Origin of the sequence: Amycolatopsis sp. NPDC006131 (genome assembly GCF_040614175.1) — a bacterium.
Classification (GTDB): domain Bacteria; phylum Actinomycetota; class Actinomycetes; order Mycobacteriales; family Pseudonocardiaceae; genus Amycolatopsis_E; species Amycolatopsis_E tucumanensis.
Map to the genome: position 1 here is coordinate 1 of NZ_JBEXTX010000021.1, position 52831 is coordinate 52831.

A 52831-nucleotide genomic window follows, 5' to 3' on the forward strand; every position below is an offset into this window, starting at 1 on the left:
CATCCAGCCGTGCAGGTCGTGCGGCACGTGTTCGAGGAACAGCACCAGGTCGGCCGGCGGCGCGGCGCCCGCATCGACGCCGTCGCCGGCGTGGACCTGCAGGTGCGGCGCAACGAGATCGTCGCGCTCGTCGGCCAGTCCGGCTCCGGCAAGACCACCCTCGCCCGCACACTGCTCGGCCTGCAGAAACCGACCTCCGGCGTGGTCCGCTACGACGGGCAGCCGGTGCCCTCGTCGGGCGCGGCGCTCAAGGCCTACCGGCGGCACGTCCAGCTCGTGCTGCAGGACCCGGCCAGCGCGCTCAACCCGCGGCACACCGTCTACGAGGCCGTCGCCGAGGGGCCCCGCATCCACCGGATGCCCGGCGACGAGCGGCAGATCGTCACCGAGGCGCTGGAGGCCGCGGAACTGCGCCCGGCCGAGCACTTCCTGCACCGGCTGCCGCACGAGCTCTCCGGCGGGCAACGGCAGCGCGTGGTCATCGCCGGCGCGCTCGCCCTGCAGCCTGGGGTGCTCGTCGCCGACGAGCCCGTCGCGTCGCTGGACGCCTCGGTGCGCGGCGAGATCCTCGGGCTGCTGCTGCGGCTGCGCCGCGAACTCGGGCTGGCCGGCCTGGTCATCACCCACGACCTCGGCTTGGCGTGGAACATCGCCGACCGGGTGGCCGTGATGTACCGCGGCGAACTCGTCGAGGTCGGCACCGTCGAGGAAGTCCTGCTCGACCCGGAGCACGAGTACACGCGCTCCCTGCTCGCGGCGCTTCCGGGAGGAACGACGCGAGCTTCACTACCGTCCTGAATGCCCGCAAGTCAAGGAAATGACGTTCCCGGCGCGAACCGGCACGGGAACGGTGTGTAATCTCCGTGGACGAAATGGCGACCACCACTGACCCCGCTCCCGGGGCGCCCGCGCAGGCGCACCCGGCCGCGCGCGTGCGCGTGCCCTCGCGGTTCCCGTACCGCACGATCGCGATGGGCACCCTCGGCAGTCTCCTGCTCCTCATCGGCGCGCTCGGGGCCGGTGGCATCCTGATCCGCGACCCGGTCCTCGGGCACGGCCCGCTGTCCTGGGTCCGCTACGGGCACGGGCAGATGCTCGCCAACGCGGTGCTCTACGGCGGGTTCGCGCTCGTGGTGTGGGCGTGGGTCCGGCTGGGCCGCTACATGCTCGCCGGGCGCATCGGCAGCAGGCCGATCCTCGTCGCCGCGGCGTGCTGGATGGCGCCGCTGCTGGTCTCGCCACCGCTGTTCACCCGCGACGTGTTCTCCTACCTCGGCCAGGGCGCCCAGCTGCTGCACGGGCTCGACCCGTACGCGCACGGCCCGGCCGAGCTCGAGGTGCTGCGCGACGTGGTGCAGAACGTGCACCCGGTCTGGCAGACCACCCCGGCGCCCTACGGCCCGCTGTTCCTGCTGATCGCCAAGGGTGTCGTCGCCCTGACCGGCGACAACGTGATCGCCGGCGTCATCGTGACGCGCCTGGTGCTGCTGATCGGCCTGGCGATGATGCTGTGGGCGCTGCCGCGGCTGGTGCGCCACCTCGGCGGCAAGCTCCCGATCACCGTGTGGCTCGCGGTCGCCAGCCCGATGACCGTCATCCACCTCGTCGGCGGTCCGCACAACGACCTGCTGATGCTGGGCTTCCTGACCATCGGCGTGCTCGCCGCGCTGGAACGCAAGCACGCGGTCGCGATCGTGCTGGTCACGATCGGCATGCTGATCAAGCCGACCGCGGCGGTCGCGCTGCCGTTCCTGGTGTGGGTGTGGGCCAACCACCTGCCCCACCCGAGCCGGGTCCGCAACTTCTTCCAGGCAGGCGCGATCTCGGTCGGCCTGTTCGGGGTCGTGTTCGTGGTCGGCACCTGGGTGTCGCTCGGCTCGTTCAACCTGGGCTGGGTGACCGGCCTGCAGGCGCCGACGCTGGTGACGAACTGGCTGAACTTCCCGACCGGGCTCGGGCAGCTGGCGCACACGCTGGTGAACCTGGTGATCACCGTGCCGGAGTCGCCGTTCGTGACGGTGGCCCGCGCACTGGCGATGCTGACGCTGGCCGCGTTCGGCGTGCGGCAGTGGTGGAAGGCGCGCAACGGCGGCAACGAGGCGATCTTCCGGATGGCCATGACGCTGCTGGCCACCGCGATCCTCGCCCCGCCGACCCTGCCGTGGTACCTGACCTGGGGCTTCGTGATCGCGTCGGCGTTCCCGTGGCGGCGCAGGCACCTGGCCATCGTGGTCGCCGTGGCGTCGTTCCTGGTGCTCGCCTACTACCCGACGGGCGAGCAGGCCCTCTACGACTGGTGGTTCGTCGTGGTGGTCCTGGCGCTGTCGGTCTACGCGGCGGCTTCGCTGCTGCGCCCGGACCCCCTCGGCCTGGTCGGCGCGTGGCGGCGCCAGCCTGAGGTGCCGGACTTCGTCGCGAAGGACTAGCTGTTGGGGTCATGGACGTTGTTGACGGTGTGGTCGACGCGTCGGGTTGATCAAGGCGAAGACCTCCGTGTGGCGTGAAGGTGCTTGACGCCTTCCCGCACAAACGGGCACAAGTGGATGCGCCGGTTCCGGGAGGAAGGCCAGGCCGGGCTGGCCGACCGGCCAAGGTCGCCCGCACACCTCACCGACCTGAACGTCTGCGGAGGTGGAGCGCGAGGTCCTGCAGGTGCGGCAGGACCGCCGGCTCGGCCCCGCCAGGATCGCCGGCGTCCTGGACGTGCCGGCCTCGACCGTGCACCGCATCCTGGCCCGTTATCGAATGCCGAAGTTGGCCCGGCTGGACCGTCCCACCGGCGAGCCGATTCGCCATTACGAGCAGGACCGGCCGGGCGAGCTGGTCCATGTCGATGTGAAGAAACTCGGACGGCTGCGCGAGGGCGGCGGCTGGTGGGCGCACGGTCGCGGCAGTGATCAGCACAAGGCCGCCCGTCGCGCGCCCCGAGTGGGGTTTGAGTTCGTGCACCGCGCCATCGACGATCACTCCCGGCTGGCCTACCTCGAGATCCACCCCGACGAAACCGCCGCCACCTGCGCCGACTTCCTCCGTCGCGCCGCCGCCGTGTTCGCCGCCCACGGCATCCCCGCCGTCGAACCAATCATGACCGACAACGCCCTGGCCTACCGCCGCTCGCACGCCTTCCGCACCGCGGTCACCGACATCCGCGCCCACCAGCGCTTCACCCGCGCCTACCGCCCCCAAACCAACGGCAAAGCCGAACGCTTCAAACCGCACCCTCGCCGAAGAATGGGCCTACGCCCAACCTTCACCAACTCACACGAGCGCACCGCCGCCCTACCCGACTTCCTCCACCACTACAACCACCACCGAGCCCACACCGCCCTCAACGGCCAACCACCCATCACCCGCGTCAACAACCTCACTGGGCACTACAACTAGCCGCCCAGTTCGCCGGTCAGCGACATCGTTCCGCCGCCGTCGGAGCCGGCGCTGGCGCTGCTCGTCAGTGGCTGCCCGTCGACCTCGATCGAGGCGGACAGTTCGTGCTCGCCCGCAGGCTGGATCAGCAGCTGGAGCTGCTGCGTCCCCTCGGCGGGCAGCGTGAACGACTTCGTCCACGGCGGGGTGATGCTCTCGTCCCGCACCGAGTTCCGGCCGTCGGTCTTGTACTCGATCCACGCGATCTGCCCGGTGCCGGTGACCTCGTAGACGATGGTGTGCGGCTCCTCAGGCTCGCCGGAGCAGGCCGCCGCCAGCACGAACACCGGGACCATCGCCGCCGCGCGCAGGGTTCTCATGCGCCGATCGTAGAGATCACGCCACCGCTCAGCGGCCGGTTTGGCCGGTTCCTGCCCAACCGCTCCAGCGGATCACGCGGGTGCGCACCACCGGGCCCTCCGGCGGCCGCTCCGCGTACTGCGGGTACTTCGCCACCAGCAGCGGCACCGGCCCGGGCTCCTCGACCGTCGCCGTGCCGTCCGCCCGCGCCCACCACAACCGGGTCCAGTCCTCGTCGTAGGCGTCGGCCAGGAAGGCCACCGCCGGGTTTGCCGCGATGTTCGCCAGCCGCCGCAGCGCGTGCGTCGACTTCGGCTTGTGGTCGACCGCGAACACGATCTCGTCCCCGGACACCGCGAACGTCACCGGCACCAGGTGCGGCTGTCCCTCCGCCGACACGGTCGCCAGCCGCGCCACCCTGGCCGCCACGAACCGCGCCCGCGCCTCCGCCGGATCAAGCCGCACCCGTCACCACCCGCAGCGCATCCGTCTCCAGCACCGCCTCGACCCCGAGCGGCACCGTCAGCGACCCCTCGACGTGCCCGAACGGCACCCCGGCGAGCACCGGCACCCCCAGCGGCGCCAGCCGGTCCAGCATCAGCGCGCGCACCTGCCCGGGGTCGCCGCACTGGGTCCACGTGCCCAGCACGATCCCGGCCACGCCGTCGAACCAGCCGGAGCGCAGCAGCTGCGTGAGCATCCGGTCCAGCCGGTAGACCGGCTCTGTCACGTCCTCCAGCACCACGAGCGCGTCCCGCGCGCCGCCCTGCTCGGGCGTGCCGACGCTGGAGGCGAGCAGGCTCAGGTTCCCGCCGGTTAACCGGCCCCGGGCGGCGCCCGGGACCAGCGCCTCGGTGCCGGGCAGCGTCACCGGTCCCGGCTCGAACAACGCGCGGCGCAACCCCGCACCGCCGGCGTCGTCCCAGTAGTCACCGGCCGGCATCGGTGAGAACAGCGTGGGCAGGCCCAGGTGCTGGTGGATCGCCGCGTGCAGCGCCGTCACATCGCTCGAACCCGCGAACACCTTCGCCCCAGCACCGCGCAGCACAGGCCAATCGAGCAGGTCCAGCATCCGCTGCGTGCCGTAACCGCCGCGCGCAGCGAGCACCGCATCCACCTCCGGGTCCAGCCACGCCTCGGTGAACAGCTCCGCCCGAGCCGCGTCGGTGTCGGCCAGGTAGGAGGCGTGGCGCGAACCCGGCTTGACGAGATTGCGCACGCGCAGCCCCCACGAGCCGAGCACGGTCAGCGCCCGCTCCAGCCGTTCGGGGGCGACCGGCCCGGCGGTCGCGACGAGGGCGACGGTCTTCACGAGCGCAGCTCCAGCTTCGGCACCCCGGGCGTGGCGAAGCCGAACACCTGCCCGTAGAACGACAGCTCGGCCTCCAGCGCGGCGATCATGGTCTCGGCGCGCCGGAACCCGTGCTGCTCGCCCTCGAAGGTCAGGTAGGCGTGCGGGATGCCGCTGCCGGACAACGCGGCGACGAACCGGTCGGCCTGCTCGGGCGGGCAGATCTGGTCGTCGAGCCCCTGCAGGAGCAGCACCGGCCCGGCCAGCCGTCCGGCGTGCCGCAACGGCGACCGCTCCACGTAGCGCTCGCGCGTCTCCGGCAGCGGCCCGACGAGCCCGACCACGTACTGGGACTCGAAGTCGTGGGTCTCGCCGCCGTCGCCGGTCCACTCGGCCAGGTCCAGGATCGGGTACTTGATCGTCGCCGCGCGGTAGGTGGTCACGCTCGTCATGGACGCCGCCGAGGTGTAGCCGCCCGCGCTGCCGCCGCGGATCGCCAGCCGCGCCGGGTCGGCGGTGCCCTCGGCCGCGAGCGCTTCGGCGACGGCGGCGCAGTCCCGCACGTCGACCACGCCCCACTGTTCCCGCAGCCGTTCCCGGTAGGCGCGCCCGTAGCCGACCGAGCCGCCGTAGTTGACCGCGACGATCCCGATGCCGCGGCTGGTGAAGTAGGCGAAGTCCAGGTCGAGGTCGCCGGACACGCGCCCGGTGGGGCCGCCGTGGACGTGCACCAGGTAGGGCGGGCGCTCGCCCTCGGGTCCGGTGAAGCCGGGATTGGTCGGCGGGTAGACGTAGGCCGGGATCGGCACGCCGTCCGGACCGGGGAACACCCGCTCCCGCGGCACCGGCAGGTACTCGGGCGGCGGCAGCGGGTGCGCGGGCGGGGTCAGCTCGGTCACCGCGCCGCTGCCGAGGTCGACGTGCACGACGGCGCTCTCGTGGCGAGGTCCGGCGGCGATGCCCGCGACCCCGGTGCCGTGCCGCGCCAGGGTCGCCGCCCAGCTCGTCAGGTGCTCCGCGACCGGCGTGACCGTTCCGCTGTGCTCGTCGAGCACGGCCAGGCGGCCGGAGTCGAGCACGGCGTGCCTGCCGCCGCCCAGCGGCACGAACCAGTTCGACCCGATCTTCCACAGCGGCCCGCCCAGCTCCCGCTCTCCCGGTACGAGCGCCGTGGCCGTCCCGTCGAGCCCGATCCGGTGCAGGTTCCACCAGCCGTCCGGGTCCATCAGCGCCAGCAGCGTGCCGTCCCCGGCCCACTCCACCTGGCAGACCGACACCCCGGGCCCGCCGGCGAGCACCCGGTGCGGGCCGAACCCGCCGAGCCGCACCTCGGCCACGCACAGCTCGGTGGAGTCCCACGGCATGTCCGGGTGCTCCCAGCCCAGCCACACCGCGTGGCGGCCGTCGGGCGACAGTTGCGGCGCGGTCAGGAAGTGGTGGGTCGCCGCCAGCGGCACCACTTCACCGCCGGTGATCGACACCAGGTCGCGCCGGATGTCGGTGCGGCGCGGCCCGGTGCTCGTCTCGCGCACCGCCCACACCGCGCCGTCCGGACCGGGCCGGAGGTCGCCGTACCGGACGCCCTGCGGCACGTGCGGCTCCGGTGTGACCGGAACCACCTCGCCGCTGTCCAGGTCGCGCGCGTACACCCGCTGGTCGTCCCAGTGGGTGAAGAACAGGGTCCGGCCGATCACCAGCCACGGCCGTCCGCCGTACTCGTGCACCCGGTTCCGGGCGTTCCACGGCGGCGGCAGCATCTCCTCCGCACCGTCCTGACCAGCGCGGACGAGCGTCAGCCTGCCGCCTTCGGCCGGCCGGGACTCGGCCCACCAGACGGCGTCGCCGACGACGTCGAGCCACTGCGCGCCACCGCCCGCGGCGGCGACGTCGGCGGCGGAGATGGGGGAGGTCCAGGTGCCGTACGGCGCGGTTTCAGCCACCGCCGCACTCTAACTAAGATGCAAGCGGGGGCGGCGGATGCCGATCATGAAACGGTGGCATAGGGTCGGGGGTGCCATGGCTCGTGTAATCCACGTCTTCCGCCAGCCCGACCGGTTCGTCGCAGGGACCGTCGGGGAACCGGGCGACCGCACTTTCTACCTGCAGGCCACCGAGGACGTCCGCACGGTGAGCGTGACGATCGAGAAGCAGCAGGTGCAGGTGCTCGCCGAGCGCCTGTCGTCGCTGCTGGAGGAGATCGTCGCGCGGTTCGGCGCCGAGGTGCCCGAGACCGTGCCCGACGACCTCGTCGACGTGGACCCGCTCGAGGTCCCGGTCGAGGAGGAGTTCCGGGTCGGCACGATGGGCCTGGGCTGGGACGCGGAGACCAGCGCGGTCGTGATCGAGCTGCTCGCGATGACCGAGGGCGAGGTCGACGAGACCGTCGTGCTCGACGACACCGAGGAGGGCCCGGACGCGGTGCGCGTGTTCCTCAGCCCCGCCGCGGCGCGGGCGTTCGCCGAGCGCGCCGACCGGGTCGTGCGCGCCGGGCGGAAGCCGTGCCCGCTGTGCGGCGAGCCGCTGGACCCGGAGGGCCACATCTGCCCGCGGCAGAACGGCTACCGGCGCAACACCGACCTGGCCGACGAGAGCTAGACGTGGCCCCACCGGTCGGTCCAGCCGATCCGCACGCCAGGGAGTTGCTCACGCGCGGCCGCCTGACCGTGGAAGGCCGCCTGGTCGACGCCTCCAACGTCACGCTGTTCTGCTCGGTCGAGCTGGACGGGCTCGCCGCGCAGGCGGTGTACAAGCCGGTGTCCGGCGAGCGGCCGCTGTGGGACTTCCCGGACGGCACGCTCGCCGGCCGCGAGGTCGCCACCGCCCTGCTGTCCGAGGCCGCCGGCCTGGGCCGGGTGCCGCCGACAGTGCTGCGGGACGGCCCGTTCGGCGAGGGCATGGTGCAGCTGTGGGTGGAGACCGGCGACGAGGAGCTGATCGACGTCCGGTCCCCGAAGGACGTGCCGGACGACTGGCGCATCGTGCTGCACGCCCACGACCGGGCCGGTGAGCCCGCGGTGCTCGCGCACGCCGACCACCCCGGGATGCGGGACCTGGCGGTGCTGGACATCATCGCCAACAACACCGACCGCAAGGGCGGGCACGTGCTGGTCGGCACGGACGGCACGGTGTACGGCGTCGACCACGGCATCTGCCTGCACGCCGAGCCGAAGCTGCGCACGGTGCTGTGGGGCTGGGTGGGTGACCCGCTGCCCGCCGAGACGCTGGAGAAGCTGCGCGCGCTGCCGGAGAAGATCCGCGGCGACCTGGGTGAGCAGCTCGCGCCGCACCTGACGAAGCTGGAGATCAGCGCCATCGCCGAACGCGCGGAGATGCTCGTGGCGACGGGCGTGTTCCCCGAACCCGGCGACGACTGGCGCGCCATCCCCTGGCCGCTGTTCTGATCCCTGAGGTGGGCGCCGACGTGCGCCCGCCGCGCGATGAGGAACATCCCCTCAAGCGCTGATCCACCAATCCGGTGGCCCCGCTCACCCGAACTCGTGACGGAACGGGGCGTGAGCTTTCGCCGTGCCCCGTGTCTGGCCTAGTGAATCGGGTGCGAACACGGGGAGGCTGCGCATGGGCGGGATGCCGTGACGGCCGGGACCGGCCTCGGCGAGGTCCTGGACGACGCGACGCTGGTCGCGCGGGCGCGGGACGGGGACGTGCGCGCCTACGAACAGCTGGTGCGCCGCTACCAGGGCCCGATGTACCGGCTCGCGCTGCGCATGCTCGCCGCCGCCGGCGACGCCGAGGACGTGGTGCAGGAGGTGTTCCTGACCGTGTGGCGCCGCCTGGAGCAGCTCCAGGACGACGGCGCCTTCGTCGGCTGGCTGTACCGGTCGACCACGAACCGCTGCCTCAACGTGATCCGCGCCCGCCGCCCGGTCACCGACGTCGACCCGGACGACACCGAAACCCCGCGCGGCGACGCCCGGCCCGAGCGCGCCGCGGAGGTGAGCGCTCAGATGGCCGCCCTGACCACGGCGCTGGCCGGGCTGACCCCGGAGCAGCGGGCCTGCTGGCTGCTGCGCGAGGTGCACGGCCGGTCCTACGAGGAGATCGCGGAGGCCGTGTCGGCCTCGCCCACCGCGGTCCGCGGGCGCATCGCGCGGGCCCGCGCGCAACTGGCGGAGGTGATGCGGCCATGGCGCTAGACCAGACCACCCACGACCTGCCGTGCGGCCGGGCGCTGGAGGACGTGTGGGACCGCCTCGACGCGGTCACCGAGCACGACCTGACCTGCCCGCACTGCGCGACCGCCCGCGGCAGCCTCCTCGCGCTGCGTGACGCGACCCGCGAGCTGGCGGCCGACGAGACCCAGCCCTCGCTGGACCTGACCGGCAGGATCATGGCCGCGGTGCGCGCCGACGTGCGCCGCCACCGGGGCATGGTGCCGCTGTCCGCGCCGGAGCCCGGCACGCTCGAGGTGAGCGAGCAGGCGGTCGCGGCCGTGCTGCGGTTCACCGCCGACGAGACGGACGGCATCCGCGCCCGCCGCTGCCGGGTGATCGCCGGCGGGATCGAGGACGGGCAGACCCTGATCGAGGCCGAACTGTCGGTGGCCGCCGCCTACCGCGACGACCTCGCCGAGGTGCTGGCGCGCCTGCGGGACCGCCTCACCGCCGCATGCTCGTCCGCGATCGGGGTCCGGTTGGTGCGGCTGGACCTGACGGTCGACGACCTCTACGACCGCTGAGGGGGGAACCGGTGCACGTGGAGTGGCACGTCGAGGACGCCGTGGTGGCGTCGGTGGCCGCGCACGCCGCCAGGGCGGTGCCGGGTGTGGCCCGGCTCGAACCGGGGGTGGCCGGGCTGGTGCGCGGCTGGGGCCGGTCCCGGTGGCAGCAGGTCAAGGGGCTCACGCCGGCGCCCGCGGACGGTGTCGGCGTGCGGCGCGCGGGGGACGACGTGGAGGTGTGGGTGGGCATCGCCACCCGCGCCGGCGCGCAGGCCGCCGCCGTCGCCAGGGCGGTGCAGCGCGAGGTGCGCGCCCGGCTGGTCCGGGACACCGGCGTCGAACCCGGCCGGGTGTCGGTGACCGTGCTGGACGTCGTCCGATGACCGCCCGCGCCGAGCACGTCGAGGCGATCCTGACCGCTTTGTCCGAAGTGGACGGGCTGCGCCCGGCCGCGCCCGCGGTGCGGCCGGTGGCGTCGTGGAACCCGGCCGCGCTGGCGGTCGACCTGACACCCGAGGTCGTGCGCGTGCGCCTGGTCGCCACGGCGCTGCCGCTGCCGCCACGGCTGCGGCTGGCGGGGGACGCGGTCGCGAAGGCGCTGGTGGGAAGCGCTTACACGGAGGCGGTCATCCGGCTCGTGGTGACCGATGTGGACGGATCCGCGTTCGGCGCGTGAGGTTCGCGCGCCTGCGGTGTCGAAGAAGTGGGAACACCAACCGGAAAGGGGAGAGAAGATGAGCACCGGAACCGAGGAGAAGGCCGCCGCGGTGAGCAAGCCGGCGACGAGCTCGCTGGTGACCAGCCAGGGCACCACCACGATCGCGAGCACGGTGGTGCAGAAGATCGCCGGGCTGGCGGCGCGGGAGATCCCGGGCGTGTACGACCTGGGCGGCGGCGCGGCGCGGGCGTTCAACGCGCTGCGCGAGCGGATCCCGGGCGCCAGCGGCAGCGTCGGCCAGGGCGTGTCGGTGGAGGTCGGGGAGAAGCAGGCCGCGGTGGACCTGCAGATCGTGGTCGAGTACGGGGTGTCCATCGCCGACCTGGCGCAGGCGGTGCGGGCCAACGCGATCGGCGCGATCGAGCAGATGACCGGGCTGGAGGTCGTCGAGGTCAACATCACCGTCAACGACGTGCACCTGCCCGGCGACGACGAGCCGCAGGGCGGCGCGCCGGCGCGGGTGCAGTGACGTGAGCGCCACGATCGCCGGTCTGGTGACCGGGCTCGTCCTCGGCCTGGCCGCCGCGTTCGGCGGGTTCGGCGCGTTCCTGGTCGTCGCCGTGCTGGGCGCGCTGGGCCTGCTGGTCGGCCGGGTGCTCGACGGCAAGCTCGACCTGTCCCAGTTCACCGACCGCGAGCGGAGGTGAGCCGGTGACCGTCGAAGCGCCGGAGCGGCGCGGCGCCACGGTCGTGGCCGACCGGGCGGTGCAGCGCATCGCGGAACAGGTGATCACCGGGCTGGACGGGGTCGGCGGCGCGGCCCGCCGGGTGCTCGGCGTCGCCGTGGGCAGCGGTGATCCGGAGCAGCCAGCCAACGTCACCGCCCGCGTGCGGGACGGCCGGGTCACCCTCGCCGTGGAGCTGTCGGTCGGGTACCCGGCGCCGGTCGCCCGCACCACGCGGGCGACGCGGGAACGGCTGGTCCGGGAGGTGGGCGAGCTGACCGGGCTGGTCGTGGAGCGGGTGGACATCACGGTGACCGCGCTGCACAGCGACCGGTCGCGGGAGAGGAGCCTGTCATGATCCGCCGGTCCCGGCGCAGCCTGCTGGCCTCGGTGGTGGCGCTGGCCGGGGTGATCGCGTGCGCGCTGGTGGCGACCAGCGCGGTGCAGCTCCTGCTGGGCGAGCGGCCGGTGCTGGACTACGACGCCGTCGCGGCCCGGCTGCACGCCACGCGCTGGGAAGCGCTTCCCGTGGCGATCGGCGGCGGGGTGCTCGCCGCGCTGGGCCTGGTGGTGCTGCTGGCGGCGGTGCTGCCCGGCCGCGCGCTCGTACTGCCCCTGTCGGGGGGAAGCAGTGCGCCGGTCAAGGCCGGGGCGAGCCGTCGCAGCATCACCGGCAGCCTGCGGTCGGCGGCCGAGTCCGCCGACGGGGTGGAGTCGGCGAAGGTGCGGCTGCGGCGGCGCAGTGTGACCGCGAGGGTGCGCGGCAGCCGGCTGGCCGACGACGACGTGGCGAGCCAGGTGCGGCGAGCGGTCGAAGACCAGCTGGACCGCATCGGCCCCGCGCGGCGGCCGCGGGTGAAGGTGCACGTGAGGAGCACGCCATGACCAGCCTGAACCGTCCCGCCCGGCTCAACCGGACGCTGCTCGCGGTGATCGGGCTCGCCCTGCTCGGCGCGGGCGGGTTCGCGCTGGCCACCTCACTCGGCTGGCTGCGCCTGCTCGACCGCTCCCAGCCCCTGGTGCCCGGCGACGACCGGCCGCCGACCTGGGTGCTGTACGTGACCGTGGTGGCGGCCGTCGCGCTGGGCCTGCTGTTCCTGCGGTGGCTGGCCGCGCAGGCGATGCGACGGCCGAAGACGCGAACCTGGCGGCTGGAAGACGATCCCGCGCACGGGGTGACGAAACTGTCCGCGGACGCGGCCGTCGCGCCGTTCGAGTCGGAGATCGCAGCCTACCCGCAGGTGCGCTCGGCGGACGCGACGCTGTCCGGCCCGCAGGACCGGCCGACGCTGCTGGTGACGGTGACCGCCGAACCCGGCACGGACCTGAGCGCGCTGCGGGAGCACATCGCCGCCGACGGCGTGGCCCGGCTGAAGCAGGCGCTCGACCTGGCGGAACTGCCGGCGGTGATCGAGTTCCGCATCGCCGCGGAAGCCGCCGTCCGGGTGATCTAGACGGCGCGTGACGGAACCGCCTATGCGCTCGCCGTCAGCAGACCGGCGTCGATGACCTCGGCGATGAGGGCGGCGCCGCGGCTGTTCTGGTGGATGTGGTCGGTCGTGAGCACGAGACCTCGCCGCCGCGAGATCGCGTCGAGGCTGCGGCGCAGCACCGCGCGCTGGACGAGGACGCCGACAGCCGCCGCGGGCGTCACCTCCCGGTACGGAATCGGCGGCGGGTCCGCTTGGCTCAGTTCCTCGACCTGGCGTTCGTGGAGCGGAAGGTAGGCCACCTCGTTGGTGGCGGCGACCTCGGCGATCATCCGGGTGTACGCCAGGGACGCCTGTGCCGCTGCTCCGTCGAGTTGCTGGCCGAGTACCGGTATCGACAGCAGACCGATCGTCGCGTCGGTCTCCGCCCGCAGCCGTGCGACGACGGCTCCCAGGCACTGTCGGAACCAGCCCGCCGACGGGCGATCGGGGAGCCGTTTGCGCTTCATGGCCTGCTCGACGGGGTAGCCGGGAAGGCTCGCGCGGGCGTCGTTGGTCCCGATCAGCACGGTGATCACATCGGGTGGGTTCCTGACGACGGCATCGAGGCGCTGCAGGAGGTTGTGGGCGAAGTCGCCGTTGACGCCGAAACGGGCGAGCTGCACGTCACCGGGAGCGTGACGTCGTCCGAGAAGATCCAGGTAGTCGACGCTGAACTGCGCGCGGGTGAGGCTGTCGCCGAGGCAGGCGATGCGGGTCGTCACGGCGCTTCCTCCGGGCTGGGCGTGCCGACGCCTCCGTGGACCTGGTCCACGGCCTTGCGTTCGTGGTTGACGGGTCTCATGCCGACGATCGTCCACGACAGCTTTCGGGCAGTCTTGAAGAAAAGAGAACAGAAGCCGGTGGGCTGGGGCTACCCGGCTCCGAGGAGGACTTCGCTGCGGCGCCAGGCCGTCGGCGATCGGCCCGTGAACTCGCGCCAGTCACGAACGAGGTGGGCCTGGTCGGCGAAGCCCGAGACGGTTGTCACCTCGGCCCAGGAGAGCGGGTTCTGCTCCGCCGCCAGTTCGTGCGCGTGCTCGAAGCGCAGGACCCGGGCGAAGGTCTTCGGCGACAGGCCCACCTCTCCGCGAAACCGCTCGCTGAGGTACCGGCGGCTCCAGCCGAGTTCCGCCGCGACCGCCCCGACCTGGACGCAACCCCGCGCGGCGACGAGGCGGCGCCACGCCTCGGCCACCTCGGGGCGCGCCCAGCGCACCTGGTCGGCGCAGGCGCCACGGCCGACGGCCCGGAGGAGCAAATCGTCCAGCGCGGTGAACCGCGCCGCCCATGTGGTCGCCGACCGGAGCCGGTCGACCAGCTCGACCCCAAGCGCTCCGAGAAGCTCGTCAAGGGGGACCAGCCGGTGGGCGAGCTCGGCGGCGGGCATGCCGTAGATGGCCCTGGCCCCGAGCGGGGTCAGCGACACCTGAACGCCTTGCTGACGTCCGTCGTGGTGAATCGCGACGGAGCGGCACATCAGACCACTGGCCACGCTGTCGAATCGGGTGACCGGCGACCCGTCGTCAACGCCCGCCGCCACCTCCAAGGGATCTGACAGGCTGATCACCGCAGTGAGCGCGCGACCGGGCGGGCCGCAGTGCACGCCCGTCGGGAGCCCGCGGAGGTCGAAGCCGACATAAGAGTCGACGTACTCGCGCAGGGCGGGCGCCGGACGTGCGCGGATCCCGGTGGCCGCGCGGTCCTCCATTTCGGCAGTGTACGAGCCCCCAGCCTTGGAAGATCACCATCCCCGGCTGCCGTGGCTCACGCGAGGAGGCTCGCGGTCCCTAGACGGGCGCCGGGGTCTGCTGCTCGTCGTAGGCGCGGCGGGCCGCGGCGATCTCGCCCCGGTACTTCTCCGCCCACGAGGTCAGCCCGACCAGCGTCTGGTGCAGCTCGCGCGCCATGTCGGTGAGCGTGTACTCCACCCGCGGCGGCACTGTCGGGTACACGGTCCGCACCAGCAGGCCGTCGCGCTCCAGTTTGCGCAGCGTCAGCGTCAGCATGCGCCGGCTGATGCCCTCCACCTCGCGCTCCAGCTCGGTGAAGCGGACCGGGCCGTGCGCGGCGGTGACCAGGATGCCGATCGCCCACTTGCCGGCGACGTGATCGAGCACCTCGACGATGGGGCAAGCCTCGGTGACCGGGGAAGCGGTGTCAGCAGCCATACCTGGATGGTTCCACGTCCGCCCCTCAGTTACCACCCGTTCCCCAAGCGGATCGTGACCTGCCTCACAGGGCCGCCGGCGGGACCAGGAGTGGTACATCGATGTGCCTCTGGCACAGGGAACTGCCTTCTTCCCGGCACGGTTACGGGCTCACATCATTGCCCCAGTTACAAATCGTGCCCCTTTGGAGGTCAAGGCCATGTCCCTCGATCAGCCGGCAGCCCGCTCGCGGTGGCTCGCGCTCGCCGTGCTGTCCGCGCAGACGCTCATGATCGTGCTCGACCAGACGATCGTGAACGTCGCCCTGCCCGCGATCCGCGACGACCTCGGCTTCACGCCGTCGAACCTGTCCTGGGTCGTCAACGCCTACCTGATCCCCTTCGGCGGGCTGCTGCTGCTCGCCGGGCGCCTCGGTGACCTGGCCGGCCGCCGCCGCGTCTTCCTCGCCGGGATGGCCGTGTTCACGCTGGCGTCGCTGCTCGCCGGGTTCGCCTGGAACCCGGAAACCCTGATGGCCGCGCGGTTCCTGCAGGGCGCCGGTGGCGCCGCGTCGACCGCGGTCGCGCTCGGCATGGTCGTCCGGCTGTTCCCGGAGCCGGCCGAACGCGCGAAGGCGCTGGGCACGTTCAGCTTCGTGCAGGCCGCGGGCGGTTCGATCGGCAGCATCGCCGGTGGTGTGCTGACCCAGGCGCTGAGCTGGCACTGGATCTTCCTGATCAACCTGCCGATCGGCCTGGTCGCCGGCGCGGTCGCGCTGCGGGTGCTGGAGAACGACCGCGGCCTCGGGCTGCGTGCCGGGGCCGACTGGCTGGGCGCGGTGCTGGTGACCGCCGCGCTGATGCTCGGCGTCTACACCATCGTCGAGGTCGAGTCCCACGGCTGGGCGTCGGCCCACACGATCGGCTTCGGCGCCGTGTCGCTGGTGCTGCTGGCCGCGTTCGGCGTGCGCCAGGCCCGGACCCGCGACCCGCTGCTGCCGCTGCGCATCTTCGCCTCGCGGGGCCTGACCGGGGCGAACCTGACGATGGCGCTGCTGGTGTCGGCGATGTTCGGGTTCCAGTTCCTCGTCGTGCTCTACCTGCGGCAGGTGCTGGGGCTGAGCGCCCAGGCGACCGGGCTGGCGATGGTGCCGATCGCCGCGACGATCGCGGTCGTGTCGCTGGTCTTCTCGCCGCGGCTGTCCACCCGCTTCGGCGACTACAAGGTGCTGCTGGCCGGGCTGCTGGTGATCGGCGGCGGGCTGGCCTGGCTGGCCCGGGTGCCCGCCGACGGCGGCTACGCGACCGACGTGCTCGGGCCGACGGTCGCGATGGGCATCGGGTTCGGCCTGGCCATGCCCGCGCTGATGGGACTGGGCATGCGGGACGCCGCCGCCGAGGACACCGGTCTGGCCTCCGGGCTGTTCAACACCACGCAGCAGGTGGCGGGCGCGCTGGGGCTGTCGGTGCTGGCGGTGCTCGCCGCGACCCGCACCGAGTCGCTGACCGGGGTGCGGACCGAGGAGGCGCTCACCTCCGGCTACCACCTCGCCTTCTGGGTGGGCACCGGTCTCGTGGCCGCCGCGCTGGCCGTGGCCGCGGTGATGCTGCGCCCCGGCGTGGCGGCGCGACGAACGGGTGAACCCGGCGCTACCGTCCCGGATCGTGCGCTCCCACAGCTATGACGACATCCTCGCCGGCCCGCGCAGACGCAAGATCCCCGAGGTCGTGGCGGAGCGCGGGCTGGTGGTCGAGGAACCGGGAAGCGGTTTCTGCGGCGCGGTGGTCCGGTTCGAGCACGGCAACGTCGTGCTGGAGGACCGCCACGGCCGCCACCGCGTCTTCCCGCTGGAGCCCGCCGGGTTCCTGCTCGAAGGCAAGCCGGTGACGCTGGTGCGGCCGAAGGCCGCCCCGCCGTCACCGGCTTCGGCGCGTTCGGCGTCCGGGTCGGTGGAGGTGCAGGGGCTGCGGGCCCGCACCGCGCGCGACTCGCGCATCTGGGTCGAGGGCAAGCACGACGCCGAACTGGTGGAACGCGTGTGGGGGCACGACCTGCGCGTCGAGGGCGTCGTCGTGGAGCCGCTGGAGGGTGTGGACGTGCTGGCCGAGGCGATCGAGGAGTTCGGCACCGGCCCCGGCAGGCGGCTGGGCGTCCTGGTCGACCACCTGGTGCCGGGCAGCAAGGAATCCCGCCTGGTGGACGCGATCCGCGACGAGCACGTGCTGGTCACCGGCCACCCCTACGTCGACGTGTGGCAGGCGGTGAAACCGTCCGCGGTCGGCATCCGGGAATGGCCGGTGGTGCCGCGCGGCACGCCGTGGAAGGAGGGCGTGTGCGGGGCGCTGGGCTGGGGCGAGACCTACGAGGGCTGGCAGCGGGTGCTGGCCGCGGTGAGCAGCTTCCGCGACCTGGAGACGCCCCTGATCGGCGCCGTCGAGCGGCTGATCGACTTCGTGACCGACCCGGAAGGCTGAATCCGGCAGGTCACGCGGAGATCACTTCGGGTTGTCCGCTGGTCGCGAGCGGTCACCTTCTGCCACGATGGGCGCATGACACCGGCGCTCGTCTGGCTGATCGTCGCCATCGTCCTGATGGCCGCCGAAGTGCTGTCCGGCGACTTCTTCCTGCTGATGCTCGGCCTCGGCGCGTTGTTCGGGGCCGGCGCGGCGCTGATCACCGGCAACATCGTCGTCGACGCGGTCGTGTTCGCGATCGCGTCCGGCGCGCTGATCTTCCTGGCCCGGCCCGCGCTCAAGCGCCGGTTCCTCACCGGGACGGGTCACCGCACCAACACCGAGGCCCTGATCGGCGCCAGGGCCGTGGTCGTGTCCGTTGTGGACGGCCACTCCGGGCGTGTCAAGCTGGCCGGCGACGTGTGGTCCGCACGGTCCATCGCCGACGGTCAGCGAATCGAACCCGGCACGACCGTGACCGTGGTAGAGATAGCGGGCGCCACGGCCGTGGTGGCGCCCGAGCCGTAACCACAACCTGCATATCGGGAGAGCGATCTTGGGAACCGCAGCGATCATTGTTGTCGCGGTCATCGCCCTGTTCGTGATCGTGACGATCGCGAAGGCGATCATGGTGGTCCCGCAGGCCCAGGCCGCGGTGATCGAGCGGCTGGGCAGATTCAAGTCGGTCGCCTCGCCCGGCCTGAACTTCCTGGTGCCGTTCCTGGACAAGGTGCGGGCCCGCATCGACCTGCGCGAGCAGGTCGTGTCGTTCCCGCCGCAGCCGGTGATCACCGAGGACAACCTGACGGTGTCCATCGACACGGTCGTCTACTTCCAGGTGACCGACGCGCGCGCCGCGGTGTACGAGATCTCCAACTACATCGTCGGTGTCGAGCAGCTGACCACCACGACGCTGCGCAACGTGGTCGGCGGCATGACGCTGGAGCAGGCGCTGACCTCCCGCGACCAGATCAACAACCAGCTGCGCGGCGTGCTCGACGACGCCACCGGCCGGTGGGGCATCCGCGTGGCGCGGGTCGAGCTCAAGGCGATCGACCCGCCGCCGTCCATCCAGGACTCGATGGAGAAGCAGATGCGCGCCGACCGGGAGAAGCGCGCGATGATCCTCAACGCCGAAGGTCAGCGGGAAGCGCAGATCAAGACGGCGGAGGGGCAGAAGCAGTCGCAGATCCTCGCCGCGGAGGGCGCCAAGCAGGCCACCATCATGGCGGCCGAGGCGGAGCGGCAGTCGCGGATCCTGCGGGCGCAGGGTGAGCGCGCGGCCCGCTACCTGCAGGCGCAGGGCCAGGCCAAGGCGATCGAGAAGGTGTTCGCCGCGGTGAAGGCGGGCAAGCCGACGCCGGAGGTGCTGGCCTACCAGTACCTGCAGACGCTGCCGCAGATGGCGCAGGGCGACGCGAACAAGGTGTGGCTGGTGCCCAGCGACTACGGCAACGCGCTGCAGCAGTTCGCCCGCGCGTTCGCCAAGCAGGACGCCGACGGCGTGTTCCGGTACGAGCCGGCCGAGACGGATGGCGCCGAGCCGCCGACACTGGACGACGAAGAGGTCGCCAGCTGGTTCGACACCTCCACCGACCCGCGGATCGCCGAGGCGGTGCGCGAGGCCGAGGCGGTGGCGCGGCAGGAGGTGCCCGGCCCGCTGTCGCACCAGCCGCAGCCGCCGGCCCCGCAGGCGACCAGCGCGCTGCGCGGCAACCCGGTGACCGAGGAGGCGCAGGAGGCGCCCGCCATGGAGCCCCCGGTGGCGCCGGAGCCGATCTCGCCGCCGACCACGCCGCAACCGCAGTTCCCCACGGCGGGCGGACAGCAGGGCCAGCTGCCGACGCGCAGCCCGGGCCAGCACTACGGCAACCCGCCGCGGCCGCAGTACCCGCCGCAGCAGCCGCCACCCGCGCCGCCGCAGCAGTAGTCCCACTCGGGGCCGCACCGGAATCCGGTGCGGCCCCTTTTTCTTTTTGCCCCCATCCGCGGACCGGGTGCCACGCTTGGCGGAGCGTGGTCTCCGGCCGGTGGGCCGGGTGTCATCCTGGAGTCGTGAGTGAAGAGCCCGCGCCCGCCGCGCAACGGCGGCGCCTGTTGTGGGGGTCGGTGCTGGCCACCGTGGTGGCACTGGCGATCCTCGTGCCCGGACTGGCCGGGGCGCTGGGCGCCCGGTCGAACTGGCTGCCCTACGGGATCGCCCTCGCCGTGCTCGCCGCGCTCGGCTGGTACCAGTGGGTCAGCGCCGGTAGACCGCGTCGTCGGTGATGTCGGCTCGCGAGCGGTCCTTCAGCAGCGCCACGCAGACGATCGTGACCACCGCCGAGAGCACCACGTAGGCCGAGATCGAGTACGGCGTCCCGGTGGTGTGCAGCAGCCAGGTCGCCAGCAGCGGCGCCGGGCCGCCCGCGAACACCGACGCCAGCTGGTAGCCGAGCCCGGCGCCGCCGTAGCGCAGGTGCGTCGGGAAGCTCTCGCCGATCAACGCGGCCTGCGGCCCGTACTGCATGGCGTGTGGGATCATCGACACCACGACCGCGACGAAGATCAGCACCTCGCCGCCGTTCTTCAGCACCGCGAAGTACGGGAACGCCAGCAGCCCGGTCAGCACCGCCCCGGTCAGGTACACCCGTTTGCGGCCGATCCGGTCGGACAGCTGCGAGAACCACAGGATCAGCGCCAGCTCCACCGCCGCGCCGAGCAGGACGGCGTTGAGCACGAACGTCTTCGAGTAACCGTGCTCGGCGACCACGTACACCAGCACGTAGCTGGTGTAGAGGTAGAACGGCATCTGCTCGCTGAACCGCAACCCGGCCGAGAGCAGGATCTCCCGCCAGTGGTGCTTCACCGCGTCGGCCACCGGGCTGCGCGAAGTCCGCTTCTGCGCCACGACCTTGGCGAACATCGGGGTCTCCAGGATGCGTAGCCGGATCACCAGTCCGACGGCGACGAGCAGCAGGCTGGCCAGGAACGGCAGCCGCCAGCCCCACGAGTCGAACGCCTCCTCCGGCAGCACCGCGGACAGCAGGGTCATGCCGCCGGTGCCGAGCACGAGCCCGACCGGCACACCGACCTGCGCGAAGCTGCCGAGCAGCCCGCGCTTGCGCTGATCGCCCCACTCCATGGCGAGCAGCACCGAGCCGCTCCACTCGCCGCCGATCGCGATGCCCTGGATCAGCCGCAGCGTCACCAGGATCAGCGGCGCGGCGATCCCGATGGTGGCCGCGCCGGGCAGCACCCCGACCACGCCCGAGGCGATGCCCATCATCAGCAGCGTGACCACGAGCGTGGTCTTGCGGCCGATCCGGTCGCCCCAGTAGCCGAAGATCGCCGCGCCGATCGGCCGTGCGGCGAAGCCGACGGCGTAGGTGGCGAAGGACTGCATCGCCCCCGCGTAGCTGGAGGAGGCGGGGAAGAACAGCTGCGGGAAGATCAGCGCCGCGGCCGTGTTGTAGAGGAAGAAGTCGTACCACTCGATGGTCGTGCCGATGGCGCTGGCGAAGGCCGCGCGCCGCACCTGGGTGGTCTTCTGGCTGGTCTGTGCCTGGAGAACGGTGTCCGCTTCGTCGCGTCCGAGGACCATGTCGCCGAGCCTCCTGTGATCGGCTTCACTTCCCGAAGACGATCCCTCACCGGAGTGACGATGTCCAGAGGCAGACCGGGAATCACCACCGCTCGCCGCGTTCCGGCGGTACCTCACGAAGCTCTACGATGCGCCGCATGACGGAACCGAGGCCGCTGCGCGCCGACGCCCGCCGCAACCGGGCGCGCGTGCTGGCCGCCGCCGAGACGGTGTTCGCCGCGAGGGGCACCGGCGCGCCGACCGAGGAGGTCGCGCGGGAGGCGGGCGTGGGCATCGGGACCGTGTTCCGGCACTTCCCGACCAAGGAGGCGCTGCTGGAGGCGGTGCTGGCCGACCGGATGCGCCGGTTCGCGGAGGAGGCGCAGTCCTTCGCCGCCGCGGCCGATCCGGAGAGCGCTTTCTTCGGATTCCTCGCGCGCTGGGCGGAGGTGTCCGCGGCGAAGAACGCCTACGCCGACGCGCTGGCCGCGGCCGGGGCCGAGGTGCCCCGGCTCGCCGCGGAGGTCGGTGCGAAGGTGCGGGATGCGCTGGGCGCGTTGCTGTCGCGGGCGCAGCAGGCGGGCGCGGTGCGCGAGGACGTGGGGGTCGCCGAGCTGATCGCGTTGATGGTCGGCGCCTCCCGCGCGGCCGAGCACGTCGGCGACGACGCCGGGCTGCGCGCCCGCGCGCTGGGGATCGTCTTCGACGGGTTGCGTCCCCGCTGATCACTCGAGCGGCAGCAGCACCGGTCGTTTCGCGGACAGGGTGTCGCCGGAGGACTCGCCACGCAGGCGGCGGCCGATCCAGGGCAGCACGTGTTCCCGTCCCCACTGCAGGTTCTCCGCGCGCTGCCGCCGCCGGTCCACCAGCTCCCGCGGCCCGAGCGCGGCGGGGGGGAGGTCGTGCGGCCGGCCGAGCACGTCGAGCACGGCGATCGCGACCTCGGTGTGGCCCAGCGCGTTGAGGTGCAGCCGGTCGGCCGACCACAGGCGCCGGTCGCGCAGCTGCCGCATGCCCCACATGTCCACCACGTGCGCGCCGTGCCGGGCGGCGATCACGCGGGTGTGCTCGTTGTAGATCGCGGTGCGTCCGCGCAGCTTCCGGAACACCGGGTCCTCGGCGCCGTCCACCCCGATGAACAGCAGCACGGTGGCGCCGGTCTTGGCGAGCCGCTCGACGGCGTTCTCGAACCGCGCGGCGAGGGCGTCGATGTCGGCCTTGGGGCGCAGCAGGTCGTTGCCGCCCGCGTAGATGGACACCAGGTCGGGTTGCAGCGCCAGTGCCGGTTCGAGCTGCTCGGCGAGCACCTGGTCGAGCAGCCGTCCGCGGATCGCGAGGTTGGCGTAGCGGAACCCGGGGTCGGCGGCCGCCAGCTGCTCGGCCACCCGGTCGGCCCAGCCCCGCACGCCGTTCGGGCGCGCGGGGTCTTCGTCGCCGACGCCCTCGGTGAAGGAGTCGCCGAGGGCCACGAAACGCTTGTACATGCTCAGCACTTTAGGCGACCGTCCCGGACGGCCCGAGACCGTGCACCGTGCCGGCCGCGACCGCGCCGAGTTTGTCCGGGTTGGCCACGTTGTGCAGTGTGGTGATGCGGCCTTCGGCGTCGAAGTCGAAGGTGACCGTGGCCAGCACGCGGTCCGGGCCGTGGAAGACGAGCCCGGGGCCGCCGTTGATCTCGGTCAGTTCCGTGACCACGTCCGCGGGCGCGACACCCTGGTAGGTGACGGTGCCGATGGCGGCGAACCAGCCCGCCACCGTCTCCGCGCCGGTCACCGGGCGCAGGGCCTGGCGGACCTTGCCGCCGCCGTCGGTCCACAGCGTGACGTCCGGGGACAGCAGTTCCATCAGGGTGTTGACGTCACCGCCGGTCGCGGCGGCGAGGAACCGCTCGGTGACCGCGCGCTGCTTCGCGCGGTCGGCCGGGAACCGCGGGCGGCGGGCCCGCACGTGCTCGCGCGCCCGGTGCGCGGCCTGCCGCACCGCCGCTTCCGACCGGTTCACCGCCTCGCCGATCTCGGCGTGGCTGAACCCGAACACGTCCTTGAGGACGAAGACCGCGCGTTCCAGCGGGCTCAGCGTCTCCAGCACCACCAGCATCGCCGTGGACACCGAATCCGCGCCGGTGACCGCGTCCGCGCTGTCGGCGGTGGTGAGGATCGGCTCCGGCAGCCACGGCCCGACGTAGGTCTCCCGCTGGTGCCGGGCCGACCGCAGCCGTTCCAGCGCCAGGTTGGACACGATCCGCGCCAGGTAGGCCTTCGGGTCGGCGACCTGGGAGCGGTCCGCGGCGGACCACTTGATCCACGCGTCCTGCACGACGTCCTCGGCGTCGGCGGCGCTGCCGAGGACCCGGTAGGCCACCGCGAACAGCAGGTTGCGGTGCTGGTGGAACGCCTCGGTCACCGGGCGCCCCGGGTGAAGCGGCCGCCGCGGGGCCAGAACGCGCCCGAAGCGGGCATCTTCTTCATGCGCAGGTACGTCGGCCAGGGCGAGGCGGTCACGGCTTCTTTGTACCGGGCGGCGAGCCTGCCGGTGAGGCAGATCCGCCGCGGGCTGTCGTCGGGGTGGGTGAACTGCACGACGGCGTCGTGGCGGCCGAGGCTGACCGGGGTGTGGTAGTAGCCGAAGCGGAACGGTTTCGGTTCCTTGCCAGCCAGGGCGCGCAGGATCGACACCGCGGCGTGCACGCCGGTCGGCATCCCGCTCTGGCAGGTGCCGTGCAGGACGCCGTAGCCCTGGCTGATCGCGGCCGCGTCGCCGACCGCGTGCACGTCCGGGTGCGAAACCGACCGCAGCGTCGCGTCGGTGATCACACGGCCGCGGTCGTCGACGGCCAGCCCGGCGGCGGCCGCGAGGGGCGCGACGCGGGTGCCGCTGGTCCACAGGACGGCGTCGGCGGGAATCGTTTCGCCGCCGGCCAGTTCGACGGCGTCCGGGAGCACCTTGGTCACCTCCACGCCGGTGCGCACCTCGACGCCCAGCCGCTCGAGCGCGGCGTGGAGGTGGGCCCGGGCCTTGTGGTTCATCGTCGCGCCCGGCTCGCCCCGTCCCAGCAGGACGACCCGCAGCCGCGGGTGCTGCTCGGCGATCTCGGCGGCCGATTCGACGCCGGTGAGCCCGTTGCCTGCGACCACGACCGTGCCCTGCTCGAGGCGCGCCAGCAGGCCGGCCAGCACTTCGGCGTCCTCCGGCCTGTTCAGGGTGTGCGCGTGCTCCTCGACGCCCGGCACGGTGACGCTGTCGGCCACGCCGCCGAGGGCGTACACCAGCGTGTCGTAGCGCAGCACCCGGTCGTCGTCTACGCGCACGGTCCTGGTGTCCGGGTCGAGCGCGGTGACCCAGCCGCGCACGAACCGCGCGCCCGTGCCGTCCAGCAGTTCCGGGATGCTCAGCTCCGCGACCTGTTGCCCGGTGGCGGTCAGGTGCAGTCGCAGCCGCTCGGTGAACATCTCGTGCGCGTTCACCAGGGTCACTTCGACGTCGTCGCGGCCCTTCGTGCGTGCCGCGAGCTGGATCGCCGCGGCCGTGCCCGCGTACCCCGCGCCCAGCACCAGAACCTTGTGGGTGGTCATCGTTGTCGCCTCCTCGTCGGCTGTTGACGACCACGAGATGGGAGGTGCCGGCCCGTTCGTGACATGGCGCGGTGTGACGCGCGGCACCTAGGTGGCGCGGGCGCGGTGTTCGGCGACGTGGACGCGGGTCGCGCAGCGGGTGGAGCAGAACCGGCGGCGGCCGTTGCGGGAGGTGTCGACGAAGACGAAGTCGCAGCCCTCGCGGGCGCAGGCGCCGATCCGCCCGGCGTCTTCGCACAGCAGGTGGGCCAGCCCGCCCGCGGTGAAGGCCCGGATCCGGCGGGTCAGGGTGTCGTCCTCGCCGGCGTAGTGCAGGTGCGCGGGCAAGCCGTCGTGGCAGGAGATGAACGGACGGCACGCGGTTTCCGCCAGCAGCTCGTTGACCAGGTCGATCCGCCGGTCGGCATCGGGTTCGGCGAACACCGCGCGGATCCGGCGGCCCCACGCCCGCGCCTGGGCCGCGTCGGCTTCGGTGAGCCGGGTCAGCGACATGCCCGCCTCGCGCATCATCCGCAGCAGCTCGGGCGCGGCGGCGTCCGGCATGTTGACCAGGCCGGCCGCGACCTGCGCGGCCGGTCCGCCGTAAGGGTTGAAGTGCACTGACCCATTACAGCACGCTGGGGTCATGACCGACGAACGTTGCCCCCGCTGCCAGTGGCCGCTGTCCGAACTGCTCCGCGCCGGGTCGAGCCACCCGGTGTCGGCAGGGCGCGTCGACTACCGCCGCTGCGTGTGCGGGACCTGGCTGCTCCTCGTCAACGGCGCTCTCGCCGGAGCCACGCGGGGGCCTAGGATCGGCGCATGACGCGTGCGCTCGTGCTCGGTGGTGGCGGTGTGGCCGGAATCGCGTGGCAAACCGGCCTGTTGCACGGTTTGTCGGAGTCCGGAGTGGACGTTCTCGGCGCGGACCGGTTCGTCGGCACCTCCGCCGGATCGACGGTGGCGGCGCAGATCACCAGCGGCACCGCGCTGGCCGAGCTGTTCCGGCGGCAGGTGGATCCGGCGCTGCAGTCGCCGGAGATCCCGGCCGACGTCGACGCCGAGACGATCGCGGAGATGTTCGGCGCGGCGGTGAGCGGCGCGACCGACGCGAAGGACGCGCGGCGGCGGATCGGTGACCTGGCCCTGGCGGCGCGGACCGTGCCGGAGGCCGACCGGCTGAAGGTGATCGAGGCGCGGCTGCCGGTCCACGACTGGCCCGCGGCGGCCCTGCACATCGTGGCGGTGGACGCGGCGACCGGCGACGACCGGGTGTTCACCGCGGAGTCCGGGGTGTCGCTGGTGGACGCGGTCGCGGCCAGTTGCGCGGTGCCGGGCACCTGGCCGCCGGTCACGATCGGCGGCCGCCGCTACATCGACGGCGGGGTGCGGTCGATGGAGAACGCCGACCTCGCCGCCGGCTGCGACCGGGTGCTGGTGCTGCGGGTGACCGAGGTGCCCGGCAACACCGACCTGGACGAGCAGGTGGCGGCGCTGCGGCGGGACGGCGCGGCGGTGCTGGTGCTCGCCCCGGACGCGCCGGCGGCCGAGGCGATCGGGCCGAACCTGCTGGACCCGTCGGTCCGCGACGCGGCCGCGCGCGCCGGGTACGACCAGGCCGTGCGGGTGGCCGCGGAGGTCACGGCCGTCTGGGGTTAGGCGCTGTTTTCCCAGCGGCGGAGCCGCTTACAGTGGGCCTCCGCCGCGGGTTTGAACGGGCAGAGCCGCGCGGAGCGCGTCCGTCGAGGTTGGCGGTGGATGCCCGGTGGGAGTTTCTGGCGCGGTAGCGCCGACCTGGTGGTCGGGCCGGCGGGCGGGGCCGCTACCCGCACCGCCGCGCAGGCCACTTCCGAAACACGCCCCAGTCCCCGGCGGGGGCCGACGGCGGCCACGGAGGATCGGTCCGGCGCCCGCGATCCCCGTGCGGACGCCGGACCACGACGCCCTCAGGGGCGCCCGGCGTGCGGGACCTCGACGCGGAAGGCGAGCAGGCTCGCTTCCCGGGCGTCCTTGCGGGCGTGCTCGTTGAAGTCCGGTGCCGCGCACGCGAACAGCGTGCGGCCGTCGGCGCCGCCCAGCATGCAGGCGAACACCCCGGTGCCCGGCCGGATCTCGTCGGCGATCTCGCCGCCCTCGCGGACGCGCAGCAGCCTGCCGCCGATGCCGTCGGCCACCCACAGGGCGCCTTCGGCGTCGAGGCAGCAGCCGTCCGGCGCGACGGCGAGCTGGGGAAGCGCTTTCTCGAACTCGCGCTCGGTGAGCGGCTCGCCGAACTCGGCCCACACGCGGCGGTTGGTCAGCGACCCGTCGGCGGCGATGTCGAAGGCGGTCACCCGGTTGCCGAAGGTCTCGTCGACCAGCAGCACGCCGTCGTCGGTGATGACGCTGCCGTTGGGGAACCACAGGTCCTCGGCGACGACGGTGACGCTGCCGTCCGGGTCGACACGCAGCAGGTTCGCCGGCGCCACCGGGGCGCCGTTCATCAGGTCGAACCCGAAGTTGCCGACGTAGGCGCGCCCCTGGGCGTCGACGACCATGTCGTTGGGGTGCCCGGTCACGTGGGCCGACAGGTCGGCGTGGGTGACCAGGGTGCCGTCGGGCTCGCGGCGCAGCAGGCGGGCGTCGCGCATCGAGACGACCAGCAGCCGGCCGTCGGGCAGCCAGCCGAGCCCGGAGGGCTGACCGGGCACCTCGGCCTCCACCCGCAGATCGCTGCCGTCCTCGAGGCTGGACTGCACGAGGTGGGTGTAGAAGTCGGCGAACCAGATGCGGTCCTCGTGCCAGCGCGGACATTCGAGGTAGGAGAACCCGCTCAGAACTGAGTTGTGCACGGGGGGTAGTCAGTCACGCCACGGGCACGGTGTCAAGTCACGCGTCGCGCACCAGCCGGAGGTGGCGCTGTTCGGCGGGTTCCGATGTCTCAGTCGTGGTTCCGCCGGTGAGGTCGGCGAGCATCTGCGTGGTCTGGCGGCGTCGGCTGCGGCGCACGTAGATCAGTGTGGTGGCAACGCTTTCGTGGCCGGCGAGGTCGGCCAGGTCCTCGACCGAGACGCCCTTCTCGTAGCCGAGGGTCAGGACGGTGTGCCGCAGCGAGTGCGGGACGACGTCGTCAGGTTGGTCCAGACCGGCGCCGCGCGCGGTCTCCCGCAGGAGGTTGCCGAGGTCGCGGGAGGTCAGGGGTGTGCCGGTGCGGGTGGCGAACAGCCAGCCGGACAGCTCGGCGACCGGCTTGCCTTCGCGCGCGGCGCGGGCGGCCAGGTAGTCGCCGAGGGCGGTGTCGGCGCGGCCGAGGATGTCGGCGGTCTTGCGGTGCCCGCCCTTGTTGACGTAGCGCAGGATCCGGTGGCCGTGGTCGACACCCAGGTCGCCGTCCGGGCCGCAGCGGGCGTGCAGGATCGCGCCGGACCGCACCGCGGTGGTGGCCATGATCTCCAGGATGGCGAGGTTGCGCAGCGCGGCTTCGGTGCCGAGCTGCGCGGCGCGGTCCCGGGCGTGACCGAGGAGGGCGAGGAGTTCCTCGTAGGTGAGGGCTCGGGTCTGGGACTCCTGGTCGCGCTTGTGGCGGGGGACCAGCCGCGCCGGGTTGTCGTCGTGGACGCGGTTGTCGATCAGCTCGGTGTACCACGAGCTGACGGCGGCCAGTCGGGCGTTGTGGGTGACCGGGCTGCCGGGGTCGAGCAGGGCGATCCAGTCCCGCACGTCGGCGAGGCGGGCGGCCAGCGGGTCGACGCGGTGCCAGTCGCAGTAGGAGAGCCACAACCCGAGACCGCGCCAGTAGGAACGGCGGGTCTGGTGGCTCTTCATCGCCAGCAGCCACGCGTGGGTGATCGCCCGCGGCCCGTGCCGGTCCGTCAGCTTCCCGGGCAGCGCGGGCAGTTCGGCGACCGCCTCGTCGAGCCAGGCCCGCAGCACGTCGGGAGCCGGCGCGCGGGCGGGCAGCGGCCGCGGCGCGAACGGCGCCAGTTCGATGGTGTCGTCGCCGGTCACGTCCTGGATTCTGCCTCAAGGTTCTCCTGATGCTCGCGAGGTATCGGACCACCGGTCGGAGGGTTCGGAGCCCGCGGTCTGCGGCCTACTCCTGAGCCCGGGTCGTTTCGTCACAGTGACGATCGCGGCTTTTCACGCCCCTTCCCCTGTCTGTCTTGCCTCCGCGATAACCGTGATTATCGCGGTTCTGCTTTGCTTGTGGTTTAGTTACCCAAACCCCAAGTTAGCGTTATCCTAACTTAAACTGATAACCTGCGGTTATGCAGGAAACACCCCCACCACCGCCTCGCAGGGACGCCACGGGAAGCCGGGAGACCGTGTCCGATCCGGCGCTGTGCCGGTACTGCCGCCGGCACCCGCGGAAGCAGCCGGGGCCGCGCGGTGGGCGGCCGGGGGAGTACTGCACGACGTTGTGGGCGGTCGACGAGCGCGGCCGGGAGGTGACGTGCGCGCGTTTGGACGAGGCCGACCAGATCGCGTACGCCGCCTACGGGCCGGCGATGCCGGGGCTGGACGTGGCCGCCGTCGGCCGGGACGTGAGTCGGGCGCTGGCGGAGATCGCGCCGTTGCAGCAGACCCTCGCCGCGCTGGACGGGCGGCTCGACGCCGAGATCGCCGAGGCGCGGGAGCGGGTCACGGAAGCCGAAGCCGCGCGCGCCGACGCCGAGGCCAGGGCGGACGCCGCCGAGCAGCGCGCCGTCGAGGCGGAGGCGGCGGCCGCGGAAGCAGCCGACCGGGCGGAGGCCGCCGGCAAGCGCGCGGCGGAAGCCGAGGAGCGCGCCGCGGCCGACCGGGGTCAGGCCCAGCGCGCGATCGCTGACCGGCTCACCGCCGAGGGCGAGATCCGCCAGCTGCGGGAGCGGCTGGACCAGCTCGAAACCGAGCACCGCCAGGCGGCCGAGACCGCGGCGGCGCGCATCGAGGAACTCACCGCCGCGGCGGCCGCCCGGGCCAGCGAAGCCGAAGCGGCCCACGTCCGGGCACGGCAACTCGAAACTGATCTGCGCGACCTGGCGACGCAGCACCACGAGGACCTCGAACAGCTGCGCGCCCGCCACGACCGGACGCTGTCCGAGGAGCGCGCGAAGCACCGCGAGGACCGCGAGCGCTGGCAGGCCGAGCACGACGAGCGGATTGCCGCGCTGCGCGAACAGCACGAGGAAGCGCTGAGGGCTGCCCGCGAACGCGCCGCCGAGCTGGCCACGGCGGCCGCCCGAGCCGAAACAGCAGCCACCGAAGCCCGCACCACCGCCACGACGGCGACCCGCACGGCCGATGCCACCGCGGCGCGGCTGTCCACCCTGCGGGAGGGCGTGCTGACCGCACTGGCCGACTCCGGGGCGGACCTACCTGCGCGGTTACGCACCCTGCTCGCCGACACCGCGCCGACTGCCTCCAGTTAGCGGCGCCGGGCACCGCTCCCCACCAGTCCCGACACCGCTCGGCAGGAGCCGCCGACAGCGACACCGCCCCGTGACCTGACCGTGGCGGCCGGCGCACTGGTCCACCCCGGGGGGATTTACCTGTCCGGTTGCGCACCCTGCTGGCCGACACCGCGCCGGCTGCTTCCGGCTAGCGGCGCCGCGCCGCGCGCCGTACCTGTCCCGACGCTGGTCTGCAGGAGCCGCCGACGGCTCCGGCACATGTCCTGCTCGTCCGGCCGGCGCACTGGCCGACCCCGGGGTGAACCTGCCTGCCCGGTTGCGCACCCTGCTCGCCGACACCACCCCGGCCGCCTCCAGTGCCACGCCCCGCGCCGTACCAGTCCCGACACCGCTCCGCGGGAGCCGTCGGCAGCGGCACCGCCCATGATCTGACCGTGGCGGCCCACACTGGCCGAAACGGCGGGCCAGGCTGCCCACGTCGCTACCGGCACCGCCAGCCGGCGGTCTCAACCGGGCAGCGTGGTTGATCAGCTGTCCGAGCGCGGCCGGCGCCACGCCGGGTTGAGGCGGACCCCCAGTTCCTCCAGTTCGACCGGCTGCCCGTCGTCGGTGTGGAGGCCGGCCTTCACCGGGGCTCCGGTTTCGTGCTCGACGTACAGCAGCGGCGGCCCGCCGTCCTGCAGGTGCTTGTCCGCCCACTGCATCAGGCCGATCACCACCGGCAGCAGGTCGCGGCCCATTTCGGTGAGCACGTACTCGTCGCGGGTGCGGCCGCCCGCGTCGCGGTAGGGCTGCTTGTCGAGCAGTCCGGCTTCGGTGAGGTTCCGCAGCTGCCGGGCCGCGGCCGTCTCGGTGATGCCGATCCGCTCGGCGAAGGCGGTGAACCGCGTGGTGCCGTAGAAGGCCTCCCGCAGGATGAGCAGCGCCGACTTCGTGCCGACGATCTCCAGGGCCTTGACCAGCGAGCAGTGGTCGGTCTTCCACGAGCTGAGATCCGCGAGCGGACCTTCCATCACGGCGGGCATGGCACCGATGCTACCCCTCGCTGACTACACCCATGTATAGTCAGCCGCTGGCTACACAAAGGTGTAGTCAGCCTGGGGAAGCGGAGATCTTCATGTCAGAAGCAACACTGGTGACCGGGACACGGCAGCGGGACACCGCGATCGTGGTCGTGCTGTGCCTGGCGGCGTTCATGGCGATGCTGGACGTCTTCGTGGTCAACGTCGCGTTCACCGACATCGGCGCGAGCTTCGCCGGCTCCTCGCTGGCGGACCTGAGCTGGGTGCTCAACGCCTACACGATCGTCTACGCGGCGCTGCTGATCCCGGCCGGGCGGCTGGCGGACCGGCACGGCCGCAAGGCGGGCTTCCTCGTCGGGCTGACCGTGTTCACCCTCGCCAGCGTGGGCTGCGCGATGGCGCCCGGGCTGTGGTGGCTGGTCGCGTTCCGGGTGCTGCAGGCCGCCGGCGCCGCCGCGCTGACCCCGGCCAGTCTGGGCCTGCTGCTGACCGCCCTGCCGCCCGAGCGGCGCGCGGGTGCGGTGAAGGTGTGGGCCACCACCAGCTCGTTCGCCGCCGCGCTCGGCCCGGTCGTCGGCGGGGCGCTGGTCGAGCTGTCGTGGAACTGGGTGTTCCTGATCAACGTGCCGGTCGGTGTGGTGGCGTTCGTCGCGGCGGTGCGCCTGGTGCCGGAGTCCCGGGACGAGTCGGTCACCCGGCTGCCCGACGTGCTCGGCGCCGTGGTGCTCGCGGTCGCGATCGGGGCGCTCGCGCTCGGGCTGGTGAAGGGCGGCGAGTGGGGCTGGGTCAGCGTGGCGGCGCTGGTTGCGTTCGGCGTCGCGGTGGCCGGTATCGCACTGCTGGTGGTGCGGGTGCTGCGGCACCCGGCGCCGGTCGTGGAGCCGGGCCTGTTCCGGGTGTCGGCCTTCGTGTGGGCGAACGTCACGGCCGTGGTGTTCTGCACGGCGTTCGGGGCGTTGTTCCCCAGTGTCGTGCTGTGGTTGGAGAACGTCGCCGGCTACAGCGCGATCGCTACCGGTGTCGCGATCCTGCCGGGGCCGCTGATGGTCCCGATCTTCGCGATGGTCGGCCAGCGGCTGGTGCACCGGATGCCGGTCGGTGTGCTGGTGGCGGTGGGCAACCTGGTGTTCTGCCTGGGTGCGGTGATGCTGGCCTGGAACGCTTCGGCGCAGGCGCGGTTCGCCACGGACGTCCTGCCGGGATGGATCGTGACCGGCGTCGGCATCGGGCTGGCACTGCCGAGCCTGATGGCCGCCGCGACGGCGAGCCTGCCGCCCGCGCAGGCCGCGACCGGCAGCGCGGTGGTCAACACGGGCCGCCAGCTGGGGTACGTCCTGGGCGTGGCGGTCCTGGTCGCGGTGCTCGGCACACTCGACACCCCGGACCCCGGAACGACGACGGGCTTCGCGGGCGCCTGGTGGTTCATCGCCGCTGCCGCCGGCCTCGGTGCCCTCACCGCGCTCGGCCTCACACCCCGGCGCCCGGATGGTTTATAGTCACTTAGACCAATAAGGGGGGTGGATGTACGACAAGCACGCGTACGAGCCCTTCGCGGTGACGGTCGACCTCGCGGTGTTCACCGTGCGCGCGGGGCGGCTCTGGATCCTGCTCGTGGAGCGGGGTGCGGAGCCGTTCGCGGGATGGTGGGCGCTGCCGGGCGGGTTCCTGATGCCGGACGAGTCCGCGGAGGCCGCGGCCCGGCGGGAGCTGGCCGAGGAGACCGGGTTCGCCGAGGTCGCGGGGCTGCACCTGGAACAGTTGCGCACCTACAGCGAGCCGGACCGGGATCCGCGGATGCGGGTCGTCTCGGTGGCCTTCGCCGCGCTCGTGCCGGGCGCGCCGGAGCCGGCCGGCGGCGGTGACGCGGCACGGGCCGCCTGGGTGCCGTTCGGTGAGCAGGGGCCGCTCGCCTTCGACCACGACCGCATCCTGGCCGACGCCCACGACCGGATCGGCGGGGACCTCGAACGGACGGGCCTGGCGACGGAGTTCTGCGAGCCCGAGTTCACCCTCGGCGAGCTTCGCCGGGTCTACGAGGCCGTGTGGGGGACCGGCCTCGACCCGGCGAACTTCCGGCGCAAGGTGCTCGCCACCCCGGGGTTCGTCACGCCCGTGGCAGGCGCGTCCCGGCTGACCGGCGGGCGCGGCAAGCCCGCCGCGCTCTACCGGGCGGGTGGCGCCGCCACGCTGCACCCGCCGCTGCTCCGACCGACGGAAGGACGACGTTCATGACCAGGCAACCGGCCACCGGCTCGCTGCTGGGCCTCGCTCTGGGCGACGCGCTCGGCGCGCCGACCGAGTTCCAGGGCGTGCCGGCGATCCTCGCCGCACACGGGCCGTGGCGGGAGATGGACCTGCCCGGCCCCGTCGCGCTGATCACCGACGACACCCAGATGGCGCTGGCCGTCGCCCGCGCGGCCATCCAGGGCGAACTGGAGCCGGAGCGGTTCGAGCCGCCGTTGCGGGCGGAGTTCGTCACCTGGCTGCGCTCGCCCGACAACAACCGCGCCCCCGGCGCCACCTGCCTGCGGGCCTGCCGCCTGCTGGAGGCCGGTCACCCGTGGCCGGAAGCCAGTCAGATCACCTCGAAGGGCTGCGGGGCGAACATGCGGGTCACGCCACTGGGTTTGCTGCCCGGGATCGACAGCAAGCAGCGCGCGGGCGCCGCCCAGTTGCAGGCGGGCCTCACCCACGGCCACCCCACCGGGCTCGCCGCCGCCGATCTCACCGCACACGCTGTGCACCTGCTGGCCGAGGGCGCCGAACCGGCCGGCCTGCCCGGGGAGTTGCGCGACTACGCCGTCCAGCACCGCGAGACCTACCACGAGCGGTGGCTGGGCGACCTGTGGACGCGCGCCGGGGACTCCTCGCCGGAGCAGTTCATCGCCCGCGGCTGGGACGAGTGCCTGGCCGCCCTGGATCGCCTGGACGCGGCGGTGCGCGACGGCGACCGGGACACCGACCCGTGCCTGGCCACCGGCGAGGGCTGGGTCGCCGAGGAGGCCCTGGCTACCGGGCTGTTGTGCTTCCTGCTGTTCCCCGGCGACCCGGTGCTCGCGCTGCGGCGCGCCGCCTGCACCTCCGGCGACTCGGACTCGATCGCCGCGCTGGCCGGCGCGTTCGCGGGCGCCTGCCACGGCGCCGCAGCCTGGCCGCCGGAGTGGGTCGCGCGGCTGGAGCACCGCGACGAGCTGCTGGCGTTCGGCGCGAAGTGGGACTGGGCCTGACCCGTCACGGCACGAGCAGCCATCGGCCGCGCTGGCCGCCGCCGGCCACCTTGTCATAGGCGACGGCGGCGTCGGTCAGCGGCACGCGGCCGGCGACCCGCAACTCCAGCACCCCGGACGCGGCCAGGCCGAGCAGACGAGCGAGCCGGGCGCCGTCGGGCTGGACGCTCGAGATCGATATCGAGATGTCCCGTTCGGGACTAGCCGGAGACGCCGAGGGCACGCCGGCGAACGCCCCGCCATCGCGCAAGGCGGGCAACGCCGCCCGGTGCAGCACGGCGGCGTCGACCACGGCGTCGAACGACGGGCCCGGCACCTGCGTGACCAGCTCGCGCGCCCCGGCCCGCAGCACGAAGGCCCGGTCGGATTCGCGGGCGAGGCCGGTCACGGTCCAGCCGGCGTGGGCGGCCAGCGCGACGGCGTACCCGCCGACACCCCCGGCGGCGCCGGTCACCAGCAGGCTCCGCCCGCCGGCGGGCCCCAGGCTGTCCACCAGTTCCGCGGCCGTCAGGGCGTTGACCGGCAGGGAGGCGGCGGCGACCGGATCGAGGCCGTCAGGCAGCTGAGCGGCGGCGGACGCGGGCAGGACGGTCTCCGCGGCGTGCGCGCGGACCGGCGCGGTGAAGTCGGGATGCAGCGCGGCGATCGGGTCTCCGGGCGCGAAGGCGGTGTCAGCGGTCTCGGTGACCACGCCGGTCAGCGACATGCCGAGCCCGACCGTGCCGGTCAACCCGAAGATCGCGCGGGCAGGCCCGGCGGCGAGGAGGACGTCGACGGGGTCGACCGAGGCGGCGGTGACCCGGACCCGCAGCCCGCCGGGCGCGAGCGCGGGCAGCGTGACCACTTCGGCGACCGGCGAGGTGGCGCCGGGCCGGGACACGAGTGCGAGAGTCATGGTGTTCCTTCCCTGGTGTGGACAGCACCACCATCGGGGACCTACTCTCCGTTGGGAAGTAGGCACTTCGAAGTCGGGTAGGCACCCGGAGGTGCGCCATGGAGGTCACCGAGCGGCCCGCGCGGTTCGACGCGTTCGCCGCGGACTGCCCCAGCCGGCGGCTGCTGGACACGATCGGCGACAAGTGGGCGAGCCTGGTGATCGTCGCGCTCGGGCTGACCGGCCGGATGCGGTACTCCGAGCTGTCCGCGCGGATCGCCGGGGTGAGCCAGAAGATGCTGACCCAGACGCTGCGCCACCTCGAGCGGGACGGGCTGGTGAGCCGCACGGTGACCCCGTCGGTCCCGGTGCGGGTCGACTACGAGCTCACACCGCTGGGCCGGTCGCTGCTCGGCATCATGCGCCACCTCAAGGAGTGGGCCGAGGAGCACATGCCCGAGGTGGACCGGGCGCGCGCGGAGTACGACCGGCGGTGAAGGCGAAGGACCAGCTCAGCCTGTTCGAGGCGCTGCCGTGGTTCGTGCCGGACGTGCCGGCTCCGTTCGCCGACGAGCGGCGGGCGCACCTGTTCGCCGACGAGCAGCCCTACCTGGGGTACCGGATCGCGCGGTGCGGTGAGCGGCGCCGCATCTGGACGGCGATCGAGCACGTGCCCGGCGGTGAGCAGGTGCCGCGCTGTGCGGAGTGCCTCGCCGTGTCCTGATCGTCCGTCCACTGCGGACTAGGGTGCCGGTGTGGCTGGAACGGCGGTCGAAGCGATCAACCAGGTGACGCGCTACCTGGATCTGGCGGGCGTGTTCGCCTGCGCGATCCTCGGCGGCGCGATCGCCCGCAGCGAGCGGCTGGACCTGTTCGGGTTCCTCGTGGTGGGCAGCGTGTCCGGGCTGGGCGGCGGCGTCATCCGGGACACGCTGCTGCAGCACGGCACCCCGGTGGCGCTGACCGACTACGCCTACCTGCCGACCGCGCTGGCCGGGGCGCTGCTGTCGTTCGTGATCTCGATCAGCGAGAACGCGTGGGACAAGCTGTTCACGGCGCTGGACGCGGCGGTGATCGGGTTCTGGGCGGTCACCGGGGCCCAGAAGACACTGGCCGCCGGGCTGGGCTGGCTGCCGGCGATCCTGCTGGGCACGACGACCGCGGTCGGCGGCGGCGCGCTGCGGGACATCATGCTCCGGCGCGTGCCGGCGGTGTTCGGCGGCAACGCGCTGTACGGCACGGTCGCGGCGGCCGTCGCGGCCACCATGGTCGTCTGCCACTACCTGGGCGCCCCGCTTGTGGGTGTCGTGGCCGGGGTCGTGGGTGCGCTGCTGTTCCGGCTGGCGGCGGTGAAGTTCGGGTGGAACCTGCCCAACGGGCTGGAGTGGCAGCCGCACTCCCGGCTGGCGAGCGCGTGGCGCAGCCGCCGGGTGCGGCGCAACCCGCCGGAGGGTCAGGAAGGCCGGTAGCGGGCCCGGATGTGGAAGCGCTCGCCCTGCGGTCCGAGGATGCTCAGGAACTCGGCCGGGTGGCCATCGGCGTTGCCGAACCAGTGCGGCAGGTGGGTGTCGAACTCGGCTACCTCCCCGGCGGACAGGACCAGGTCCTGCTCGCCGAGCACGAGGCGGAGCCGTCCGTTGAGGACGTAGAGCCAGTGGTAGCCCTCGTGCGAGCGGGGATCGGGCTCGAGGTCGGACGGCCCGGCGGGCAGGATGTGCTTGACGGCCTGCAGTCCGCCGGGTTTGCGGGTGAGCGGGATGACGGTCATGCCGTGGTGGGTCCTGGGCCGCGGGTAGACGCGCGGGTCGCCGGTGGCCGGCGCGCCGACCAGGTCGTCGAGCGGCACCTGGTAGGCCTTGGCCAGGGGCAGCAGCAGTTTCAGGCCGGGGGTGCGCTGCCCGGATTCGAGGCGGGACAGCGTGCTGACCGGAATGCCGGTGGCCTGCGACAGGGCGGTCAGGGTGGTGCCGCGGCGCCGGCGCAGCTCACGCAGCCGCGGCCCGACGGCGCCGAGCACGGCGTCGAACTCGTCGCTCATGCCCCCACTGTGCTCCCGCTTTTGCGGATTCCGCAAAGAACTTTGTCAGTCCGGCCAGTTGCCGGGCACGGTGGCGGTCATGGACTGGGACGAGATGTACCGGGGCCGCGAGCGGGTGTTCAGCGGTGAACCCAACGAGGTGCTGGTCACGGAAGTGGCCGATCTGGCGCCGGGGCAGGCGCTGGACGTGGGGTGCGGGGAAGGGGCCGACGCGTTGTGGCTGGCGCGGCGGGGCTGGCACGTCACGGCGATCGACGTCTCCCGCGTGGCGCTGGAGCGCGCGGCCGCGGCCGACGACACCGGACGCGTGGCGTGGATGCACGCGGACCTGGCGGTGCTGTCACCCCCGGCGGGCTGCTTCGACCTGGTGTCGGCCCACTACGTCCCGCTGCGCAAGGCCGAACCCGGCGTGCTGCGCGGTCTGCTCGCCGCGGTCGCGCCGGGCGGCACGGTGCTGGTCGCGAGCCACGACCCCGCGGAGCTGACGCCACGCGAGGGTTTCGACCCGGCCGACTACTACCAGCCGGCCGACGTCGCGGCGCTCCTCGGTCCGGAGTGGACCGTGCTGGCCGACGAGATCCGGCCGCGCGCCCGGCCCGGCCGGTACACGCGGGACACCGTGCTGCGGGCGCGGCGGGCTACAGGTTGAGTTCCCGCAGGGTGTCGATCACCTCGCGGCGCGCGGCACCGTCGAGTTCGCGCAGCGGGCGGGGCAGCACGCGCTCGCCGGTCAACCCGAGGTGGGTGGCCGCGGCGGCGACGACCCGGATGCTGCCGTGGCGGGCGAACAGGTCCCACAGCGGCCGTAGGCGCTCCGACTCGCCCGGGTCGCGCATGACCGCCCGCGCGGTGTCCGGGAACAGGCCGCCCAGGACCGAGTACCAGACGTCGCAGCCGGCGGCCAGGCCGGTGGCCGCGACAGCGTCGCCGCTGACGCCGATCCGGACGGTGTCCGGGATGCGGGCGCGCAGGGCGTCCACCCTGGCCTTGGCGTCGTCGGGCACGCCGGGGATCTTGATGGAGCCCACGTTCGGCAGCGCGGCGATGCGGCCGTGCAGTTCGTCGCTGAACTGGAAGTGCGTGGTGCGCGGGTTGTCGTAGACGCACAGCGGGACCGACAGTTCGCGGGTGACGTCTTCGTAGAGCCCGAACACCTCGTCGTCGGTGAGGGGCTGGTAGCTGACCGGGGCGAGCAGCACGGCGGCCGCGCCCGCGTTCTGGGCGTCCTCGGCCAGCGCGAGGACCTGGCTGGTGGCCGTGGCGCCGATGCCGACCATCACCGGGGTGCCCGCCGCCGCGTCGACGGCGATCTTGGCCGCTTCGGCGCGTTGCTCCCGGGTCAGGTAGGCGTAGGAACCGGTGGAGCCCAGCGCGCCGATCGAGTCCACCCCGGCCTCGGCGAGGCGGGAGACGAGCCGCGCGTAGGAGGTGGTGTCGATGCCGGATCCGGTGACCGGGGTGAGCGGGAAGGCGGACAGGCCGGTGAACATGCGTCGTCCTTTCAGGGGCGGGTGGCGGTGAAGATCGCGTGCCCGGCGTGCAGCCAGACCAGGTCCACGTCGGCGAACCCGGCGCCGGCGAGCCAGGTCAGGTGCTCGGCGATCGAGGAGGGCGTGTCCACCGGGTCCGGGCCGGGCAGGCGGTAGTAGTTCCACTCGGCGCCCTCGAACGCCTGCGCCGCGTCGTCGCCGCCCGCGTCGCACACGGCCCGGTCCCAGTGCGCGGCGGCGACCTCGCGGGCGCGGGCGCCGACGGGTTCGACCAGGTCAGCCATGACGAACACCCCGCCCGGCACGAGCATGTCGTGCAGGTCGCGGTAGAGCGCGCGCTTGCCGGGGCCGTCGAGGTGGTGCACCGCGAGCGAGGTCATCACGCCGCCGAACGGGCCGCGCCGCCAGCCGCGGTCGTGGATGTCCGCCCGCACCCGCTGCCACCGGCCGGGGAACGGCGCGAGCCGGGCGGCGGCCTTGTCCAGCATCTCCGGCGAGCCGTCGAGCAGGGTGACGCGGCCGGCGGTTCCGCGGCGCAGGTACTCCTCGGACAGCAGGCCCTCGCCGCAGCACAGGTCGAGCACGTGCGGCTCGGGGATGGCGTCGAGCAGGTCGCAGACGGTGGCGATCTGCTCGCGCCGCCGCGGCACGAACGCGTCGCCGTAGGTGGTGAACAACTCGGTGTCCGACGGCCGCCAGGCGGGCTGTTCAGCGGGCACCCCACACCCCGCAAAGGCCGAGCGGCACGGGCGGCAACGGCAGGCTGACCAGGCGCCGGGACGCGGCCAGCGCCGCATCGGGGGCGACGCCGACCCCGGCGCGGCGCGCGATCGCGGCGACCGGCACGTCCTCGCCGCGGGCGTCGGCTCGTAACCGAGAAGGTTCGGCGGGCATGTTCGTCACCTTAGCCACCCGGGGCGAATCCTTTTCTGGCTTCGGATCCTGACGCACCACAACCCGGCGAAATGCTGGTGCGCGTGCACGCGGCCGGCGTCAACGGCGGCGAACTGCTCGGCCGGGCCGGCCGGATGCGGCCCGGGCAGCGGTTGCTGGTGCGGGGAGCCGCCGGCAGCGCGGCTGTCCAGTCGGGACGGTCGATGGGTGTGCAGGTCACCGCGCTGGCCGGGTGAAGTCGTGGATTCGGTGTTCCCGCTGGCGCGCACCGTGCCGCCGTCATAGCCGCGCGCGGGCGCGGTCGAGGAACACCCGCGCGGCGGGGCTCGCCGGACCGGCCGCGCGCCACGCCAGGGCGAGGCAGCCGCGCAGCGGCGGGTCGGTGATCGGGATCGGGTGCAGGTCGGGGCGTGTGGTGGCGACCGAGTCCGGCAGGATCGCCACGCCCAGGCCGCGGGCGGCGAGGTCGGCCAGCACCGTAGGGTGACCGGCCTCGAACCCGATCCGCGGGGTGATGCCGCGCGCCGCGCAGGCCTCGTCGAGCCGGGCGCGCAGGCCGGTGCCCGGAGGCAGGCTGATGAGCGGCCGCTCCCGCAGGTCCGCGAGCGGGACCTCGGCGCGCCCGGCCCACTCGTCGTCCAGGCTGACGGCGGCGGTGATGGCCTGGTCGGTGAGGACGAGGACGTCCAGGCCGGGTGGGCGTTCGTCCGTGGCGAGGCTGATGATCGCCGCGTCGAGGCGGCCGTCGCGGATGTCCGCGGCGAGCTCGCCGGAGCGGCCTTCGACGAGGGTGATCTCCACGCCGGGGTGTTCCTCGTGGAAGCTCGCCAGCAGCCCGGGCACGTCGAAGCTGTGCGAGGTGACCATGCCGAAGGCGACCTTGCCCCGGACGAGGCCGCGGAACTCGTCGGCGACCAGCCGCGCCCCGGCGACGGCGGCCAGGGCCGCGCGGGCGTAGGGAAGGACCGCGGCGCCCACCTCGGTGAGCCGGACCGTGCGCCCGGACCGGTCCAGCAGCTCGTGCCCCAGCTCCCGCTCCAGCCGCCTGACCTGCGCCGACACGCCGGGCTGGGCGACGTGCACGCGTTCGGCGGCGCGGGTGAAGTTGCCCTCCTCGGCGACCGTCACGAAGTACTCGAGCTGACGCAGTTCCATAAGCGTTGATTCTAGTGGCGAGACCTACCAGCTCTTGGACTTCTGACTCTCGCGGGGACAGGCTGGGGTCAGAGGAAAGGAGCGACACGTGATCGACAAGGCCAGGACACCCGAAGACCTCGCCGTGATGTTCGTGGAGCGGGCCAACGCCCGGGACGCGAAAGCGCTGTCCGAGCTGTACGCCGAGGACGCGGTGCTGGCGTTCCCGCCGGGCTCGCAGACAGTGGGCCGCGACGCGATCCGCGAGGTGCTGGAGCGGCTGGTGGAGCAGGGCGGCGAGTTCCAGATCGAGGAGCCGATGCCGACGGTCTACTACGGCGACCTGGCGCTGTGCTCGACCCGGCCCGCCGACAACACCGGGGGGCGGGTGCAGGTGGCGCGGCGGCAGCCGGACGGCACCTGGCTGCGGATCATCGACCGGCCGGAGATCCGCCGCCCGGAGTGAGGTTGTCCGCGCAGCGGGCCAGCAGCTCGGCCAGCCGCCGCCGGTCGCCGTCGCCGAGCCCGGCGAGCATCCGGTCCTCGACGTCGGCGACCGCGGCCTCGGCGTCGGCCAGCCGGGCGCGCCCGGTGTCGCTCAGGCGCACGGGGCGCACCCGGCCGGAGGCGCCTTCGCCCACGGTGACCAGGCCGGCGCGGCGCAGCCCGGCGAGCACCTCGCCGAGGGACTGCCGGGTGACGAAGCACAGCCGCGCGAGCTCGGCGGAGGAGACCTCCGGGTGGTCGGCCAGCTGGCGCAGCACCGCGTACTGGGCCATCGACAGCCCGGCCGCGCGCAGGCGCTCGTCGCCGGCCTGGCGGAACAGCTGCTGGACCCGCTTGACGAGGTAACCGGGCCGGGCGGTGACGTCCCCTTGACTCATGTCAGGTACCTTACACATGATGTAAGGGTCCTGACATGAGGAGGAAGCGATGCCCGTCTCCACCATCGACGCCGCCGCCGGGGTCACCACGCTGATCAACCAGTTCACCGTGGCGCCCGAGCGGCAGCAGGAGCTCATCGACGTGCTCGACCAGGCGACCGAGCAGGTCATGCGGCACCAGCCGGGGTTCATCGCGGCCAACATCCACGCCAGCCTCGACGGCACTCACGTCGCCAACTACGCGCAGTGGGAGAGCGAGGAGGCGTTCCGCGCGATGCTCGCCAACCCGGAGTGCCAGGAGCACATGCGCGCGGCCGCGCAGATCGGCTCGTTCGAGCCGGTGCTGTACCGCGTCGCCTCCGTGCACCACCGCTGAGGCGGCGCGGTACGGTGATCACACGACCGACCGAGGAGGTGAGACCCGTTTCCGTTCCAGCAACCCGGGTGCTCCCCTCCGGCGACGAGTGAGTCGCGGGCGCCCGTTTCCCTGAAAGGCGCTTTTCGTGTCCGTCGATGTCGAAACCGTTCTCGTGAGCCGTCTGCGGGCGGCGGGCTGTGTGTTCGCCGAGGATGAGGCCCGGCTGCTGCTGGAGGCCGCGTCCGGCCCGGCCGATCTGGACGCCCTGACCGCCCGGCGGGTGGCCGGCGAGCCGCTCGAACAGGTCCTCGGCTGGGCCGGGTTCCGCGGCCTGCGCATCCACGTCGAGCCGGGCGTGTTCGTGCCCCGGCGCCGCACCGAACTGCTCGTCGAGGAGGCGGTGCGGCTGGCCCCGCCGCATCCGGTGGCGGTGGATCTGTGCTGTGGTTCGGGCGCGCTGGGCGCCGCGCTGGCCGCGGAGCTCGACCTCGCCGAGCTGCACGCCGCCGACCTCGACCCGGCGGCGGTGCGGTGCGCGCGCCGCAACGTGCCGGGCGAGGTCCACGAGGGCGATCTGTACGAGGCGTTGCCCGATGGGCTGCGCGGGCGCGTGGACTTGCTGGTGGTCAACGTGCCGTACGTGCCCACCGACGCGGTCGCGCTGATGCCGCCGGAAGCCCGTCTGCACGAACCGCAGCTCGCCCTCGACGGCGGCGCGGACGGGCTGGACATCGCGCGCCGGGTCGTCGAGGGCGCGCCGGAGTGGCTCGCCCCCGGCGGGCGCCTGCTGATCGAAACGAGTGAGCAGCAAGCGCCGTTGCTGACCCGGGCCGCGGCCGGCGCCGGGCTGGCCGCGCGCGTGGTGACCTCCGAGGAGCTCGACGCGACGGCGATCGTGGCACGCCGGGCTTAGGACACGGCGGTCCGGAGGCCACGCAGCACCGGTTCCAGGTTGGCGACCGTGGCCGCGACCGCCGCGTCGGGGTCGCCACGTTCGAGCGCTTCCAGGAGGTCGGCGTGGGCGGCGGAGGAGTCCGGCAGCTGCGTCTCGTGGCGGACCAGGTCGGTGAGGATCTCCCGCAGCACCGGCTCGGCGGCCGTGAACAGGCTCAGCAGGAGCGCGTTGCCGGACAGCTCCACCACGGCGCGGTGGAAGGCGAGGTCGGCATCGACGAACACCGCCGGGTCGCCGCCGCGTTCGTCCTGCCGTTTGCGCAGGTCCGCGCGCAGGCGCTCGATGTCCTCCGGCCGGACCCGCTGCGCCGCGAGCCGCGCCGCCTCGACCTCCAGCGCGCGGCGCACCTCGTACACCTCCAGCGCCCGGGCGCGCCGCACCAGCCGGCGCACGTCGCTGGTGTCGGCCGTCCCGGCGGCGACGAAGGTGCCGGAGCCGTGCCGCACGTCGAGGATCCCGTCCTGCGCGAGCAGGCGGACCGCCTCCCGCACCGAGGACCGCCCGACGCCGAACTCGGCGGCGAGCTGGACCTCGTTGGGCAGCCGGTCGCCGGGGCGCCAGTCGCCGCGCTGGATCCGCTGCCGCAGCAGGCTCGCCACCTGGGGCACGACCGGTCCACGGCGCAGCTCCGTCATGCGCGCACGGTAGCACCGCAGACGTCTGAGGACTCAGCCGCCGAGCGCGCGGAGGTACCGCCTGCTCATCCAGCTCTGCGCGGCGCGTCCTGCCGGCCCGGCCAGCCGCGCGAGCAGGGACGCCGGCCGGGAGAACGCGGTGACCGTGAATGTGACGGTGCCGTCGGGCGCGAGGTCCACGACGAACGCTTCCTCGCCCGCCACGGGATGGCCCGGCAGCGTGCCGTAGGCGAAACCCCGCCGCGCGCTCTCGTCGACCACGTACACCACGCGGACCGGGGCGGCGATCCGCACTGGCCCGACCCCCAGGTGGACCAGCGCGACAGCACCTTCGGCCACGGTTTCGCCGGAGGCCTGGACCCGCAGCCCGGCCCTGTGCTGGACGCCCCACGCGAGAAGTGCCACGGCCGCTTCCTCGAACCGGTCGCGTCCCCGGCCGATCACCGCCCGCCGCCGCAGGTGGTGGTACCCCGCGGGCAGCTCGCCCCGGGTGCGTCCCACCTCGCCGTAGGTGAACGCGGCCGCCCGCAGACCGTCCAGCATCACCTCAACCTAGCCGCGGCACTCCCGGTTCACCGTGCCGCGACGTAGTTTGCTCTGATGACGCCCCGAACCAGCGCGGCGGCCACCTCCGGTGACACCTCCTCACCGGAGGTCCTGCGGTTCGGGATCCTCGGGCCGCTCGACGTCGTCGCCGGTGGCGAGTCCCTCGCGCTCGGCGGGCCGAAACAGCGGGAGCTGCTGGCCGTTCTGCTGCTCAACCTCAACCAGTTCGTGGCGCCGGGCCGGCTCGCCGAGGCGCTGTGGGGCGCGGCGCCACCGGCCGGCGCCGAGGTCACCCTCCGCACCCACGTGTCGCACCTGCGCCGCCGTCTCGCCGAAGCCGGGGCGTCCGGCGCGCTGGCCACCCGCCGGTCCGGGTACGGCCTGCTCGCCGACCCCGCCCAGCTCGACGCGGCGCGCTTCGAACAGCTCGTCGGGCTCGGGCGGGAAGCACTCGGCCTCGGCGACGCGCCCCGGGCCGCCACCGTGCTGCGACAGGCGCTCGGCCTGTGGCGCGGCCCGGTGCTCGAAGACCTCCACGCGCCGCTGTTCGCCGAGGCCGAGACCGCCCGCCTGGACGAACTCCGCCTGGTCGCCACCGAAAGCCGCATCGAGGCCGACCTCGCCCTCGGCCGGCACGCCGAGGCCGTTCCCGAGCTGGAACGCCTGGTCGCCGCCCACCCGTACCGCGAACGCCTCACCGGGCAGCTGATGCTCGCCCTTTACCGGACCGGGCGGCAGGTCGACGCCCTGGACGTGGCCGCCCGCGCCCGGCGGCGCCTCGCCGACGAACTGGGCCTCGACCCCGGCCCCGCGCTGGCCGGCCTGGAAACCAGCATCCTCCGCCACGACCCGGCACTGCTGCCCGCTCCCCGCCTGGTCGCGCCCACCGGCACCCCGGCGCCACGCGTCCAGCCACCACCGGACGCCCTGTTCACCGTCGTGCGGCGCGTCCCGATGGCCGGTCGCACCGCCGAACTGGCCCACCTGCGCGCCTTGTGGCAGGACGTCCGCGGCGGCGGCCGCCGCGTCGCGTTCGTCTCCGGCGAGGGCGGGGTGGGCAAGACGCGGCTCGTCGCCGAGTTCGCGCACGAAGCCGCCGCCGACGCGCACGTCCTCGTCGGGCGTTGTGATCCCGCGGCCATGCTGCCGTACCACCCGATCGCCTCGGCCTTCCGCGCCAGCGCCGACGTCGACGCCTGCCTCGACCTCGCCCCGCCCGCCCTGCGCGCCCGCCTCACCCCGCTGCTGTCCCGCCCCGCCGACACCACGTCCGGGCCCGACGACCGGCACGCCCTGTTCGAGGCCGCCACCTGGGTGCTCACCCGCCTCGCGGACACCGCGCCCGTCGCGCTCGTGGTCGAGGAGGCCGAGCGCCTCGACCGGGCCAGCTCGCTGCTGCTGCGCCACCTCGTCGAGCACCTGCCCGCCCGGGTGCTGCTGGTCGTCTGCTTCCGCGACCCGCCGGGCGGCCACCACCCGCCGCTGCTCGACCTGATCGCCGCCACCGAAGGCCTCGCCGACCGCCTCACCCTCGGCCCGCTCACCGAAACCGAACTCGCCGAACTGGTCACCGCCGTCGCCGGCGACGTGCCCGCCGGGTTCGTGCCGCGGCTCTGGCGCGCCACCGGCGGCAACCCGTTCTACGCCGCCGAAGTGGCCCGCGACCGCCGGACGCGCGAGGACTGGCAACGCGGCCAGGTGCCGGCCGGTGTGCGCGACGTCGTCCGGCACCGGCTGCGCACCCTGCCCGAACCCGCGCAGCACGTGGTCCGCTGCGCCGCCGTCCTCGGCCCGGAGGCCGGGTACGAACTGCTCGCCCACCTGGCCGACCAGCCCGAAGAGCAGCTCATCGACGCGCTCGAGGACGCCGTGGCCGCCGGGTTCCTCGTCGAAGCCGGCCGCTCGTGGCAGGTCGCCTACGCCTTCCCGCACGACCTGCTGCGCGACGCCGTGCACGCCGACCTGCCCGTCCCGCGCCGGCAGCGCCTGCACCTGCGGGCCGCCCAGCTCCTGCGCGACCGCCCGGCCGAGACCGCGTCCGCCGCCGTGCACCTGCGCGCCGCGGGACCGGCCGCCGACCCACTCGACGCGGCCGAGCTGAGCCTGGCCGCCGCTGGTGACGCGCAGCGGGTGTACGCGTGGGACGAAGCCATCGCCCACGCCGAGGCCGCGGTCGCGATCCTCGACCAAGCCGGTGCGCCCGCGCCCACTCGCGCTGACGCGGCGGTGCGCACCGCGATCCTGCGGCTGCGGGCCAGCACCGGCTTCCCCGAAGCGGTGCGGCTGCTCGAACGCGCCCTCGAGCTGTACCGCGGCAACGACGAGGCAGTCGCGACGGTCCACGCGCGACTCGGCGGCGCGCTGTGCACGCACCACTCGATCATGGACATCCCGCGCGCCCTGGACCACTTCGCCGCCGCCCGGCGCGTCCTGCCCGACGGCCGCGCGGGCTTCCACCTGCACCGCGGCCGCGCCCAGGCCGCCATGTACGGGCTGCGCACCGCCACGCTCGGCGCCGCCGCCGATCAGGCCCGCGAACTGGCGGCCCGGCTGGGCAGGCGCGACCTCACCGTCCTGGCCTCGTGGGCCGCCGCGTGGTTCCGCTTCAACCGGGGTGAGCTGGGCGCGGCCGCCGCGATCGAGGAGGACATGTGGGCCCGCGTGCAGGACCTCGGCGACCCCTACGTCGGCTGGGGCCCGGTCAACATGGCCGCCCTGACCGCCACCGAGTACCTGCTCGACCCCGTGGCCGGCCGCCGCTGGTGCCGCCGCGGCCTGTCCCAGGCCAGGTTCGACACGCTCGGCTACCCGCACGACGCCGTGGCCGACCAGCTCGTCCTCGCACTGGCGCTGGCCGGTGACCTCGGCGCGGCCCGCCGCGCCGCCGAGCCCCTGCCCGCCGACGCGGTCAGCAGGCGACTCCTGCTGCTCCTCGACGGCGACTGGGAAGGCGCCGAACACGCCTGGTCACAGGCGCGGGCCGCCGACGAAGCGGCAGGCGACCTGCACGACGCCGCCTTCCACGCCCGCTGGCTGGCCACCACCCGCACCCTCCTCGGCGACACCGGCGGCGCCGTCGCGGCCCTGCGGCAGGCGCTGGACCTCGCCGTCGCCGGGCCCCAGGTGCCGACCGAGCTGATCGCCCGCGCCGAGCTGGCCCGCCTGCTCGCCGTCACCGACCCCGGTGAAGCCGCCCGACACCTCGTCCGCTGCGACGAGATCCTCGCCGGCGGCGAGGACTGGCGCGGCCGCGCCGGCACCGTCGCGCTCGCCCGCGCGGCGGTCGCCGGTGACGACACGGCGTTCGAGACCGCGCTGCGGCTGTTCGCCGGCCTGCCGTGGCACCGCGCGGACGCCCTGCACGCCTGGGCGGCCGTGCTCAACAGGACCGGCAGGCGGGCGGAGGCGGGGGAGAAGCTTGCCGCGGCCCGGCGGATCCACGACGAGATCGGCGCGCACCCGCGCTGGCGTCGCTGACTCAACACGCGTTCCACAGAACTTCAACGACCACGGAGGAACGTCAGCCTCACCTGCTCGACCAAGAAGGTGAGTTCCGATGAAGCGACTGCCACGACCACCAACCGGACCGGTCGCCACCAGCGCGACCCTCTTCGCGTGCCTGTTCGCGGTGCAGGCAAGCCTGCTGGCCCTCACGCCGATCCTCACTCCGGTGGCCCAGGACCTCGGCGTCCCGGACAGCGCGGCCGGCCTGCTGCGCGCCGTGTCCGGAGCCGCCGCCGCGGCCGTCGCGATCGCGCTCGTCACCACCCGCCGACGACGGCGGCTGCGGGAGCTCCTCATCGCCGGTCTGACGCTGCTCGCCGGCTCCGCCCTCGCCAGCGCGGCCGCCCCGACCTACCTCGTGCTGGCCGCCGCGCAGGTCGCCCTCGGCGCCGGCGTCGCCATCGTCCTGGCCGGTGGCATGGCCGCGGCCGCACGCTGGGCGCCACCGGGCCGCCGCGCGCAGGTCCTGTCCTGGGCGCTGGTCGGCCAGCCGAGCGCGTGGATCGCCGGCATGCCGGTCATCGGGATCCTCGGCCAGCAGAACTGGCGGCTGGCCTGGCTGGTGCCGCTGACCGCGAGCCTGTTCGCCCTGGCCGGCACCATCCGCCGCGAGACCGGCGCCCCCGAACCCGAACCGCACCCGGCGCACGCGCTCGTCCGCCGCCCCGGCGCCGCCCGGTGGGCACTCGGCGAACTGCTGGCCTACGGCGGCTGGGCCGGGGTGCTCGTCTACTGCGGCAGTCTCCTGACCGGCGCCCACGGCGTGTCGGTCGCCGCGGCCGGTCTCGCGCTGGGCGGGGGAGCCGCGGGCTTCGTGGTGGGCACCATGCTGGCCCGGCGCTGGGTCGACCGCGCCGCCCGGCCGCTGCTGCTCGCCGTCGGGCCCGCATTGGCGGTCATGACGCTGGTGTTCGGTGCGCTGCGGCCGTCCTTCGCGTTCTCTGTCGCCGCGTTCGCGCTGGTCGCGCTGTTGTCCGGCGCCCGGGTGATCGCGGGCAGCGCCGTTGGGCTGGACCTCGACGGTGTCGGCCCGTTGCAGTCGATGAGCCTGCGCGCGACCTCGGTGCAACTGGGGTACCTGGCCGGATCGGTGCTGGGCGGCGCTGGTCTCGCAGTCGCCGGCTGGACCGGGCTCGGGGTCGTGCTCGCCGCGCTGACCCTGGCCTCGACCGCGACCGTCGCGCGACGACGGGTTGCGCAACTGGTGAAGGCAGGTGCGTGATGTACGACGCCATCGTGGTCGGCGCCCGCTGCGCCGGATCGACCCTCGCCGCACTGCTGGCCCGCCAGGGCAGGCGAGTGCTGGTGGTCGAACGGGACCGGTTCCCCAGCGACACCGTCTCCACCCACATGATGTTCCCCGACACCCTCGACCGGTTGCAGGCCCTCGGCGTCCTGCCCCGGCTGCTGGCCGCGCACGACATCCCGTTCGTGCACTTCAGCTGGCGCGTCCTCGGCCACGAGGTGGCCGGCGACTTCACCCCGGTCGGCCGCTTCGAGCGCGGCGCGTCCATCCGGCGCATCACCCTGGACGCCGCGATCGCCGACACCGCCCGCGACGCCGGAGCCGAAATTCGGTACGGCACCACCATCACCGGCCTGATCGGCGCCGGCACCGGCGACGACCCCGTGCGCGGCGTGGTGCTCGGCACCGGCGAGCACATCGAGGCGACGTGGGTGTTCGGCGCCGACGGGCGCGTGTCCACCGTGGCCCGGCGCCTCGGCCTGCCCGCGACCCGCGAACTGCGCGGCGACATGGCGTTCCTCATGGCCTACTGGCGCGGCCTGCCGCCGTCGGAGTGGTGCCACATCGACCTGCACGACCACGCGGCGCTGATGTCCGTGCCGAACGAGGACGGCATCCACCTCCTCTCGCTCGCCGGGCCGCCCGAGACGACCCGCGGTTCCGCCGACGTCCGCGAGGCCCGCTACCGGGACGGGCTGCGGCAGTTCCCGGCCGTGCTCAACCCGCGCCTGCTCGACCGCGCCGAACGCGTGTCACCGCTGGTCGTGGTGCCGGAGACGATGATGCGCGGGCACTACCGCCAGGCCGCGGGCCCCGGCTGGGCGCTGCTGGGCGACGCCGGGCACTTCAAGCACCCGTCCACCGCGCAGGGCATCGGCGACGCCGTGCACCAGGCCTGGTACCTCGCCGCTGCCCTGGCCGACGGGTCCGACCTGTCCGGGTACGGGGCGTGGCGCGACGAGCGGGCCGCCGAGCACTACGAGTGGTCCTTCCGGCTGGCCCGGTTCTCCTCGCCCGGCGCGAGCGCGCACTACGCCGGGCTCGCCGCCGATCCCGTGGCGGCGCAAGGGTTCCTGGACACCTTCACCAAACGGGTCCGGCCCTCCACGGTGCACACCCCGGAGCGGACCGCGCGGTGGAAGGCCGCGTGGGCCTACGAGGACGGGCTCCGCCGGGTGCGGTCGCTGGTCGAGGACGTGCCTGCCGAGCTGACCGCACCGGTGCCCGCGTGTCCGGAGTGGACGATGCGGGACCTGATCGCGCACCTCACCGGCGTGGCCGAGGAAACCGTGCGGGGCACGTACTTCCCCGAAGCGGCCGACGCGTGGAACGACCCGGCGCTGGCCGCGGCTCGCGACCGCTGGACAGCCGACCAGGTGGCCCGGCGCGCCCACCTCGACCCCGCGACGCTGCTGCGCGAGTTCGACGACCACGGCGCCCGCCTGGTGGCCGCACTGCGCCGCGGCGAGTCGCCGGACGGTCCACCGTGGATGCTGACCTCACCGGTGGCCGACCTCGCCGTGCACCTGGAAGATCTGCGCGAGGCCCTCGGCGCGGCGGGCGACCCGGCGGCGCCGGTCACGCGGCTCGGGTTCGCGGTCTTCCGGAACTGGCTGCACACCCGCCTCGTGCGCCGGGGCATGCCGGCGCTGCGCCTCACCGACGGCGACGAGGAGTGGGTGCTGGGGAGGGGCGAGCCGGCGGCGACCCTGACCGCGCCGCGGGCCGAACTGTTCGCCGTGATCAGCGGCCGCCGCAGCGCGGCCCGGATCCGGGCGCTCGGGTGGGACGCCGAGCCGTACCTGCCGGTGATCTCGCCGTACCCGCTACCGGTGGACGAGCTGCCGGTCGGTTAGGCGCGGGGGAGGTGGGTGCTGTGGGCGTCGAAGGCGCAGCGCAGTTGCTGCTCGGTCAGCAGGAACAGGAACGGCCGCCCTGCGCACTGCTCGCACACCGTCGCGCACGCCACGTCGTACCCGCCGCCGGGGCGGCTGAACATCGACGTCGCCACCCGCAGGCCCGCGGTCGCGCCGCAGCCGTCGCAGGCAGGGGCGATCGGGCAGTCGCTGTGGTCCTTGAGGGACTCGCGCGGCGGGTCGAAGGCGAGGTTGTCCAGGTCGTCCTCGTCCTGCCAGACCGGGTGCTGGTCGAGGAGACGCCGCCAGCGGCTCTGCAGCTTCATCGCCATCGCACGGTCCTTTCGCGTCGTCGCTCCGGTACCCATGCTCGGCCGCCGGAAGATCGACAGCGCCCGCGACACCCGTCCGTGCCGGCAGAACGACCTGACCGGGTGACGGGTGGGACCAAATCCTCTGTCGGCGCGCGGGTGGCCGGGCCTAGCGTCGATGGCCCGGTTTCGAGCCAAGGCAGGAGGCGGCGATGAGCGGCAGGATCGTCCACTTCGAGATCCCCTTCGACGACGGCGAACGAGCCCGCGGCTTCTACCGCGAGGCGTTCGGCTGGAACGTCACCGAGATGCCCGAGATGAACTACACCAGCGTGGCCACCGGCCCCACCTCCGAGCAGGGCATGCCGAACGAGCCCGGCTTCATCAACGGCGGCATGTTCGCCCGCGAGGAGTCCGCGCCGAAGAGCCCGGTGATCACCATCGACGTGGCGAGCATCGACGAGACGTTGCAGAAGGTCGAGCAGCTCGGCGGCGCCAAGGTGGTCGGACGCACCGAGATCCCCGGCATGGGGTTCTACGCGTACTTCACCGACACCGAGGGCAACGTCATGGGCCTGTGGGAGAACCTGCCGCAGAGCTGACGATCGACCGGCACCGCCGACCGCAGCCGGCGGGGGTCAGGTCAGCAACTCCCAGAGCAGGCCGAACGCGACCAGCGTGGCCACCACCACCGCGAACCGCCACACCCACCGCCACGGAGGCACGGGCCGCAAGCGCCGGCCGGCGGCCACCTCGGCCGACCCGGGCCGGTCGGTATCGCGCCAGCGCGCCCAGGCGTCCGCTTGGTCGCCGAGGGTGTCTGCCACGGCTGTCAGGCGCGGCCAGGTATCGGGGTCCGTAGGCGAGATGGGGCGCGACGCGTAGACGAGCAGCCAGTCGTCGACCACCTCGACATCGAGCGCGGCGGCGTTGGCGAGCAGGCTCGCCACCACGTCCGCGGTGAACAGGTACCGCGCGTCGCGTTCACACCCTTCGGGGCAGTGAAGCGCGAACGTCCGGTCGAATTCGCCCCCGAAGCGCAGGCGCTGCCCCCGCGCCACCCCCTCCGACGCGTCGGTGGAGATGATCCCGCCACCACGACGGTTCTCCAGGACGATGTGCGGCAACCGCCGGCCGAGACGCGCGGCGGCGAACCCCCAGGTCACCCGGTCGCCGTTGCCGATCTGACCGCGCGCGTTGCCGTACACGACTTCACGCGGCCCCGCCGTGCGGTGCACCTCGGTGACGACCGCGTTGGGCGCCTGCTCGAACACGATCCCGGGGAACTGCGGGGAACTCACGCCGTCACCACATCGACGCTCCGGGCACCGACCCACAGCGCCTCGCCGGACGCGGAAGACGCGATCGTGCACAACATCAAAGCCCATGCCTCCGCCCAGCGAACCCGACCCGCCTGACCGCGCAGGTCGAGCGACATCGGGACGTAACTGAAACGTGTGCATGGTAAACCTCGTCGCCGGCTGCGCTACGGCTCGGTGCGCGATCGCCGGTGAGCTGAGATCGTCGGGTCGCTGCGGGGCGACCGCACAATCGGCGCCGCCGACGCAACCATCGTTGAGCGGTCCGATCCACCGACCCCCTCAATGCTGACCAGCGGCCGGGCCGATCCGGCCCGATGCCCGCATATCGTCCGCATATCGAAAACCGAATACGCACCGGCAACACCGCGTCGTCTTGACTCGCCGCATGGCTTCCAGCGAATTGGGTTTGAGACGCAGCGAAACGCTCGTTCGCGCGGGAACGGAGCCTCGGCCACCCCAGGCCGGGCTGACGGCTTTCGGCTGCAGCCGGGACGAAACCGCCGCGTTCCGGGACCTGGGAACCCGCCTCGGGATGTCCGTGACCCCCGTCGAGGCGGCCGCCTGCGTGGACAACGCCGAACTGGCGCGCGGCAACCGGTGCGTCAGCGTCAGCCACAAGACCCGGATCACCAACGCCACCCTGCTGGCACTCAGCCGCGCCGGCGTCGAGTACATCTGCACCCGGAGCATCGGCTTCGACCACATCGACCTGCACTTCGCCGAACGCCTCGGCGTTTCGGTCGGCAACGTCGCCTACTCGCCGGACAGCGTCGCCGACTACACCCTGATGTTGATGCTGATGGCGGTGCGCCACGCCAAATCCATCATCCGCCGCACCGACTCCTTCGACTACCGGCTCAGCGAAACGCGCGGCAAGGAACTGCGCGACCTGACCGTCGGCGT

Annotated in this window: 65 protein-coding genes (1 of these 65 cut by a window edge); 39 read left to right on the plus strand and 26 right to left on the minus strand. The window is 73.5% G+C overall.

What is annotated here, in order from left to right:
* From ABZ215_RS13920 to ABZ215_RS13930, 3 genes are all read left to right on the plus strand, one after another.
* Positions 1 to 798, plus strand: a 798-nt coding sequence (locus tag ABZ215_RS13920) for an ABC transporter ATP-binding protein (protein WP_354949766.1), incomplete at its 5' end; no start/stop codon positions are given.
* Between the two features lie 74 nt (positions 799 to 872).
* Positions 873 to 2426 carry a polyprenol phosphomannose-dependent alpha 1,6 mannosyltransferase MptB gene (gene mptB / locus ABZ215_RS13925; RefSeq protein ID WP_237334853.1) on the plus strand — a complete coding sequence of 518 codons (1554 nt, stop codon included), beginning with the start codon at positions 873 to 875 and terminating at the stop codon, positions 2424 to 2426.
* A gap of 205 nt (positions 2427 to 2631) precedes the next feature.
* On the plus strand, positions 2632 to 3384 hold the full coding sequence (locus ABZ215_RS13930; RefSeq protein WP_354949767.1) for an IS481 family transposase: 753 nt from the start codon (positions 2632 to 2634) through the stop codon (positions 3382 to 3384).
* Here ABZ215_RS13930 and ABZ215_RS13935 read toward each other — a convergent pair.
* Genes ABZ215_RS13935 through ABZ215_RS13950 form a run of 4 tightly spaced genes read right to left on the minus strand, consistent with a single transcriptional unit; the run spans position 3381 to position 6954 of the window.
* Positions 3381 to 3743: a hypothetical protein gene (locus ABZ215_RS13935; protein ID WP_354949768.1), complete on the minus strand. Its 363-nt coding sequence runs from the start codon at positions 3741 to 3743 to the stop codon at positions 3381 to 3383. The genes ABZ215_RS13930 and ABZ215_RS13935 overlap by 4 nt on opposite strands.
* Before the next feature lie 28 nt (positions 3744 to 3771).
* The gene (locus ABZ215_RS13940; RefSeq protein WP_354949769.1) at positions 3772 to 4188 is read right to left on the minus strand and encodes a TIGR03668 family PPOX class F420-dependent oxidoreductase; all 417 of its coding nucleotides are present in this window, start codon (positions 4186 to 4188) and stop codon (positions 3772 to 3774) included.
* Entirely contained in the window at positions 4178 to 5035 is an 858-nt protein-coding gene (locus tag ABZ215_RS13945; protein WP_354949770.1) for an LD-carboxypeptidase, read from the minus strand. The genes ABZ215_RS13940 and ABZ215_RS13945 overlap by 11 nt, the downstream gene beginning before the upstream one ends.
* The gene (locus ABZ215_RS13950; RefSeq protein WP_354949771.1) at positions 5032 to 6954 is read right to left on the minus strand and encodes a prolyl oligopeptidase family serine peptidase; all 1923 of its coding nucleotides are present in this window, start codon (positions 6952 to 6954) and stop codon (positions 5032 to 5034) included. Before ABZ215_RS13950 ends, ABZ215_RS13945 begins: the two co-directional genes overlap by 4 nt.
* 76 nt (positions 6955 to 7030) lie before the next feature.
* On the opposite strand from ABZ215_RS13950, the gene ABZ215_RS13955 reads away from it, so the two are divergent.
* The 11 genes from ABZ215_RS13955 to ABZ215_RS14005 all read left to right on the plus strand — a co-directional run bounded on the left by ABZ215_RS13955 (position 7031) and on the right by ABZ215_RS14005 (position 12529).
* The gene (locus tag ABZ215_RS13955) at positions 7031 to 7609 is read left to right on the plus strand and encodes a DUF3090 domain-containing protein (RefSeq protein ID WP_020417938.1); all 579 of its coding nucleotides are present in this window, start codon (positions 7031 to 7033) and stop codon (positions 7607 to 7609) included.
* A gap of 2 nt (positions 7610 to 7611) precedes the next feature.
* The gene (locus tag ABZ215_RS13960; protein WP_354949772.1) at positions 7612 to 8415 is read left to right on the plus strand and encodes an SCO1664 family protein; all 804 of its coding nucleotides are present in this window, start codon (positions 7612 to 7614) and stop codon (positions 8413 to 8415) included.
* 189 nt (positions 8416 to 8604) lie between these two features.
* Positions 8605 to 9168, plus strand: a complete 564-nt coding sequence (locus ABZ215_RS13965) for a sigma-70 family RNA polymerase sigma factor (RefSeq protein WP_020417935.1) — start codon at positions 8605 to 8607, stop codon at positions 9166 to 9168.
* On the plus strand, positions 9159 to 9710 hold the full coding sequence (locus ABZ215_RS13970) for an Asp23/Gls24 family envelope stress response protein (protein ID WP_354949773.1): 552 nt from the start codon (positions 9159 to 9161) through the stop codon (positions 9708 to 9710). Before ABZ215_RS13965 ends, ABZ215_RS13970 begins: the two co-directional genes overlap by 10 nt.
* A gap of 11 nt (positions 9711 to 9721) precedes the next feature.
* The gene (locus ABZ215_RS13975) at positions 9722 to 10075 is read left to right on the plus strand and encodes an Asp23/Gls24 family envelope stress response protein (RefSeq protein WP_354709079.1); all 354 of its coding nucleotides are present in this window, start codon (positions 9722 to 9724) and stop codon (positions 10073 to 10075) included.
* Positions 10072 to 10368 (plus strand): hypothetical protein, encoded by a 297-nt coding sequence (locus tag ABZ215_RS13980; RefSeq protein ID WP_020417932.1) that lies wholly within the window; start codon positions 10072 to 10074, stop codon positions 10366 to 10368. The genes ABZ215_RS13975 and ABZ215_RS13980 overlap by 4 nt, the downstream gene beginning before the upstream one ends.
* Before the next feature lie 58 nt (positions 10369 to 10426).
* Complete coding sequence (locus tag ABZ215_RS13985) at positions 10427 to 10879, plus strand: Asp23/Gls24 family envelope stress response protein (RefSeq protein ID WP_354709080.1); 453 nt, start codon at positions 10427 to 10429, stop codon at positions 10877 to 10879.
* 1 nt (position 10880) lies between these two features.
* Positions 10881 to 11057, plus strand: a complete 177-nt coding sequence (locus ABZ215_RS13990; protein WP_354949774.1) for a hypothetical protein — start codon at positions 10881 to 10883, stop codon at positions 11055 to 11057.
* Positions 11058 to 11061: 4 nt separating this feature from the next.
* Positions 11062 to 11433, plus strand: coding sequence for an Asp23/Gls24 family envelope stress response protein (locus tag ABZ215_RS13995; protein WP_354949775.1), 372 nt, complete (start codon positions 11062 to 11064; stop codon positions 11431 to 11433).
* Entirely contained in the window at positions 11430 to 11960 is a 531-nt protein-coding gene (locus tag ABZ215_RS14000; RefSeq protein WP_354949776.1) for a DUF6286 domain-containing protein, read from the plus strand. Before ABZ215_RS13995 ends, ABZ215_RS14000 begins: the two co-directional genes overlap by 4 nt.
* Positions 11957 to 12529, plus strand: a complete 573-nt coding sequence (locus tag ABZ215_RS14005) for an alkaline shock response membrane anchor protein AmaP (protein WP_354949777.1) — start codon at positions 11957 to 11959, stop codon at positions 12527 to 12529. The genes ABZ215_RS14000 and ABZ215_RS14005 overlap by 4 nt, the downstream gene beginning before the upstream one ends.
* A 20-nt stretch (positions 12530 to 12549) precedes the next feature.
* Here the strand turns inward: ABZ215_RS14005 and ABZ215_RS14010 are convergent, their stop codons facing one another.
* The 3 genes from ABZ215_RS14010 to ABZ215_RS14020 all read right to left on the minus strand — a co-directional run bounded on the left by ABZ215_RS14010 (position 12550) and on the right by ABZ215_RS14020 (position 14715).
* Positions 12550 to 13269 (minus strand): SGNH/GDSL hydrolase family protein, encoded by a 720-nt coding sequence (locus tag ABZ215_RS14010; RefSeq protein WP_354949778.1) that lies wholly within the window; start codon positions 13267 to 13269, stop codon positions 12550 to 12552.
* A 149-nt stretch (positions 13270 to 13418) separates the two neighbouring features.
* Positions 13419 to 14255, minus strand: a complete 837-nt coding sequence (locus tag ABZ215_RS14015) for a helix-turn-helix domain-containing protein (RefSeq protein ID WP_354949779.1) — start codon at positions 14253 to 14255, stop codon at positions 13419 to 13421.
* A gap of 79 nt (positions 14256 to 14334) precedes the next feature.
* Complete coding sequence (locus tag ABZ215_RS14020; protein ID WP_020417924.1) at positions 14335 to 14715, minus strand: helix-turn-helix domain-containing protein; 381 nt, start codon at positions 14713 to 14715, stop codon at positions 14335 to 14337.
* 199 nt (positions 14716 to 14914) lie between these two features.
* Here ABZ215_RS14020 and ABZ215_RS14025 point away from each other — a divergent pair, with 199 nt between their 5' ends.
* The 5 genes from ABZ215_RS14025 (at position 14915) to ABZ215_RS14045 (ending at position 19415) form a co-directional block, all read left to right on the plus strand.
* Positions 14915 to 16378, plus strand: a complete 1464-nt coding sequence (locus tag ABZ215_RS14025; RefSeq protein ID WP_354949780.1) for a DHA2 family efflux MFS transporter permease subunit — start codon at positions 14915 to 14917, stop codon at positions 16376 to 16378.
* Positions 16359 to 17168 (plus strand): DUF3097 domain-containing protein, encoded by an 810-nt coding sequence (locus tag ABZ215_RS14030; protein ID WP_354949781.1) that lies wholly within the window; start codon positions 16359 to 16361, stop codon positions 17166 to 17168. Before ABZ215_RS14025 ends, ABZ215_RS14030 begins: the two co-directional genes overlap by 20 nt.
* A gap of 75 nt (positions 17169 to 17243) precedes the next feature.
* The gene (locus ABZ215_RS14035; protein ID WP_017982381.1) at positions 17244 to 17675 is read left to right on the plus strand and encodes an NfeD family protein; all 432 of its coding nucleotides are present in this window, start codon (positions 17244 to 17246) and stop codon (positions 17673 to 17675) included.
* A gap of 28 nt (positions 17676 to 17703) precedes the next feature.
* Positions 17704 to 19077, plus strand: a complete 1374-nt coding sequence (locus ABZ215_RS14040; protein WP_354709093.1) for an SPFH domain-containing protein — start codon at positions 17704 to 17706, stop codon at positions 19075 to 19077.
* Between the two features lie 125 nt (positions 19078 to 19202).
* Positions 19203 to 19415, plus strand: a complete 213-nt coding sequence (locus tag ABZ215_RS14045; RefSeq protein WP_020417920.1) for a hypothetical protein — start codon at positions 19203 to 19205, stop codon at positions 19413 to 19415.
* On the opposite strand, the gene ABZ215_RS14050 is transcribed toward ABZ215_RS14045, so the two are convergent.
* Positions 19387 to 20730, minus strand: coding sequence for an MFS transporter (locus tag ABZ215_RS14050; protein WP_020417919.1), 1344 nt, complete (start codon positions 20728 to 20730; stop codon positions 19387 to 19389). The two genes, ABZ215_RS14045 and ABZ215_RS14050, sit on opposite strands and share 29 nt — an antisense overlap.
* A gap of 137 nt (positions 20731 to 20867) precedes the next feature.
* Between ABZ215_RS14050 and ABZ215_RS14055 the strand changes: the two genes are divergently transcribed.
* Entirely contained in the window at positions 20868 to 21434 is a 567-nt protein-coding gene (locus ABZ215_RS14055; RefSeq protein WP_354949782.1) for a helix-turn-helix domain-containing protein, read from the plus strand.
* On the opposite strand, the gene ABZ215_RS14060 is transcribed toward ABZ215_RS14055, so the two are convergent.
* From ABZ215_RS14060 to ABZ215_RS14075, 4 genes are all read right to left on the minus strand, one after another.
* The gene (locus tag ABZ215_RS14060; RefSeq protein WP_354949783.1) at positions 21435 to 22193 is read right to left on the minus strand and encodes an SGNH/GDSL hydrolase family protein; all 759 of its coding nucleotides are present in this window, start codon (positions 22191 to 22193) and stop codon (positions 21435 to 21437) included. It abuts the gene before it with no gap.
* 10 nt (positions 22194 to 22203) lie between these two features.
* On the minus strand, positions 22204 to 23112 hold the full coding sequence (locus ABZ215_RS14065) for an RNA polymerase sigma-70 factor (protein WP_354949784.1): 909 nt from the start codon (positions 23110 to 23112) through the stop codon (positions 22204 to 22206).
* Positions 23109 to 24281, minus strand: coding sequence for an FAD-dependent oxidoreductase (locus ABZ215_RS14070; RefSeq protein WP_354949785.1), 1173 nt, complete (start codon positions 24279 to 24281; stop codon positions 23109 to 23111). The genes ABZ215_RS14065 and ABZ215_RS14070 overlap by 4 nt, the downstream gene beginning before the upstream one ends.
* An 87-nt stretch (positions 24282 to 24368) precedes the next feature.
* Complete coding sequence (locus ABZ215_RS14075; RefSeq protein ID WP_354949786.1) at positions 24369 to 24881, minus strand: CGNR zinc finger domain-containing protein; 513 nt, start codon at positions 24879 to 24881, stop codon at positions 24369 to 24371.
* Between the two features lie 25 nt (positions 24882 to 24906).
* Between ABZ215_RS14075 and ABZ215_RS14080 the strand changes: the two genes are divergently transcribed.
* Together ABZ215_RS14080 and ABZ215_RS14085 are read left to right on the plus strand one after the other, a co-directional pair.
* A complete protein-coding gene (locus tag ABZ215_RS14080) occupies positions 24907 to 25086 on the plus strand; it encodes a hypothetical protein (RefSeq protein ID WP_084506088.1) in 180 nt (59 codons plus the stop codon).
* Complete coding sequence (locus ABZ215_RS14085; protein ID WP_237334872.1) at positions 25083 to 25919, plus strand: patatin-like phospholipase family protein; 837 nt, start codon at positions 25083 to 25085, stop codon at positions 25917 to 25919. Before ABZ215_RS14080 ends, ABZ215_RS14085 begins: the two co-directional genes overlap by 4 nt.
* A gap of 287 nt (positions 25920 to 26206) precedes the next feature.
* On the opposite strand, the gene ABZ215_RS14090 is transcribed toward ABZ215_RS14085, so the two are convergent.
* Both ABZ215_RS14090 and ABZ215_RS14095 read right to left on the minus strand, forming a co-directional pair.
* Complete coding sequence (locus ABZ215_RS14090; protein WP_237334873.1) at positions 26207 to 27091, minus strand: SMP-30/gluconolactonase/LRE family protein; 885 nt, start codon at positions 27089 to 27091, stop codon at positions 26207 to 26209.
* 37 nt (positions 27092 to 27128) lie between these two features.
* Positions 27129 to 28247 carry a tyrosine-type recombinase/integrase gene (locus tag ABZ215_RS14095; protein WP_020417911.1) on the minus strand — a complete coding sequence of 373 codons (1119 nt, stop codon included), beginning with the start codon at positions 28245 to 28247 and terminating at the stop codon, positions 27129 to 27131.
* A 260-nt stretch (positions 28248 to 28507) separates the two neighbouring features.
* Here ABZ215_RS14095 and ABZ215_RS14100 point away from each other — a divergent pair, with 260 nt between their 5' ends.
* Complete coding sequence (locus ABZ215_RS14100; RefSeq protein ID WP_354949787.1) at positions 28508 to 29650, plus strand: hypothetical protein; 1143 nt, start codon at positions 28508 to 28510, stop codon at positions 29648 to 29650.
* 509 nt (positions 29651 to 30159) lie between these two features.
* On the opposite strand, the gene ABZ215_RS14105 is transcribed toward ABZ215_RS14100, so the two are convergent.
* Entirely contained in the window at positions 30160 to 30657 is a 498-nt protein-coding gene (locus ABZ215_RS14105; protein WP_354949788.1) for a helix-turn-helix domain-containing protein, read from the minus strand.
* Between the two features lie 92 nt (positions 30658 to 30749).
* Between ABZ215_RS14105 and ABZ215_RS14110 the strand changes: the two genes are divergently transcribed.
* Genes ABZ215_RS14110 through ABZ215_RS14120 form a run of 3 tightly spaced genes read left to right on the plus strand, consistent with a single transcriptional unit; the run spans position 30750 to position 33881 of the window.
* Positions 30750 to 32150: a DHA2 family efflux MFS transporter permease subunit gene (locus ABZ215_RS14110; protein ID WP_354949789.1), complete on the plus strand. Its 1401-nt coding sequence runs from the start codon at positions 30750 to 30752 to the stop codon at positions 32148 to 32150.
* Between the two features lie 25 nt (positions 32151 to 32175).
* Positions 32176 to 32886, plus strand: a complete 711-nt coding sequence (locus ABZ215_RS14115; protein ID WP_354949790.1) for an NUDIX domain-containing protein — start codon at positions 32176 to 32178, stop codon at positions 32884 to 32886.
* The gene (locus tag ABZ215_RS14120; protein WP_354949791.1) at positions 32883 to 33881 is read left to right on the plus strand and encodes an ADP-ribosylglycohydrolase family protein; all 999 of its coding nucleotides are present in this window, start codon (positions 32883 to 32885) and stop codon (positions 33879 to 33881) included. Before ABZ215_RS14115 ends, ABZ215_RS14120 begins: the two co-directional genes overlap by 4 nt.
* Before the next feature lie 4 nt (positions 33882 to 33885).
* On the opposite strand, the gene ABZ215_RS14125 is transcribed toward ABZ215_RS14120, so the two are convergent.
* Positions 33886 to 34776: a zinc-binding dehydrogenase gene (locus ABZ215_RS14125; RefSeq protein WP_354949792.1), complete on the minus strand. Its 891-nt coding sequence runs from the start codon at positions 34774 to 34776 to the stop codon at positions 33886 to 33888.
* Positions 34777 to 34874: 98 nt separating this feature from the next.
* Between ABZ215_RS14125 and ABZ215_RS14130 the strand changes: the two genes are divergently transcribed.
* The 3 genes from ABZ215_RS14130 to ABZ215_RS14140 are packed head-to-tail and all read left to right on the plus strand — an operon-like array spanning position 34875 to position 36224.
* Positions 34875 to 35252 carry a helix-turn-helix domain-containing protein gene (locus tag ABZ215_RS14130; protein WP_237334881.1) on the plus strand — a complete coding sequence of 126 codons (378 nt, stop codon included), beginning with the start codon at positions 34875 to 34877 and terminating at the stop codon, positions 35250 to 35252.
* Positions 35249 to 35479, plus strand: a complete 231-nt coding sequence (locus ABZ215_RS14135) for a hypothetical protein (protein ID WP_237334882.1) — start codon at positions 35249 to 35251, stop codon at positions 35477 to 35479. The genes ABZ215_RS14130 and ABZ215_RS14135 overlap by 4 nt, the downstream gene beginning before the upstream one ends.
* Positions 35480 to 35510: 31 nt before the next feature.
* Entirely contained in the window at positions 35511 to 36224 is a 714-nt protein-coding gene (locus ABZ215_RS14140; RefSeq protein WP_020417904.1) for a TRIC cation channel family protein, read from the plus strand.
* Here the strand turns inward: ABZ215_RS14140 and ABZ215_RS14145 are convergent.
* Complete coding sequence (locus tag ABZ215_RS14145; RefSeq protein ID WP_020417903.1) at positions 36209 to 36793, minus strand: helix-turn-helix domain-containing protein; 585 nt, start codon at positions 36791 to 36793, stop codon at positions 36209 to 36211. The two genes, ABZ215_RS14140 and ABZ215_RS14145, sit on opposite strands and share 16 nt — an antisense overlap.
* 79 nt (positions 36794 to 36872) lie before the next feature.
* Here ABZ215_RS14145 and ABZ215_RS14150 point away from each other — a divergent pair, with 79 nt between their 5' ends.
* Positions 36873 to 37442, plus strand: coding sequence for a class I SAM-dependent methyltransferase (locus ABZ215_RS14150; RefSeq protein ID WP_354949793.1), 570 nt, complete (start codon positions 36873 to 36875; stop codon positions 37440 to 37442).
* Here ABZ215_RS14150 and ABZ215_RS14155 read toward each other — a convergent pair.
* The 3 genes from ABZ215_RS14155 to ABZ215_RS14165 are packed head-to-tail and all read right to left on the minus strand — an operon-like array spanning position 37432 to position 39177.
* Entirely contained in the window at positions 37432 to 38283 is an 852-nt protein-coding gene (locus ABZ215_RS14155) for a dihydrodipicolinate synthase family protein (RefSeq protein ID WP_354949794.1), read from the minus strand. The genes ABZ215_RS14150 and ABZ215_RS14155 overlap by 11 nt on opposite strands.
* 11 nt (positions 38284 to 38294) lie before the next feature.
* Positions 38295 to 39002 (minus strand): class I SAM-dependent methyltransferase, encoded by a 708-nt coding sequence (locus tag ABZ215_RS14160; protein ID WP_354949795.1) that lies wholly within the window; start codon positions 39000 to 39002, stop codon positions 38295 to 38297.
* Entirely contained in the window at positions 38992 to 39177 is a 186-nt protein-coding gene (locus ABZ215_RS14165) for a hypothetical protein (RefSeq protein WP_354949796.1), read from the minus strand. Before ABZ215_RS14165 ends, ABZ215_RS14160 begins: the two co-directional genes overlap by 11 nt.
* Positions 39178 to 39248: 71 nt before the next feature.
* Here ABZ215_RS14165 and ABZ215_RS14170 point away from each other — a divergent pair, with 71 nt between their 5' ends.
* Entirely contained in the window at positions 39249 to 39413 is a 165-nt protein-coding gene (locus tag ABZ215_RS14170; protein ID WP_354949797.1) for a hypothetical protein, read from the plus strand.
* A gap of 43 nt (positions 39414 to 39456) precedes the next feature.
* On the opposite strand, the gene ABZ215_RS14175 is transcribed toward ABZ215_RS14170, so the two are convergent.
* Positions 39457 to 40332 (minus strand): LysR family transcriptional regulator, encoded by an 876-nt coding sequence (locus ABZ215_RS14175; RefSeq protein WP_354949798.1) that lies wholly within the window; start codon positions 40330 to 40332, stop codon positions 39457 to 39459.
* Positions 40333 to 40420: 88 nt separating this feature from the next.
* On the opposite strand from ABZ215_RS14175, the gene ABZ215_RS14180 reads away from it, so the two are divergent.
* A complete protein-coding gene (locus tag ABZ215_RS14180) occupies positions 40421 to 40777 on the plus strand; it encodes a nuclear transport factor 2 family protein (protein ID WP_020417897.1) in 357 nt (118 codons plus the stop codon).
* Here ABZ215_RS14180 and ABZ215_RS14185 read toward each other — a convergent pair.
* Positions 40743 to 41195, minus strand: coding sequence for a MarR family winged helix-turn-helix transcriptional regulator (locus ABZ215_RS14185; RefSeq protein ID WP_354709113.1), 453 nt, complete (start codon positions 41193 to 41195; stop codon positions 40743 to 40745). The two genes, ABZ215_RS14180 and ABZ215_RS14185, sit on opposite strands and share 35 nt — an antisense overlap.
* Positions 41196 to 41244: 49 nt before the next feature.
* On the opposite strand from ABZ215_RS14185, the gene ABZ215_RS14190 reads away from it, so the two are divergent.
* Both ABZ215_RS14190 and ABZ215_RS14195 read left to right on the plus strand, forming a co-directional pair.
* Positions 41245 to 41571: an antibiotic biosynthesis monooxygenase family protein gene (locus tag ABZ215_RS14190; protein ID WP_020417895.1), complete on the plus strand. Its 327-nt coding sequence runs from the start codon at positions 41245 to 41247 to the stop codon at positions 41569 to 41571.
* A 127-nt stretch (positions 41572 to 41698) separates the two neighbouring features.
* Positions 41699 to 42466 carry a putative protein N(5)-glutamine methyltransferase gene (locus tag ABZ215_RS14195; protein ID WP_354949799.1) on the plus strand — a complete coding sequence of 256 codons (768 nt, stop codon included), beginning with the start codon at positions 41699 to 41701 and terminating at the stop codon, positions 42464 to 42466.
* Here ABZ215_RS14195 and ABZ215_RS14200 read toward each other — a convergent pair.
* Together ABZ215_RS14200 and ABZ215_RS14205 are read right to left on the minus strand one after the other, a co-directional pair.
* Positions 42463 to 43143, minus strand: coding sequence for a FadR/GntR family transcriptional regulator (locus ABZ215_RS14200; RefSeq protein WP_354949800.1), 681 nt, complete (start codon positions 43141 to 43143; stop codon positions 42463 to 42465). The two genes, ABZ215_RS14195 and ABZ215_RS14200, sit on opposite strands and share 4 nt — an antisense overlap.
* Before the next feature lie 33 nt (positions 43144 to 43176).
* Positions 43177 to 43686: a DUF1990 domain-containing protein gene (locus ABZ215_RS14205; RefSeq protein WP_354949801.1), complete on the minus strand. Its 510-nt coding sequence runs from the start codon at positions 43684 to 43686 to the stop codon at positions 43177 to 43179.
* Between the two features lie 57 nt (positions 43687 to 43743).
* On the opposite strand from ABZ215_RS14205, the gene ABZ215_RS14210 reads away from it, so the two are divergent.
* The 3 genes from ABZ215_RS14210 to ABZ215_RS14220 all read left to right on the plus strand — a co-directional run bounded on the left by ABZ215_RS14210 (position 43744) and on the right by ABZ215_RS14220 (position 50295).
* Positions 43744 to 47166, plus strand: coding sequence for a BTAD domain-containing putative transcriptional regulator (locus ABZ215_RS14210; protein WP_354949802.1), 3423 nt, complete (start codon positions 43744 to 43746; stop codon positions 47164 to 47166).
* 79 nt (positions 47167 to 47245) lie between these two features.
* Entirely contained in the window at positions 47246 to 48415 is a 1170-nt protein-coding gene (locus ABZ215_RS14215; RefSeq protein WP_354949803.1) for an MFS transporter, read from the plus strand.
* The gene (locus tag ABZ215_RS14220; protein WP_354949804.1) at positions 48415 to 50295 is read left to right on the plus strand and encodes an FAD-dependent monooxygenase; all 1881 of its coding nucleotides are present in this window, start codon (positions 48415 to 48417) and stop codon (positions 50293 to 50295) included. Before ABZ215_RS14215 ends, ABZ215_RS14220 begins: the two co-directional genes overlap by 1 nt.
* Here the strand turns inward: ABZ215_RS14220 and ABZ215_RS14225 are convergent.
* The gene (locus tag ABZ215_RS14225) at positions 50292 to 50627 is read right to left on the minus strand and encodes a hypothetical protein (protein ID WP_354949805.1); all 336 of its coding nucleotides are present in this window, start codon (positions 50625 to 50627) and stop codon (positions 50292 to 50294) included. The two genes, ABZ215_RS14220 and ABZ215_RS14225, sit on opposite strands and share 4 nt — an antisense overlap.
* 191 nt (positions 50628 to 50818) lie before the next feature.
* Between ABZ215_RS14225 and ABZ215_RS14230 the strand changes: the two genes are divergently transcribed.
* Positions 50819 to 51208 carry a VOC family protein gene (locus ABZ215_RS14230; protein ID WP_237334894.1) on the plus strand — a complete coding sequence of 130 codons (390 nt, stop codon included), beginning with the start codon at positions 50819 to 50821 and terminating at the stop codon, positions 51206 to 51208.
* Positions 51209 to 51244: 36 nt separating this feature from the next.
* Here ABZ215_RS14230 and ABZ215_RS14235 read toward each other — a convergent pair whose 3' ends face one another.
* Positions 51245 to 51907, minus strand: a complete 663-nt coding sequence (locus ABZ215_RS14235; protein ID WP_354949806.1) for a hypothetical protein — start codon at positions 51905 to 51907, stop codon at positions 51245 to 51247.
* 487 nt (positions 51908 to 52394) lie between these two features.
* On the opposite strand from ABZ215_RS14235, the gene ABZ215_RS14240 reads away from it, so the two are divergent.
* A protein-coding gene (locus ABZ215_RS14240) for a D-isomer specific 2-hydroxyacid dehydrogenase family protein (RefSeq protein WP_354949829.1) crosses the window boundary here: on the plus strand, positions 52395 to 52831 show its start. Its footprint extends 514 nt past the window's final position; only the first 437 of its 951 coding nucleotides appear in the window; it begins with the start codon at positions 52395 to 52397; its stop codon lies beyond the right edge, outside the window.

Coding starts and splice junctions, on each gene's coding strand:
- ABZ215_RS14200 (WP_354949800.1), bottom strand. CDS start 43,143: ATGACGGAGCTGCGCCGTGGACCGGTCGTGCCCCAGGTGGCGAGCCTG.
- ABZ215_RS14210 (WP_354949802.1), top strand. CDS start 43,744: ATGACGCCCCGAACCAGCGCGGCGGCCACCTCCGGTGACACCTCCTCA.
- ABZ215_RS14000 (WP_354949776.1), top strand. CDS start 11,430: ATGATCCGCCGGTCCCGGCGCAGCCTGCTGGCCTCGGTGGTGGCGCTG.
- ABZ215_RS14035 (WP_017982381.1), top strand. CDS start 17,244: ATGACACCGGCGCTCGTCTGGCTGATCGTCGCCATCGTCCTGATGGCC.
- ABZ215_RS14105 (WP_354949788.1), bottom strand. CDS start 30,657: ATGCCCGCCGTGATGGAAGGTCCGCTCGCGGATCTCAGCTCGTGGAAG.
- mptB (WP_237334853.1), top strand. CDS start 873: ATGGCGACCACCACTGACCCCGCTCCCGGGGCGCCCGCGCAGGCGCAC.
- ABZ215_RS14080 (WP_084506088.1), top strand. CDS start 24,907: ATGACCGACGAACGTTGCCCCCGCTGCCAGTGGCCGCTGTCCGAACTG.
- ABZ215_RS14060 (WP_354949783.1), bottom strand. CDS start 22,193: ATGTACAAGCGTTTCGTGGCCCTCGGCGACTCCTTCACCGAGGGCGTC.
- ABZ215_RS13980 (WP_020417932.1), top strand. CDS start 10,072: ATGACCGCCCGCGCCGAGCACGTCGAGGCGATCCTGACCGCTTTGTCC.
- ABZ215_RS14055 (WP_354949782.1), top strand. CDS start 20,868: ATGACGGAACCGAGGCCGCTGCGCGCCGACGCCCGCCGCAACCGGGCG.
- ABZ215_RS14005 (WP_354949777.1), top strand. CDS start 11,957: ATGACCAGCCTGAACCGTCCCGCCCGGCTCAACCGGACGCTGCTCGCG.
- ABZ215_RS14110 (WP_354949789.1), top strand. CDS start 30,750: ATGTCAGAAGCAACACTGGTGACCGGGACACGGCAGCGGGACACCGCG.
- ABZ215_RS14165 (WP_354949796.1), bottom strand. CDS start 39,177: ATGCCCGCCGAACCTTCTCGGTTACGAGCCGACGCCCGCGGCGAGGAC.
- ABZ215_RS14175 (WP_354949798.1), bottom strand. CDS start 40,332: ATGGAACTGCGTCAGCTCGAGTACTTCGTGACGGTCGCCGAGGAGGGC.
- ABZ215_RS14150 (WP_354949793.1), top strand. CDS start 36,873: ATGGACTGGGACGAGATGTACCGGGGCCGCGAGCGGGTGTTCAGCGGT.
- ABZ215_RS14120 (WP_354949791.1), top strand. CDS start 32,883: ATGACCAGGCAACCGGCCACCGGCTCGCTGCTGGGCCTCGCTCTGGGC.
- ABZ215_RS13955 (WP_020417938.1), top strand. CDS start 7,031: ATGGCTCGTGTAATCCACGTCTTCCGCCAGCCCGACCGGTTCGTCGCA.
- ABZ215_RS13970 (WP_354949773.1), top strand. CDS start 9,159: ATGGCGCTAGACCAGACCACCCACGACCTGCCGTGCGGCCGGGCGCTG.
- ABZ215_RS14015 (WP_354949779.1), bottom strand. CDS start 14,255: ATGGAGGACCGCGCGGCCACCGGGATCCGCGCACGTCCGGCGCCCGCC.
- ABZ215_RS14145 (WP_020417903.1), bottom strand. CDS start 36,793: ATGAGCGACGAGTTCGACGCCGTGCTCGGCGCCGTCGGGCCGCGGCTG.
- ABZ215_RS14185 (WP_354709113.1), bottom strand. CDS start 41,195: ATGAGTCAAGGGGACGTCACCGCCCGGCCCGGTTACCTCGTCAAGCGG.
- ABZ215_RS14205 (WP_354949801.1), bottom strand. CDS start 43,686: ATGCTGGACGGTCTGCGGGCGGCCGCGTTCACCTACGGCGAGGTGGGA.
- ABZ215_RS14190 (WP_020417895.1), top strand. CDS start 41,245: ATGCCCGTCTCCACCATCGACGCCGCCGCCGGGGTCACCACGCTGATC.
- ABZ215_RS14225 (WP_354949805.1), bottom strand. CDS start 50,627: ATGGCGATGAAGCTGCAGAGCCGCTGGCGGCGTCTCCTCGACCAGCAC.
- ABZ215_RS14050 (WP_020417919.1), bottom strand. CDS start 20,730: ATGGTCCTCGGACGCGACGAAGCGGACACCGTTCTCCAGGCACAGACC.
- ABZ215_RS14025 (WP_354949780.1), top strand. CDS start 14,915: ATGTCCCTCGATCAGCCGGCAGCCCGCTCGCGGTGGCTCGCGCTCGCC.
- ABZ215_RS14220 (WP_354949804.1), top strand. CDS start 48,415: ATGTACGACGCCATCGTGGTCGGCGCCCGCTGCGCCGGATCGACCCTC.
- ABZ215_RS14070 (WP_354949785.1), bottom strand. CDS start 24,281: ATGACCACCCACAAGGTTCTGGTGCTGGGCGCGGGGTACGCGGGCACG.
- ABZ215_RS14100 (WP_354949787.1), top strand. CDS start 28,508: ATGCAGGAAACACCCCCACCACCGCCTCGCAGGGACGCCACGGGAAGC.
- ABZ215_RS14215 (WP_354949803.1), top strand. CDS start 47,246: ATGAAGCGACTGCCACGACCACCAACCGGACCGGTCGCCACCAGCGCG.
- ABZ215_RS14170 (WP_354949797.1), top strand. CDS start 39,249: ATGCTGGTGCGCGTGCACGCGGCCGGCGTCAACGGCGGCGAACTGCTC.
- ABZ215_RS14020 (WP_020417924.1), bottom strand. CDS start 14,715: ATGGCTGCTGACACCGCTTCCCCGGTCACCGAGGCTTGCCCCATCGTC.
- ABZ215_RS13985 (WP_354709080.1), top strand. CDS start 10,427: ATGAGCACCGGAACCGAGGAGAAGGCCGCCGCGGTGAGCAAGCCGGCG.
- ABZ215_RS14130 (WP_237334881.1), top strand. CDS start 34,875: ATGGAGGTCACCGAGCGGCCCGCGCGGTTCGACGCGTTCGCCGCGGAC.
- ABZ215_RS14115 (WP_354949790.1), top strand. CDS start 32,176: ATGTACGACAAGCACGCGTACGAGCCCTTCGCGGTGACGGTCGACCTC.
- ABZ215_RS14125 (WP_354949792.1), bottom strand. CDS start 34,776: ATGACTCTCGCACTCGTGTCCCGGCCCGGCGCCACCTCGCCGGTCGCC.
- ABZ215_RS14085 (WP_237334872.1), top strand. CDS start 25,083: ATGACGCGTGCGCTCGTGCTCGGTGGTGGCGGTGTGGCCGGAATCGCG.
- ABZ215_RS14230 (WP_237334894.1), top strand. CDS start 50,819: ATGAGCGGCAGGATCGTCCACTTCGAGATCCCCTTCGACGACGGCGAA.
- ABZ215_RS13935 (WP_354949768.1), bottom strand. CDS start 3,743: ATGAGAACCCTGCGCGCGGCGGCGATGGTCCCGGTGTTCGTGCTGGCG.
- ABZ215_RS14155 (WP_354949794.1), bottom strand. CDS start 38,283: ATGTTCACCGGCCTGTCCGCCTTCCCGCTCACCCCGGTCACCGGATCC.